The following is a 57,671-nucleotide window of genomic DNA, read 5'->3' as shown; positions in this document are numbered from 1 at the left end:
TTTTGCCTTTAAATGTCCTTGAAGGATCTGAACTAGCTCCCATCGAACCTGGTCTTCTATGGTATTTAGAACCATGGGCCATAGGTCCTCTGTTGGCATTGTACCTTTTTACTACACCTGCAAATCCTTTACCCTTTGATGTTCCAATCACATCGACTCTGTCGCCAACAGAAAAGATGTCAGCTTTTATTTCACTGCCAACTTCATAAGATGATATATCATCTAGCCTAAACTCTCTTAAATATTTTTTAAACGGCACATTTGCTTTTGCAAAATGTCCCTTTAAAGGCTTTATCAATCTTTTTTCTTTTACATCACCGAAACCAACTTGTATAGCATCATATCCATCATTTTCTTTAGTCTTCTTTTGAACGACTACACATGGACCTGCCTCTACAACTGTAACTGGTATCATTTCGTTTCCTACAAATATCTGTGTCATTCCATGTTTTTTGCCTAGTATTGCCTTTTTCATCTTCTACCCTCCTGAAATCATCGGACGCTTTCGCGTCATAATTTCCTAATTTTATAATTTTATCTCTATATCGACACCCGCTGGTAAATCCAATCTCATTAATGCATCTACAGTCTTAGGTGTTGGGCTTAATATATCAATAAGCCTCTTGTGTGTCCTTGTCTCAAACTGTTCCCTCGAATCTTTGTATTTATGTGGCGCTCTTAGTATCGTGATTACATCTCTTTCCGTCGGAAGTGGTATAGGTCCTGACACTTCTGCGCCTGTCCTCTTTGCCGTCTCAACAATCTTTTCAGCAGATTGATCTAACACCATATGATCAAAAGCTTTTAATCTTATGCGAATTTTCTGTTTGGGCATAATTATTCCCTCCTTCTATATAAGCAATCATTAATTCCATATACACTCATCCACGCGTTTTCAACTCTGTAAAAATCCGTCCAACTTTATTAGTTTACCTTAAAGAGCGCATTATTTCAAGTCTTGACAAAACAATAGTTATGTGCTAATAGCTTATGCTATTAGCACATTTTTTCTTAAGCAAGAATCTTGGAAACAACACCGGCTCCTACTGTGTGTCCGCCTTCTCTTATAGCAAATTTTAGTCCTTCTTCCATCGCTATCGGTGTTATTAATTCTATTGTCATCGTTACGTGGTCTCCGGGCATTACCATCTCTACGCCCTCTGGTAATTCTATTACTCCTGTTACGTCTGTTGTCCTGAAGTAGAACTGTGGTCTGTATCCATTGAAGAATGGTGTGTGTCTTCCGCCTTCTTCTTTTGTTAACACGTATACTTGTCCTTCAAATTTCGTGTGCGGTTTTACTGACCCTGGTTTCGCTAAGACTTGTCCTCTTTCTACTTCGTCTCTTGTTACTCCTCTTAACAATACTCCTATGTTGTCTCCTGCTTCTGCTTCATCCAGCGTCTTCCTGAACATCTCTACTCCTGTTACTACTGTCTTCTTGCTTTCGTCTGATAATCCTATTATCTCTACTTCGTCTCCTACTTTTAACTTGCCTCTCTCTACTCTTCCTGTTGCAACTGTTCCTCTTCCTGTTATCGTGAATACATCTTCTACTGGCATCAGGAATGGTTTGTCTACATCTCTTTCTGGTGTCGGTATATAGCTGTCAACTGCATCCATTAAGTCCCATATCTTGCCACACCATTGGCAATCTCTTTGTCCGCATCCGCATTCCATTGCTTTTAATGCTGAACCTACTACTATCGGTGTGTCATCTCCTGGGAATTCATATTCATTTAACAGCTCTCTTACTTCCATCTCTACTAATTCGATTAATTCTTGGTCGTCTACCATGTCTGCTTTGTTTAAGAATACTACGATGTATGGTACGCCTACCTGTCTTGCTAACAGGATGTGCTCTCTTGTCTGTGGCATTGGACCGTCTGCTGCTGATACTACCAGTATCGCTCCGTCCATCTGCGCTGCTCCTGTTATCATGTTCTTTACGTAGTCTGCGTGTCCTGGACAGTCAACATGGGCATAGTGCCTTTTCTCTGTCTCATATTCTACGTGCATTGTGTTTATTGTGATTCCTCTTGCTTTTTCTTCTGGTGCTTTGTCTATTTCATCGTATGCTGTCGCTTGTGCCATTCCTTGTTTTGATAATACTATCGTTATTGCTGATGTTAATGTCGTTTTGCCATGGTCTACGTGTCCTATTGTCCCTATGTTTGCATGGGGTTTCTTTCTTTCGAATTTTTGCTTTGCCATTTCTTTTCCTCCTTACATTAATTTTTTATTTTTTTTCTAATATTTGATCAGCGATGTTTTTAGGTACTTCTTCATAATGGCTAAATTGCATCGTATAAGTACCTCTTCCTTGAGTTTTCGAACGAAGGTCTGTAGCATATCCAAACATTTCAGCCAGTGGAACCATGCCTCTTATGACTTTCGCACCAGCTCTATCCATCATACCTTCAATTCTTCCACGCCTTGAGTTTATATCACCCATTACATCGCCCATATATTCCTCAGGAACAACGACTTCCACTTCCATTATAGGCTCTAAAAGAACAGCGCCACCCTTTTTCATACCTTCTTTGAAAGCCATTGAACCTGCTATCTTAAATGCCATATCAGATGAGTCAACTTCATGGTATGAACCGTCAACTAATGAAACTTTAACGTCAACAACTTCGTATCCTCCAAGGATGCCATTTTCCATTGCTTCCTGCACACCGGCATCTACTGAAGGAATGTATTCCTTTGGTATAACACCACCGACTATCTTATTTTCAAATTGATATCCTTGACCTCTCTCTAAAGGCTCCATTTCAAGCCATACATGACCATACTGACCACGTCCACCTGACTGCCTTATGAATTTTCCTTCTACGCGCACAGGTTTTGTTATGGTCTCTTTATAAGCAACTTGTGGTTTACCGACGTTGCACTCTACATTAAATTCTCTCTTCATTCTGTCGACTATGATTTCCAAGTGCAACTCGCCCATACCGGCTATAATAGTCTGGCCTGTCTCTTGATCTGTGTACGTCTTAAATGTAGGATCTTCTTCAGCTAACTTTTGAAGAGCTACTGCCATTTTATCCTGAGCAGCTTTAGTTTTTGGCTCTATCGCAACTCTTATAACAGGTTCAGGGAACTCCATCGACTCTAATAGAATAGGCTGATTTTCATCGCACAATGTATCGCCTGTAGTTGTATCTTTCAGTCCAACTGCTGCAGCTATATCACCTGTATAAACTTTATCAATTTCCTTCCTGTGATTAGCGTGCATCTGAAGAATTCTTCCTATTCTCTCTTTCTTTCCTTTTGTGGAATTTAAAACATATGAACCTGCTTCCAAAGTTCCAGAATATACTCTAAAAAACGCAAGTTTTCCGACATAAGGATCAGCCATTATCTTAAAAGCAAGTGCTGAGAATGGTTCGTTATCATCTGCCTTTCTCTCTATCTCCTCATCGCTATTAAGCTTCATGCCTTTCACAGCAGGAATATCTATAGGAGATGGCAGATACCTTACGACAGCATCCAGCATCGGCTGAACACCTTTGTTCTTGTAAGAAGAACCGCAAGTTACACACACCAGCTCGTTGTTGATAGTTCCCTTTCTTAAAGCAGCGTGTATTTCCTCTTCTGTAATCTCTTCGCCTTCTAAGTATTTTTCCATCAAAACTTCATCTTGCTCTGAAACAGCTTCTAATAGCTTTTCTCTGTACTCTTCAGCTAAATCCTTTAAATCTGCAGGAATCTCGACTTCGTCTGATACTGTACCTAAATCATCTTCGTATATGATAGCACGCATCTTAATCAAGTCAATGATCCCAACAAACGTATCCTCTTTTCCAATAGGAAGCTGTATTGCTACAGGATTTGCGTTTAATCTTTCTTTCATCATTTTAATTACATTAAAAAAGTCCGCACCCATTATGTCCATCTTATTTACGTAAGCCAATCTTGGAACTCTGTATTTATCAGCCTGTCTCCAAACTGTCTCTGATTGTGGCTCAACACCACCCTTTGCGCAAAAGACTGCAACTGCACCATCTAATACTCTTAAAGAGCGCTCTACCTCAACTGTAAAGTCCACGTGTCCCGGCGTATCTATTATATTTATCTTGTGATCTTTCCAATAGCATGTTGTAGCAGCAGAAGTTATCGTAATACCTCTTTCCTGCTCTTGCTCCATCCAGTCCATTGTAGCATTTCCCTCATGGACTTCACCTATTTTATGGACTTTTCCTGTATAAAACAGTATTCTTTCGGTAGTAGTAGTTTTGCCAGCATCTATATGCGCCATTATTCCAATATTCCTAACTTTATCTAAGCTGTAATCTCTAGGCATTTATATCCTCCTTTCCTGCCCATATAATACACACTACCATAACCATTATTACCATCTGTAATGTGCGAATGCTTTATTTGCTTCAGCCATTTTATGTGTATCTTCTCTTTTCTTTACGCTAGCACCTGTATTATTTGCAGCATCCATGATTTCGGCTGCTAATTTTTCAACCATTGTCCTTCCGCTTCTTTTTCTTGCAAAGTCAATGATCCATCTGATTCCAAGAGTTTGTCTCCTCTCAGGCCTTACCTCAACAGGTACTTGGTAAGTCGCACCGCCTACACGTCTCGGCTTTACTTCAAGAACAGGCATGACATTGTTCAATGCCTCTTCAAATACTTCTAATGGATCTCTACCAGTTTTTTCTCGTATTAAATCAAATGCACCGTAGCATATCTTCTGTGCTATGCCTCTCTTGCCACTGTACATTATCTTATTTATTAGCTTTGTCACTTTTTTGCTATTATATACTGGATCTGGTAGCACATCGCGTTTTGCTACATAGCCTTTTCTAGGCATTCACTATCCCTCCTATCATTTAGGTTTCTTAGCACCATATTGTGAGCGAGCTTGTTTCCTGTTTGCAACTCCAGCTGCATCAAGTGTTCCTCTTATAATTTTGTATCTAACACCAGGCAAGTCTTTTACCCTTCCACCTCTTATAAGTACTACAGAGTGCTCTTGAAGATTATGGCCAATACCTGGTATATATGCTGTGACTTCTGTGTTATTGACAAGTCTTACCCTTGCTATTTTTCTTAAAGCAGAGTTAGGCTTCTTTGGTGTTGTAGTTTTAACAACAGTGCAAACGCCCCTCTTTTGAGGATTACCTTTTAATGCCGGGGATGCGGATTTATATTTAACTTTCTTTCTTCCTTCTCTTACTAATTGATTGATCGTCGGCATCATTCCACCTCCTTCCAATTTTTAGAAGATTTATCCCCTATTTAGGGGATAAATCTTATTGCTCTTACTTTAATTCAGCAGCAGTAGCTGCTCCAACATCAATGCCGCACATATCACCTAATTCACTCATTGTGTCTATATAAACTATTTCGATAGACTTTGAATTACAAGCATCAATGATTTTTTTAGTTACATGTTCTTCAGCATCCCGAGCAATATATACTTTAGCAGCTTTATCATTTGTAACAGCTTTAAATGTCTGCTTCGCTCCTATAACCATTTTAGAAGAACTGCTTTTACTTGAACTCATTAAGTTCTTCCTCCCTACATGGAAGTAGTTTTTAACACACTTAAATATTTTATCATTAAGGTCAATCTCTGTCAACAATAGATATTATTTTACATTCGCCTCTACATTATCATTTTCAGCGACATTTTCTTCACTTTCTGATTGACCCGCAGTCTTAACGACAATGTTTCTATACCTTGACAAACCTGTTCCTGCCGGAATCAGTTTACCAATTATGACATTTTCCTTAAGACCTATCAAAGGATCAACTTTTCCTTTTATAGCCGCATCAGTCAAAACTCTGGTTGTCTCCTGGAATGATGCAGCAGATAAGAATGAATCTGTAGCAAGTGCAGCTTTTGTAATTCCCAAAAGAGCTCTCGTCCCTGAAGCTGGCCTTAAGCCTTTCTCCACGGCTTTTCTGTTTTCTTCCTCAAAAGCAAACATGTCTACCAGTTCGCCAGGCATCATTGATGTATCTCCAGAATCTTCAATCTTAATCTTTCTCATCATTTGACGTATTATTACCTCAATGTGTTTGTCGTTTATTTCAACGCCTTGCAATCTATACACCTTTTGAACTTCCTGCAATAAATACGTCTGAACCGCAAATAATCCTTTTATCTTCAATATGTCATGCGGATTCACAGATCCTTCTGTAAGCTCGTCACCTGCTTCGATGTACTGTCCATCTTGAACTTTAAGCCTTGAACCGTAAGGTATAAGGTATGTCTTTGAAATATTATTTTCATTGTCTGTTATTACAACTTCTCTCTTCTTTTTGGTTTCATTTATCTTAACAATACCTGGTATCTCAGATATGACGGCTAATCCTTTTGGCTTTCTCGCTTCAAACAGCTCTTCAACCCTCGGTAAACCTTGTGTTATATCAGCACCAGCAACACCACCAGTATGGAAAGTCCTCATTGTAAGCTGTGTACCTGGTTCTCCTATAGCCTGCGCTGCAATTATACCGACAGCCTCGCCGATCTCAACTTGCGAACCGGTAGCCAAGTTCCTTCCATAGCACATCCTGCAGACGCCATGCTTTGATTTGCACGTCAAAAGCGATCTTATCTTAACCTTTTTGATGCCTAATTCTTCAATCTTCTCTGCATCTTCTTCAGAAATCATCGTATTTTTCTTTACTATTATTTGGCCTGTAGTAGGATCTTTTATGTCCTCCAATGATACTCTTCCGCTCAATCTATCTGCAAGCTTTTCTATTACTTCATTGCCTTCCTTAATCTCGGTTACATAAATTCCTTCATCTGTGCCGCAATCATCTTCCCTTATTATTACATCCTGGCTTACATCTACAAGCCTACGTGTTAAATAACCTGAGTCGGCAGTTCTTAAAGCTGTATCAGCTAAGCCCTTTCTGGCACCATGAGTAGAAATAAAGAATTCCAACACATTGAGTCCTTCTCTGAAGTTAGACCTTATAGGAAGCTCAATTATCCTACCTGCAGGGTTTGCCATCAATCCTCTCATACCAGCTAACTGCTTTATCTGGTTTTTACTACCTCTTGCACCTGAATGAGCCATCATGAATATAGGATTGAATCTATCAAGATTAGCCATAAGAGCGTCACTTACTTTTTCTGTCGTCATGTTCCACGTTCTAATGACGCTTTCATACCTTTCTTCTTCTGAAATGAGACCGCGCCTAAACTGAGCATCTATTTTCTTAACTGCTTCGTCAGCTTCATTTAAAAGAGTCTTCTTTGCTTCAGGTATTACCATATCAGAAACGCTGACAGTCAATGCAGCTTTAGTAGAGTATTGATAGCCTAAAGCTTTTATCTTGTCTAAGGTTTCAGCAGTCTTTGTAGGCCCATGCACTCTGTACACCCTATCCAATATCTTGCCCAATTTCGACTTATCAACTAAAGTGGATACCTCCAGGTCAAACATAGTATCAGGATTTGTCCTGTCTACAAAGCCCAAATCTTGAGGAATAGCTGAATTGAATATAAGCTTTCCTATAGTTGTCTCGATGACTTTAGTCTTGATCTCGCCATTTACCTCTCTCTTCATTCTCACTTTTATCTTAGCATGAATGTTTATTTGACCTAATTGATATGCCATAAGAGCTTCTTCGTAATCTTTAAATAACCTACCTTCACCTAAGACGCCGTCTTCATCGCCTGTCAGATAGTAGCACCCTAAAACCATATCCTGAGTAGGCGTCATGACAGGCTTTCCATCCTGTGGCTTTAATATGTTGTTAGCAGCCAGCATTAAAAATCTCGCTTCTGCTTGCGCCTCTACAGTCAAAGGAACGTGGACTGCCATCTGGTCTCCATCAAAGTCAGCGTTGTAAGCCGTACATACCAAAGGATGAAGCTTTATAGCCCTGCCTTCTACTAAGACAGGTTCAAATGCCTGTATGCCTAAACGGTGTAGTGTAGGTGCTCTGTTTAAAAGAACTGGATGCTCTTTGATTACATCTTCTAATACATCCCAAACCTCTGGGCGGACCTTTTCCACCATTCTTTTAGCGCTCTTTATATGCTGTGCTATTCCCTTATCAACAAGCCTTTTCATCACAAAAGGCTTGAAAAGCTCAAGAGCCATCTCCTTAGGAAGACCGCACTGATAAAGCTTTAATTCCGGACCAACCACTATAACAGAACGGCCAGAATAGTCTACCCTCTTACCTAACAGGTTTTGCCTAAATCTTCCTTGCTTACCTTTTAACATATCAGACAAAGACTTCAGTGGTCTGTTACCAGGGCCTGTAACTGGTCTTCCTCTTCTTCCATTATCAATAAGGGCATCAACGGCTTCCTGCAACATTCTCTTCTCGTTTCTGACTATGATGTCAGGAGCGCCTAAGTCAAGAAGTCTTTTCAATCTATTATTTCTATTTATGACCCTTCTATAAAGATCGTTCAAATCCGATGTTGCAAACCTTCCACCATCCAATTGAACCATTGGCCTTAAATCAGGTGGAATTACAGGTATGACGTCAAGTATCATCCATTCAGGCTTATTTCCTGAATCCAAAAATGCTTGCACAACTTCTAATCTTCTTATTGCTCTCACGCGCTTTTGACCTGTTGACTCCCTAATTTCAGCCTTTAACTCTTTTGACAACTTCTCAAGGTCAATCTCTTGTAGAAGCTCTTTTATCGATTCAGCACCCATGCCTGCTTTAAACTTGTTGCCGTATTTATCTAAATATTCTCTGTACTCTTTCTCGCTTAAAAGCTGTTTCTTAGAAAGGTTAGTCTCACCAGGATCTATTACAACGTAAGACGCAAAATACAAAACTTTTTCAAGGGCTCTCGGCGACATGTCGAGTATCAATCCCATGCGACTTGGTATACCCTTGAAATACCATATATGGGAAACAGGGGCAGCAAGTTCAATATGCCCCATTCTTTCACGTCTAACCTTCGACCTTGTGACTTCGACACCACATCTATCACATATAACACCTTTGTACCTTACTCTCTTGTACTTGCCGCAGTGGCATTCCCAGTCCTTCGTAGGTCCAAATATCTTTTCACAAAACAATCCTTCTCTTTCTGGCTTTAAAGTCCTGTAATTTATAGTCTCAGGTTTTTTCACTTCACCTCTCGACCATTCCCTTATCTTTTCAGGTGAAGCAAGTCCTATTTTCATCGAATCAAAATTTTTAAGCTCAAACAAGGAGTTTCGCTCCCTTCATAATAATTTTATAGATCATAATCATCATCAAAGCTGTCACTATCGCCAAAGTCTATATCGTTAGGTTCAAAGTTAAGATCGTCAAATGCATCCTTATCTTCATCAAAATCTTCATTAAATTCTTCGCCATAATTTACTTCTGGTGGTGCATCTTCTCTGCCTTCAATATTAATGTTTATCGTATCTTCTGAGATGTCATCATCGTCGTCATCTTCAAATTCTTTCAGTGCTACTTCTTGATTATCCTCCGTCAACACTTTAACATCAAGGCAAAGACTTTGCAGCTCTTTGACAAGAACCTTAAATGACTCTGGAACACCTGGTTCTGGTATATTTTCACCTTTGACTATAGATTCGTATGTTTTCACACGTCCCGTTATATCATCAGACTTAACTGTAAGTATCTCTTGCAATGTGTGAGCAGCACCATATGCTTCAAGGGCCCATACTTCCATCTCACCAAATCTCTGACCACCAAACTGTGCTTTACCGCCAAGTGGCTGCTGTGTAACAAGAGAATATGGTCCTGTAGATCTGGCATGCATTTTATCGTCAACAAGATGATGCAACTTAAGCATGTACATATATCCAACAGTAACTGGATGATCAAAAGGTTCACCTGTTCTTCCATCGTAAAGTTGTATCTTTCCATCTGGCGAGAATCCCGCTTTTTCAAGCAGCTCTTGTATGTCTTCCTCATGTGCACCATCAAATACCGGTGTAGCCATGTACCACCCTAACGCTTTTGCTGCCAGTCCCAAGTGTACTTCCAAAACCTGACCGATATTCATACGGGAAGGAACGCCAAGAGGATTCAAACAAATCTGAAGTGGTGTGCCATCCGGTAAAAATGGCATATCCTCAACGGGAAGTATCCTTGAAACGACACCTTTGTTTCCGTGCCTACCTGCCATCTTATCGCCAACAGATATCTTTCTCTTCTGTGCGATAAAGACTCTCACCATCTCATTTACTCCTGGAGGCAGTTCATCACCATTTTCTCTCGTGTACACTTTAACATCTACAACTATACCGCCTTCACCATGTGGAACTCTTAAAGAAGTATCTCTGACTTCCCTTGCTTTCTCTCCAAATATGGCTCTTAATAGTCTTTCTTCTGCAGTGAGCTCTGTTTCACCTTTTGGAGTCACTTTTCCGACGAGAATGTCTCCAGCCGTAACCTCTGCACCGATGCGTATGATTCCCCTCTCGTCTAAATCCTTTAATGCTTCTTCGCCAACATTAGGAATATCCCTTGTTATTTCTTCAGGTCCTAATTTTGTGTCTCTGGCTTCTGATTCGTATTCCTCAATATGGATAGATGTAAGAGCATCTTCTTTTACAAGTTCTTCGCTAATTAAAATAGCATCTTCGTAATTGTAACCTTCCCAAGGCATAAATCCAACCAATACATTGCGTCCAAGTGCAATTTCACCCAACTCTGTAGAAGGTCCATCGCTTATAACCTGTCCTTTTTCAACGCGATCACCTTCATTTACTATTGGTCTACAATTTATGCAAGTCCCTTGGTTTGACCTCTTAAATTTAAGAAGTTCATACTCGTCTCGTCTTCCATCATCTGTTTTTATGACTATTTTATCTGCTGTAACTCTTTCTACTATTCCACTGTTTCTTGCAATATTTACAACACCTGAATCCCTGGCAGCTTTGTACTCAATGCCAGTTCCAACGATAGGCGCCTGCGGAACAAGAAGCGGAACAGCCTGTCTCTGCATGTTTGACCCCATTAGAGCCCTGTTTGCATCGTCATTTTCCAAAAAAGGAATCATTGCAGTAGCGACAGAAACCACCTGTTTCGGGGAAACATCCATAAAATCCACTTCTTCTCTGGGCACTGACAAAATGTCGTCTTTTGAACGAACTGTAACTCTCTCATTTATAAATCTATTTTCTTCATCAAGAGGCTCATCTGCTTGAGCGATCACATACTCATCTTCTACATCTGCAGTCATATACACAATCTCATTGAGAACCTTACCTGTCGATTTATCTACTTTTCTATAAGGAGCTTCAATAAACCCATACTCATTAATCCTTGCATATGTAGCAAGAGAACCTATAAGTCCTATGTTTGGTCCTTCAGGAGTTTCTATAGGACACATCCTGCTGTAATGCGTGTGGTGGACATCCCTAACTTCCATTCCGGCTCTTTCTCTGCTTAGTCCTCCAGGACCTAATGCGCTTAATCTTCTCTTGTGAGTCAGCTCTGCAAGGGGGTTTGTCTGATCCATAAACTGTGAAAGCTGTGAACTTCCAAAAAACTCCTTAATTGCAGCCACAACAGGCCTAATATTTATCAAGTTTTGAGCAGTAATTTCGCTGACATCCTGTATAGTCATTCTTTCCCTAACTACTCTTTCCATCCTTGATAGACCTATTCTAAACTGGTTTTGAAGTAATTCGCCAACTGATCTAAGTCTTCTATTCCCAAGGTGATCAATATCATCAACAAACCCAATGCCATAGGAAAGATTTAAATTGTAATTTACAGAAGCAATTATGTCATCTTTAGTGATATGTTTAGGTATTAATTCATCCAGTCGTCTTCTTATCTCATTTTTTATCTCATCTTCGCTTGAAAAATTATCCAGGATTTCCTTCAAGACAGTCAAATGAACTTTCTCTTTTATTTTAAGATCTGAAACATCAAAAGAAAGCGGATATTCATTAATATCAACAGTATTATTGCCAATTATCTTCACTGGTCTTCCTTCAACAAGCACTTCAACTTCATTTATGCCGCAATCCTGGATTTTTTTAGCAGTCTCTCTCGATATTCTTTGCCCTTCCTCAACAATGATTTCACCCGTCAGTGGATTAACTATCTTTGTAGCAGCCTTTTGATTTGTCAGCCTTGAACTTAGTGCAAGCTTTTTATTAAATTTATAACGACCAACATGCGCCAGATCGTATCTTTTTGGATCAAAGAATAAAGAGTACAACAAACTTTTAGCGCTTTCAACTGTAGGTGGCTCACCAGGCCTCAATCTTTTATATACCTCAAGCAAACCTTCTTCTTCAGATTTCGTAGTATCTTTATCAAGCGTTGCTTTTATCCTTTCATCTTCTCCAAAAAGTTCCAATATCTGTGCATCCGTCCCATAACCTAAAGCCCTTAGAAAAACAGTAATTGGAACTTTTCTGGTCCTATCAATTCTAACAGAAAAGATATCATTTGAATCTTCTTCATACTCCAGCCATGCACCTCTATTTGGTATAACAGTTGCAAAAAATAGCTTTTTCCCTAATTTATCAAACTGTTGTTCGTAATATACTCCTGGCGATCTCACCAACTGACTGACGATGACACGCTCTGCTCCATTTATTATGAAAGTGCCTTTGTCAGTCATTAAAGGAAAATCACCCATAAAAACCTCTGATTCCTTGATTTCACCGGTATCGCGATTAGTCAATCTTACCTTTACTTTCATAGGAGCCGCATAAGTAGTATCCCTATCTTTGCATTCTTCTACAGAGTACTTAGGATTGTCATCAAGCTTGTAGTCTAAAAATTCTAAAGACAAATTGCCGGTAAAACTCTCAATTGGAGAAATGTCTCGGAAAACTTCCCTTAAGCCTTCTTCCAAAAACCACTTATAGGAATTTTTTTGAACTTCGATCAAATTAGGCATATCCAAGACTTCTTCAATCCTTGCAAAGCTCATGCGCTTCTTGTAGCCGGCATCAACAGGATGTAACATCCACTTCACCCCTTATAAATTTAAAATAACCAAAAGAGAAAGCTTTTGGATAATATACAGAAAGACATAATTATTATTTACCAGAATACATACAAATATTCTATTATTTACATGTAATAAAAAATTTTCTTGTCGTCTTTTAATTTATGTAATAAATGACACTGTTAATGCAATATATAATATTACCACAATGGCAAAAGCATGTCAATAAGAGATATTCAATTAAAAGAAAAAAAGCACTCTTAACGAATGCTTTTTCCCCTAAAAATACACTTATTTTAATTATTTTATTTCTACTTTTGCTCCAACTTCTTCGAATTTTGCCTTTATTTGATTTGCTTCATCTTTGCTTACGCCTTCTTTAATTGGCTTTGGAGCACCTTCTACAAGGTCTTTTGCTTCTTTTAAGCCAAGATTTGTAACCTCTCTAACAACTTTTATTACCTTTATTTTTTCTGAACCTACATCTGACAATATAACATCAAATTCAGTCTTCTCCTCAGCAGGTGCTGCTGCTGCTCCTGCTGCAGGTGCTGCTGCTACAGCAACAGGTGCTACTGCTGAAACTCCAAACTCTTCTTCCAAAGCTTTTACTAGATCAGCTAATTCCAAAACTGTCATATTTTTTATGGCTTCTAAGATTTCTTCCTTATTCATTACATATACCTCCATTTTTTTATTTTATTGTGTTATTGTGCTTCTTTTTTCTCTTTAACAGCATTTAAAGCTATTACAAGACTTCTCAATGTACCAGACAATACGTACACAAGGTTGTTTATAGGCGCCTTCATGCTGCCAAGTGCTTTTGCGATAAGTTCTTCTTTCGACGGCAATTCGGACAGCGCTTTTATTTCATCTGGTCCTACTATCTTGCCATCCACAATACCTGCTTTTAATTCCAAGCCTTTACTGTTCTTCAAAAATTCCACCAGAATTTTAGCAGGTGTAACAGGGTCATCGTACCCGAAAGAAACTGATGTTGGTCCTTCTAAGTACTTTTTCAAATCAGTGTAACCCAGTTCCTGTGCCGCACGCCACATCAAAGTATTTTTGTATACTTTATATTCAGCGTTGGCTTCTTTAAACTTTCTCCTTAAAGCAGTATCGTCCTCAACTGTCAATCCACTGTAGCTGGTAAATATGACGGATTGTGCTCTTTCCAGTTTATCCTTAAACTCACTAACGACTTTTTCCTTAGCTTCCCTCGCTGTGTTCAAACTTACACCTCCCGTCTTAAATATTAAAAGGATCCACCGTAGACATGAGGATCCTTCTTTGCTTTATCAAAAACCTCGGTAGGATTTATGTGTTGCCACACCTACTGTCTACGGTAAGTTTTCAATTTTACTTTAAGAGTATATCACTATTATGGTTTTATGTCAACAGCTATTACACGATTCTTTGCGGATTAACCTTGATTCCAGGTCCCATCGTCGATGAGAGGACAACGCTTCTCAAATATTGTCCTTTTGCTGCTGCAGGTTTAGATCTTATTATAGCATCCATTATCGTCTTGAAATTCTCAACCAATTTCTCTTGTCCGAAAGAAACTTTTCCAATAGGTACATGGATTATTGAATTTTTGTCAACTCTGTACTCAATTTTACCAGCTTTCACGTCTTTTACTGCCTTCTCAATGTCAAATGTGACTGTACCAGCCTTTGGGTTTGGCATTAAGCCTTTTGGTCCTAAGACCTTACCAAGTCTACCTACTACACCCATCATGTCTGGTGTAGCTATAACAACATCGTAGTCAAACCAGTTTTCATTTTGAATTTTTGCGACTAATTCTTCAGCTCCAACATATTCAGCACCAGCAGCTTCAGCCTCTTTTGCTTTATCGCCTTTTGCAAAAACCAAAACTCGAACCGTCTTGCCTGTCCCGTGAGGAAGTATTACAGTTCCTCTGACCTGCTGATCTGCATGTCTTGGATCAACACCAAGCCTTACCGAAAGATCAACGGTCTCATCAAATTTTGCCTTTGCAGTCTTCAAAACCAAATCGACAGCTTCATTTGCATCATACAATCTTGTCTTATCTATTAATTTCACACTATCTAAATACTTCTTACCATGTTTCATGTTATTTTTTACCTCCTTGTGGTATTTTTCGGACACAAGTCCTCCCACTTAACAACTACTACTCAATTTCAATGCCCATGCTTCTTGCAGTACCAGCTATCATTCTCATAGCCGCCTCAATATCTGATGCATTTAAGTCTTTCATCTTCAGTTCTGCTATTTCTCTTACTTTATCCTTTGAAATCTTTGCGACTTTCTGCTTGTTAGGCTGTGGTGAACCACTTTCAATGCCAGCAGCCTTCTTTAAAAGCACAGCCGCAGGTGGTGTCTTTGTGATGAATGAAAATGACCTATCTGCATATATGGTAATAACTACAGGAATGATCAAACCAGCTTGTTTTGCCGTCTTTTCATTAAACTCCTTGCAAAAACCCATTATATTGACACCATGTGGTCCAAGAGCTGTACCTACTGGTGGAGCTGGTGTAGCCTTTCCTGCAGGTAACTGTATCTTGACAACTGCAGCAACTTTTTTAGCCATGTTTACACCTCCTAATTCATGTCATCTATTGAATTTTTTGAATCTGGACAAAGTCAAATTCCACTGGGGTTTCTCTGCCAAACATCGAAATCAAAACTTTAGCCTTTTGTCTGTCAAGGTAAATCTCTTCAACAACACCGATGAAATTCTCAAGTGGTCCGGCAATAACCCTAACACTATCGCCTACTTTTATATCTACTGACGTCTGTATCTCCTTAATGCCTAAGCTTCTCACTTCCGCTTCAGTAAGTGGTACAGGTTTAGATCCAGGCCCAACAAAGCCAGTTACACCTCTGGTATTTCTTACCACATACCATGATTCATCATTCATTACCATCTTCACCAGTACGTATCCTGGAAATACCTTTCTGTCAACAGACTTCTTTTTACCGTCTTTTATCTCTACCACTTTTTCAGTCGGAACTACGACTTGATGTATTAAATTTTGAAGATTTCTATTTTCAACAGACTTTTCCAGATTCGCCTTAACCTTATTTTCATATCCGGAATAAGTATGGACTACATACCATTTAGCTGAATTTGTTTCAGACATCATCGATTTGGGGATAAACCCCATCCTCCTTTAACTTTTTATAATTAATTTCAGTAGATAGCTAAAGGCCGAGTCTGCAAGGAATATCAACAATGTAAATGCTATTACCACAACCAGTACAACTTCTGTATATGCAATCAAATTGTCTCTTGTTGGCCACGTAACTTTCTTCATCTCGGCTTTTATTTCCCTAAAAAACTTCCCGACTTTTCTCCTTTCATCGGCAGCCATCGAATCACATCCCTTTATAACTTGTATTTTACCTTGTCTCTTTATGCAATGTATGTTTTCTGCAGAACCTACAGTATTTCATAAGCTCTATCCTATCAGGATCGTTCTTCTTGTTTTTAGTAGTATTATAGTTTCTCTGCTTACATTCCGTGCAAGCTAATGTAATCTTAACCCGCAACAATTCCACCTCCCGGAATTTAAAACTACTTTTAAAACTTTATCATAAATATTAATTTATGTCAATCTAAATGTATAGACTCAAAAAAAGCCAGGTAAAATACCCAGCCCTTTTTATGACAGAATCTTGGAAACAACACCGGCTCCTACTGTGTGTCCGCCTTCTCTTATAGCAAATTTTAGTCCTTCTTCCATCGCTATCGGTGTTATTAATTCTATTGTCATCGTTACGTGGTCTCCGGGCATTACCATCTCTACGCCCTCTGGTAATTCTATTACTCCTGTTACGTCTGTTGTCCTGAAGTAGAACTGTGGTCTGTATCCATTGAAGAATGGTGTGTGTCTTCCGCCTTCTTCTTTTGTTAACACGTATACTTGTCCTTCAAATTTCGTGTGCGGTTTTACTGACCCTGGTTTCGCTAAGACTTGTCCTCTTTCTACTTCGTCTCTTGTTACTCCTCTTAACAATACTCCTATGTTGTCTCCTGCTTCTGCTTCATCCAGCGTCTTCCTGAACATCTCTACTCCTGTTACTACTGTCTTCTTGCTTTCGTCTGATAATCCTATTATCTCTACTTCGTCTCCTACTTTTAACTTGCCTCTCTCTACTCTTCCTGTTGCAACTGTTCCTCTTCCTGTTATCGTGAATACATCTTCTACTGGCATCAGGAATGGTTTGTCTACATCTCTTTCTGGTGTCGGTATATAGCTGTCAACTGCATCCATTAAGTCCCATATCTTGCCACACCATTGGCAATCTCTTTGTCCGCATCCGCATTCCATTGCTTTTAATGCTGAACCTACTACTATCGGTGTGTCATCTCCTGGGAATTCATATTCATTTAACAGCTCTCTTACTTCCATCTCTACTAATTCGATTAATTCTTGGTCGTCTACCATGTCTGCTTTGTTTAAGAATACTACGATGTATGGTACGCCTACCTGTCTTGCTAACAGGATGTGCTCTCTTGTCTGTGGCATTGGACCGTCTGCTGCTGATACTACCAGTATCGCTCCGTCCATCTGCGCTGCTCCTGTTATCATGTTCTTTACGTAGTCTGCGTGTCCTGGACAGTCAACATGGGCATAGTGCCTTTTCTCTGTCTCGTACTCTACGTGCATTGTGTTTATTGTGATTCCTCTTGCTTTTTCTTCTGGTGCTTTGTCTATTTCATCGTATGCTGTCGCTTGTGCCATTCCTTGTTTTGATAATACTATCGTTATTGCTGATGTTAATGTCGTTTTGCCATGGTCTACGTGTCCTATTGTCCCTATGTTTGCATGGGGTTTCTTTCTTTCGAATTTTTGCTTTGCCATTTCTTTTCCTCCTACTTTAATAAACTCATCCACGCGTTTCTATGTTTTAAAAACTTAAGTATAAAAAAATAAAATTGGAGCCCATGACCGGGATTGAACCGGTGACCTCCGCCTTACCAAGGCGACGCTCTGCCGACTGAGCTACGTGGGCAATCATATTTTGCATCAATTTTAAATTCTACTATAAAAGCTTTAAAATGTCAATACTTAACTATTTCTCATCTCAAGATATCTTTCAAGCTTTCTTTTTACTCTTTGGAGGGCATTATCTATCGATTTTACATGTCTTCTAAGCTCGACAGCAATCTCCTGATACGATTTTCCATCAAGGTATGATATCAGCACTTCCCACTCAAGGTCGCTTAACATCTCACCGATCTTGTTTTCGATGTTAACGTATTCCTCTCGGTTTATTATTAACTCTTCAGGATCAGATATGCATTCACTGGACACAACGTCCATCAATGTCCTGTCTGACTCCTCCTCGAAGATCGGCTTATTTAAAGAAACGTAAGAATTAAGAGGAATATGTTTTTGCCTTGTAGCAGTTTTGATGGCTGTTATCATCTGTCTCGTTATGCATAGCTCAGCAAAAGCTTTAAACGATGACAGCTTATCGCTTTTAAAATCGCGAATAGCCTTGTATAACCCGATCATACCTTCCTGCACTATATCTTCCTTATCCGCACCGACCAAAAAGTAGGAACGAGCCTTTGCCTTGACAAAAGAATAGTACTTGTCAATGATGAATTCCAGCGCTGCTTCGTTGCCCCTCTGAGCCTCTTCTACAACATCACCTTCATCCATTGACGAAAAAACATTGTATAGATCTAATTGTGCCCCCGATTTCACAAAAATCGCCTCCGCTTATAGGCCAAGTTCACATAAATAATTATACTTTTAATAGAGATTGTAGTCAAGATTGTAATAAAAGAATATTTTTATTACTCAGCCATTTTTTTAAGCCTCTCTATAATTTCTTCTGAAAGTCTTGATTCAATGCTGTCTTTCTTGTCGTCTTTGGTATAAAATTTCTTTTTATCTTCTAAATAATTATTCAATTCTTCGTATAATTCCCTTGATGACATCCTTATGGCGCCTTGACCCAATACGACTTGCTGCAATATCCAATCAGAAGTCACCACAACTACTTTGTCTTTTTTGACTATTTCTTTTATCAATCCTTCAATGTAGCTGTCAGCAGACTCACCTTCCTTTGTATATACGACTTCAATTCCATTGTGATATTCCTTGTTTTGTTGTTTCCCTTTGGCGTACATCGCATCAAAGACGAGTATTATATTAAATCCTGTATACCCTTTAAAATTTTGAAGTATGTCTATCAACTTTTGTCTGGCGTCCTCAAGGTTATTTCTCTCCTCAAGCTTTAAATCCTGCCAATTGTTTATCACGTTATATCCATCAATCACCATATACATCAAATCACGCCTTACCCGTCCTCTGTCGTACAACCTCGTACATGAAAATAGATGCCGCTACCGATGCATTCAGCGAATTCATATTGCCCGTCATTGGTATCTTTACAAGATAATCACAGTTCTTTTTAACAAGATCAGATATCCCTTCACCTTCACTGCCGATGACTATGGCTATAGGCTGGTCATAATCAACATTGCTAAAATCCTCTTTTGCATCTACGCTGCTGCCTACAATCCATACGCCTTGTTTCTTTAGATTATTTATCGCATTGTTTATGTTTGAAACCTTTGCAATTTTCATGTACTCAGTTGCACCTGCTGATGTCTTTACAACCGTACTGTTTACCACAGCAGATCTTCTCTTCGGGATTACGATGCCATGTGCTGAAAAAGCTTCTGCAGTCCTTATTATGGCTCCAAAGTTATGTGTATCTGTTATCCCGTCCAATAACAGAATAAAAGGTTTTTCGCCTTTCTCATTGGCATACTCCAGTATGTCTTCCACGTCACAATACTTGTAGAGGGAGCACAATGCGACTACTCCTTGATGATTGCCATTTCCGGACATCTTGTCTAATGTCACATTGTCTGCAGTTGATATGATTATATTTTTATCCCTTGCAGATTTTATAATTTTAGAAATATTACCTTTGGCATTTTTTGAAACATATATTTTTTCAATCTCTCGTCCGCTATTAATAGCTTCTAACACAGGATTCCTTCCGTATATTATGTTTTCATTTTCTTTCATAATTAACCCTCATTTATATTATAGTTTAATGCATAATTTAGTATTTCATCAAGCCTATCGTATCTTCCCAAAAGATACAGATAGCCAAGTAAAGCCTCAAAAGCAGTAGCCAGCCGGTATTCTTCGATACCGGCATGCTTTGGAATAGTAGCGCTTTTCACATTCCTTCCTCTTCTTATTATATCCTTTTCTTCTTCATCAAACATGTCATAGAGATTTTTCAAAATCTCAGACTGTGATGACGCTTTTACGTACTTAACACATTCTCTGTGAATTTTGTTTATAGGCCTATTTCCCTTTGCTGAAATATTCGTCCTTATAAACAAATCATAGACGCTATCGCCGATAAATGCCATAATAAGCGGCGATAAATTCATGACATCTTTTTTTGTAAAAACTTTGCCATCTTTCGAAAAAAGATTCATCAAACTCTCTTCCACCTTACTCCGTTAGGTGTATCTTCCAATACTATACCCTGTTTTTTCAATTCATCTCTTATTCTATCAGCTTCTGCCCAGTTCTTTGCCTTTCTGGCCTCTTGACGCTTTTCTATCAGTTCTTTGATCTCATCATCCAATAGCTCTTTCTTCTTATAAGTTATGCCAAGGACAGAAGACAAACTCAAGAAAACATCTAATATATATTTTATCAATTCTTTTGGAGAATTTCCATCTATATTTGAATTAATATCTCTTACCATCTCAAAGATGACTGATATGGCATCAGCAGTGTTAAAATCGTCATCCATCGCTTCTTCAAACTTTCTTTTGTACTCTTCATATTTCTCTTTGTACGCCTTTTCTTCATCTCTTAATTGCCTGTCTTCCACCACATCCAAAAGGTGCCTCAGATTGTAAACAGTGTTGCTTAATCTTAAAAATCCTCCTTTTGCCTGCTCTATAAGGTCTTGACTATAATTTATTGGGTTTCTGTAATGAGACATCAACATGAAAAACCTCAAAACTTCAGGATCGTATTGGCTGATTACGTCTCTTACGGTGAAAAAATTGTTTTTTGATTTGGACATCTTTTCATTATTGATGTTTAAGTATCCTATGTGCATCCAATACTTTGCAAACTCTGCATCATTTGCAGCTTCACTCTGTGCAATCTCATTTTCATGATGCGGAAATATGAGATCAGGACCACCTGCATGTATATCAAGGGTTTTGCCTAAGAACTTTGTAGACATTGTTGAGCACTCAATATGCCAACCAGGTCTGCCTTTACCCCACGGGCTATCCCAATACGGTTCTCCTTCCTTCGCAGCCTTCCAAAGGACGAAGTCTGTTGGATTTTTCTTGTCTTCATTTACCTCTATTCGTGCCCCAGCCTTTAACTCATCTATATTTTTGTGTGAAAGCTTCCCATAATCCTTGAACTTCGTCGTATCGTAGTACACATTCCCATCTTTTTCATAAGCAAACCCTTTATCAATAAGCTTTTTCACAAACTCAATTATTTCTTCGATGTTTTCTGTGGCTCTTGGATGGAATGTGGCTCTTTTTATTCCTAAGCTGTCAGCATCCTTGAAATACTCCTCAATGTACCTGTCAGCTAATTCTTTTACAGTTGTGTTTTCCTCATGGGATCTTTTTATGAGTTTATCGTCTATATCTGTAAAGTTCTGCACATAGTTTACTTTATAACCCTTATATTCCAGATACCTTCTGACAGTATCAAAGACGATAAACGCTCTCGCATTGCCTATATGGATAAAATTGTACACAGTAGGTCCGCATACATACATATTTACAACATTATCCTTCAATGGCACGAATTCTTCTTTTTTTCTGGTAAGCGTATTATAAATCTTCATCTCTATCATCCTCCACATTGTTTATATATGTTTCTAACCTTTTGATTCTGGCTTTTAACCTTCTTAACTCATCTTCAATTGGATCAGGTAGCTTTCCATGCTCTAAGTCCACATTTACTTTAGATGCCGGACTTACTCTCACGTTGTCTTTTTTTACACAATGTCCAGGAACACCAACGACAGTGCAATTTGGTGGAACGTCATGTAGCACTACAGCACCTGCACCTATTTTCGTATTATCGCCTATCTTTATAGGCCCTAAGACTTTTGCACCACTTCCAACAACTACATTATTGCCTATAGTAGGATGCCTCTTACCCTTATCCTTTCCAGTACCGCCTAATGTAACTCCTTGATACAGCGTCACATTATCCCCTATTTCTGTCGTTTCCCCTATCACTACGCCCATTCCGTGATCTATAAAAAATCCCTTTCCTATTTTAGCACCTGGGTGTATTTCTATTCCAGTTAAAAACCTGCTAAATTGTGAAATAAGCCTTGATAACAGCAACAGCTTTTTATTGTATAAGTAGTGTGCAATTCTATGAAATATTATAGCATGGAATCCCGGATAGCATAAAACTACTTCTAACACGCTTTTTGCAGCAGGATCCCTCTCAAACACTACTTTAATGTCCTCCTTCAATGTTTTAAACATGATAACCAATCCCCTTTTCAATAAATAATTGATAAAAAAATCCCCCATCATCCAGAGACGAGGGGGGGCTCGCGGTTCCACTCTGATTGAGTAAACTCCACTTGTATTTATAACGGATACCCGTGCGACAATGCGCATTGCTCATGGGTGCACTTCACACAATATATCCAGAAGCTGCTTTCAGCCCACGACAGCTCCTCTCTTTTGGAATCTATTATGCTACTCTCCCAATCATCACATTTACGATATTGATTTTAAGGCTTTATCTATCCTTTGCAATATTTTATGTTTCCCTAAAAGAGGAATTATCATCACAAGTTCAGGTCCATGGTCTTGCCCTGTTAAAGCAAATCTTATAGGCATGAAAAACGCTTTTCCTTTGACTCCTATCTTCTTTTGCAACATCTTTAGAAGCTCTTTTATGCCTTCTTCTGTCACTTCATCAATATTCTCGATTTCTTCTTTAAACGCCGCCAGCACATTTTTAGCGTCACTTGACAACAAAGTTTCTTTTGCTTCGCTGTTGTATTCCAAATCATCGACAAAGAACATCTTTGCCTTGTCTTTCAGTTCAGCCACATAGTGCAAGCCATCTTTAAAAAGTGACACAACCTTTTTTAGCCATTCGTACGTAGCCTCATCTATATTTTCACCAATGTACCCTGCCTCTTTAAGATGCGGCAAGCTTAAATCTACAATTCTTTCAATAGGACTCATCTGAATGTAGTGTTGATTCATCCAATTCAGCTTTTCTATGTCAAAAACAGGATTAGCACTGTGAATCTTATTGAAATTAAATTTTTTAATTATTTCATCTTTAGGCATCAATTCAACATTGTCATCTGGAGACCAACTTAAAAGCGACAAAAAGTTAAACATCGCTTCAGGTAGGTACCCCATTTCCCTGTATTGTCCAATGTAAGTATTCCCATGCCTTTTGGAAAGCTTAGTCCTGTCTGGTCCTAAGATAAGAGGCGCATGAGCGAATACAGGTGGTTTAAAGCCAAGTGCCTCATAAATGAGAAGCTGTTTGGGAGTGTTGTAAATATGATCTTCACCTCTTATGACATGGGTTATTTTCATGAGAGTATCATCTACAACGACTGCAAAGTTGTAAGTCGGCATGCCATCAGATTTTACTATTATCATGTCACCACCAAGCGTGTCTGACTTAATTTCGATCTTTCCCTTTATCATATCATCAAATGATATTGTAACATCATCAGGAATTATGAATCTAATGGAAGGTTTCCTGCCTTGCCGCAAATACTCCTCTTCCTGTTCTTTAGTCAAATGCCGGCATCTTCCAGAATACCTCGGTATATCTCCTCTTTTAACAGATTCCTCTCTGTCTTTATCCAGCTCTTCAGGAGTACAGTAACATCTATAGGCTTTACCTTCTTTTATAAGCTTTTCTGCATATTCATTGTATATATGAAGCCTTTCGCTTTGCCTGTACGGTCCGTATTCACCGGGTTTGTCAGGCCCTTCATCCCATTCTATGCCAAGCCAGCTTAACTCTTTGAATATTAACTTCTCAAAATCCTTCGAAGATCTTGTCAAATCCGTATCTTCTATCCTCAATATAAGCTTAGCACCTTCGCTTCTTGAAAATAGATAATTAAATAACGCAGTGCGTATATTTCCTATGTGAATAGCACCAGTGGGGCTTGGTGCAAACCTAACTCTTTTTTCCATATAGCCATCTCCATCTTTTGTATTCATCATATACCATTATACAAATTTTATTTCATACTTACAATATGTTTTCATAAAAACGGCAATCTAATACTTAATTAAAGCAATAAAGGGATAGTCTCCTATCCCTTTAATCATTTAACCGTCATGTGATTTACTTTAACAGACGGAATGCTTGTAAGCTCTTTTGAAAATTCGTTTATATACTTCTCATCACCTCTGACATTTAACGTTATAAGCCCATTATCATCGCTGTCATCGTGTATTCCAAACCTGGCCAATATGTTTTGTCCATGCTTCGTCAATACTTCTTGCACCTTTGGTGCAAAATCCGATCTTTTATCGACAGAAATCCCCATTATGTAAATGGACATTAAACCACTCCTTTCCTACTTTATTTTTTTGTCGTTCTTAAAATATTATGCAAAAAAAGGAGCATTTAGCTCCTATATATTTTCACTTATTAATTCTTTAACTTTCCCTAAAACTTCATCGTATTTTAATTCTATCGGCTTTTCTTCTTTTCTTAATTTCAGCTCAACAATATTGTCTTGGGCTTTCTTTCCTACGGTTATTCTAATAGGTATACCTAACAAATCAGCGTCATTAAATTTTACGCCTGCTCTCAAATCCCTGTCGTCAATCAAAACCTCAATGCCAGCTTTAGATAATTCATCGTACAATTTCTCTGCAAGATCTCTCTGCGCATCATTTGACACATTTACAGGTACAACTATGACGTGATATGGTGCTATAGACATTGGCCAAATGATGCCTTTGTCATCGTGATTTTGCTCTATTGCAGCAGCCGCAATTCTGTTTAACCCTATGCCGTAACAGCCCATTATTATAGGCTTTTCATTGCCATTTTCATCTATATAATTTGCACCTAATGCATCAGAATATTTTGTGCCTAATTTAAAAATGTGTCCTACTTCAATTCCTCTATCCAGTTTTAAAGGATTTCCACATTTCGGGCATTTATCGCCGTCTACAACTTTTCTAACATCTGATACTACATCCGCTTTAAAGTCTCTTCCGTAATTGACGTTTTTCAAATGGTAGTCTGTCTCATTAGCGCCGACGATGACATTTCTCATGGCAGGTATCTCCGCATCTGCTATAATCATTACATCCCCTTTAAGTCCAATAGGACCAGCAAATCCTACATTGGCAGATGTGACTTTCTTTACAGTTTCTTCATCAGCCAATTCAACATCATTTTCGCTTACATTCAAAAGATTCGCCAGTTTTACAAGGTTTACTTCCCTGTCGCCTCTTATAAGAACTGCAACTACCTTATCCTTGTACTTGTATATCAACGTCTTTACAAATCTTTCTGCTTCAACATCCAAATGCGACACAAGTTCATCAATCGTCTTTACATCAGGCGTATAAATTCTTTCTAATGGCCTCATCTCTTCATCACTTACATGCTGAATAGTACATTCTGCCTTTTCTTCATTGGCAGCATAGCCGCAGTTGTCGCAATAGACAATTACTGCTTCTCCAACATTAGATGTCACCATAAATTCTTTAGAATCCTTTCCACCCATAGCACCTGTATCAGCTTCAACGACAGTGTACTTTAAGCCGCACCTGTCAAATATCCTGCAGTAAGCATTGTACATCTTATCAAAAGACACATCCAGTCCATCCCAATCGACATCAAAGCTGTAAGCATCTTTCATTATAAATTCACGAGACCTCATGACTCCAAATCTGGGCCGCCTCTCATCTCTATACTTCGTCTGAATCTGATATATTGTCAATGGAAGCTGCCTGTATGACTTTACATCATTTCTTATAAGGTCTGTAAAAACTTCTTCATGGGTAGGACCTAAGCAAAATTCCCTGTCATTTCTGTCTTTTAGCTTAAACATTTCAGGTCCAAAAACATCCCATCTGCCGGATTCTTTTAAAAGTTCCGCAGGTATTATGGCGGACATAAGCACTTCCTGTGCCCCTGCTCTGTCCATCTCTTCCCTCACGATTTCTTCAATCTTCTTAAGGACTCTTTTGCCAAGCGGCAAATAAATGTACACACCTGATGCAAGTTTTCTCATCATGGCAGCTTTTAACATGAGAATATGGCTTGGTATCTCAGCTTCCGCTGGCACTTCTCTCATCGTTGGTATAAACAATTGTGATAATCTCATCGTCTACCTCCTAATATTTATCATGTTTGTATTTTATTTAATTTAATTTTAACTGTCAATACATTTTTCAGAAAGACTTGCTATTGCGTACGCAGCAATTCCTTCTTTTCTACCTGTGAATCCAAGACCTTCTTCGGTCTTTGCTTTAATGTTAACTCTGTCAATCCCAATATTTAAAACTTTCGACAGATTTTTTGATATAGCATCTTTATACGGTGCCAATTTCGGTTCCTGAGCTACAATGATGCAGTCAATATTGTTTAAAGAGTATTTATCTTTTATCAAATCTAACGTCTTCTTAAGGAGCACAGTGCTGTCTATATCTTTATAAATCCACTCGGAGTCAGGAAAATGAGTTCCTATATCGCCTAACCCTGCAGCACCGAGAATTGCGTCAATGACAGCATGTATAAGGACATCGGCATCTGAATGACCTAAAAGCCCCTTAACGTACGGAATCTGTACACCGCCCAATATCAATTTTCTTCCCGCCTCTAATCTGTGTACGTCGTATCCAATACCGACTCTCATAAAAACACTCCTATCCCTTAAACTCGAAATTTCCATTTCTATCTACAAAAAGACGAGTTTCAGACTTCCTAAATCTGTCTTTTTGCTTTATTGTTTTAACAGCAAAACCTTTATTTGTATGAATCATGATAGACCTTGCTGCAAAGTCTGGTGAAGAAAAGTAGTATTCCCCTTCTTCATTAATAGCCATGTACCAATTTACTTTTCCAAAGACATTGTACTTTTTAAGTTTTTGCCCTCTGTCAAGCACAAGGACTTTACTATCTGTCAATATATTTACAAAAGACAATATCTTTTCCAAAACGCTTGCCTTAGGTGCTTCTTCTACGCCCAATATTTCTTTTAGATGCGGAATAGAAGCATTTAATATTCCTCCATGGCCTGCATTCAAGACATATTTATTTCCCTCAACTCCTAAAGCACTTTTAATCAATACGGTTCCATCCCCTTTATCATCTCTCACAACACCAACAGCACGGCCGTCAGGCCACAATACGCTATCATTACTATCGGCAACTTGAATGAATTTATTCGTGTATATACCATTTCCCGAAAAAACATACACTTCATCAGCTCTTTCATAAAATTTATCAATTGAGCTGTTTAATTCATTTAAAAAGGTATTCTGTTCCTTCATGTAAAGTATATTTTTAAACACGATCTTGTTGTTTTTAATCGGGTATTTAAAAACGTAGTTTCCATATTCGACACTTGGCATGAGAGATTTTATAGATGGAATGTACCTTCTTATTATCATAAGCTCATCTTTCTCCCCTTTTATTTTGCCTATAGCCCAGATAAATCCCCTTAAAAGTATATTTAAAAAATCCTCGTCGTTGTCAGGAGGAACTGCACCGCCTTCCCACGCATAATATGCATTAGCAGCTCCATAATGAGGAGAAGATAAAAAAACCACTTTGCCTACATCATTTCTGTAAAAATCTCCTTGCACATAGCTTCTAAGAAGTAAACCACCCATGCTGTGGCATACAACGTCGACTTTATCGCAATTATTTTTTATTTTTGCCTCATTTATCTTAGACATAAGTGTGTTTACACACTCAGGTATATCCTTCCACCATTCATAATAGCAAATAAAAAGATTTTTGCCCTCCGTATATCCCAATGATTTCAAATTTTCAACGAAAGAATCGTATATATAACCTGCAGGTCCAAACCCCCATGCTTTGCCAACAAGCGTAGGAACATACATGGAGCCAAATATTCCGTGAATAAATACAAGAGGCCTTCTCATCACAATCACCTCATATAATTTAGGCATCTCTCCTGCTATAATTATATGAGGTTAAAATAATAATGTTATTGATATATTGTTTTTAAGAAAGCCTCAGATATTATCAAATCCTCAGGAGTAGTAATCTTTATATTCCTGTAGCTACCTTCCACAAGTTTTACTTTATGTCCAAGCCTTTCTACAAGGACAGTATCATCTGTACCTAAAAAACCATCTTCCATTGCTTTTAAATGTGCTTCGTATATAAGCCTGTATTCAAAAATTTGTGGCGTTTGGATGGCCATAAGATTTGTCCTATCAGGGGTATCTACTACAAAATTGTCATCGTCAACTACCTTTATAGTGTCTTTCACTGGAACAGCAATACCTACAGCACTGTGATGTTTAGACTCTTCTATGCCCTTTTTTAGTGTGGCCTCGTCGATAAAAGGTCTTGCTCCATCATGTATCATCACTATGTCGCATCTGCTATTCACAGCCTTTAACCCATTGAAAACAGATTCCTGTCTCTCCATCCCACCGGCAACTATCTGCTTTACCTTTTTAAAATTATATTTATCGATTATTTCCCGTCTGCAGTAATCTATGTCTTCGTTAGACACCACTAAAATTATCTCATTAAGTTCCGATAATTTTTCAAAGACATTTAGAGTATAGTATAGAACAGGCTTTCCGTTTAATTTCAAAAAAACCTTGTTTAATTTTGTTCCCATTCTTCTGCCTTTACCAGCAGCAACGACTATTGCACTAATAAACATAATGCACCCTCTACAAAAAATATACTGGTAAAATTATATCATATTCACCATCTTTCCGCCATCGACAAAATAAAAAAGGCATCTTCGAAAGGAAAATGCCGTGAACCTACTCCATCCTATAGAGGATGGAGCTTCCTACTTCATAGACCGTTGCCTACTGCTATTCACAGCAGGTCTTACACAATCTCCATAGGCGTAACTTCGGGAGGAACCTTCCCTACAAAATTATTACTCTTATGCTGCTATGCCTAATTGTTTTAATCCTTCATATAGTACATTTATTGCTGCATTTACATCTCTGTCTATCTCTAATCCGCACTCGCATTTGTGTATTCTTACTGATAAGTCCTTTTCTACTATTTTCCCGCATCTTGAACATCTTTGTGATGTATATGCTGGATCTACTTTTACGAAGATTTTTCCTTCTTTTTCTGCTTTATACTGGAGATATTTGTCTAACATTCCCCATCCTGCATTTGCTATTGATTTTGCAAGTTTATGATTTTTCATCATATTTTTTACTTGCAAATCTTCAACGCATATGATGTCATTATGTTTTACTATGTTATAGCTTATCTTATGTAGATAGTCCTTTCTCTGATTTGCTATTTTTTCATGAAGTTTCGCTAATCTTTTCTTTTGCTTTTCTCTGTTTTTGCTTCCTTTCTTTTTTCTTGATAATTGTCTTTGCAGTCTTTTTAGTTTCTTCTCTGATTTTTGTAGCCATTTAGGATTTGAGTATAACTCTCCATCTGATGTTGCAGCTATTGAGTTTATTCCTTTGTCTACTCCTATTGCTTTTTCTCTTATGACTGTTTTTTCTTTTTCTTCTTCTACTTCAACTGACAGATTTATATACCACTTTCCTGCATGGTATTTTATGTTTATTGTTTTGACTTTTGTTGGATCAAAGTTTCTATGTGCTTTGATTTTTATATGCCCTATATTTTTTATGTATACATATCCTTCTTTCCCAAAGTTTCTTTTTGTTTCGCATTGTGGAAGTGTTATTGATGTGTAGTGATATTTATCTTTGAATTTAGGATATTTGGCTCTTTTGTCAAAGAAGTTTTTATATGCTCTATCTAATCTTCTCAACACATCCTGTAATATTTGCGATTGTACTAATTTGTATTCTGGATGTTCTTTTTTATATTTTGGAAGCATGTTCTGCTGTTCTTTATATGTAAGTCCTTTGCCATATTGTTTGTAATGTTTTATTCTTTGATCCAGTGAATAGTTGTATAATTTGCGACATAAATACAATGTATAAAAAAGCTTTTCTTCTTGTTCTTTTGTGGGTTCTATGAAAAAATGCTGACATGTCATCATCTTTTCTCACCTTGGCTTTCTACAATAAAATTTTCTGTATCTATTATGGCATATTATTCTATGGCAGACAATAGAAATTCATCTCCCACCTATAGAGGATGGGAGACTTCTTTCAAGCCTTCGTTAAAATATCACATAGCTTTTTCTTGATCTGTTTGCTTCGGTTTGGCAAATATCATTCTACCTGCTGCAGTCTGTAAAACGCTTGTTACAAGGACGTCCAATGTATCGCCTATATGTTTTTTGCCACCGTCTACCACGATCATAGTGCCATCGTCAAGGTAGGCTATGCCTTGACCAGATTCCTTCCCATCCTTTATGACTTGAACGACCATCTCTTCTCCAGGAAGCACCACAGGCTTTACCGCATTTGAAAGTTCATTTATATTAAGGACGGGTACACCTTGAAATTCAGCTACTTTATTCAAATTATAATCATTTGTTATAACTTTCCCATTCATCATCTTAGCAAGCCTTAAAAGTTTCGTGTCTACTTCGGATGCGTCCACATCCTTATCTACAATCTGCACCTTCATGTCCAATTCCTTTTGTATTTTGTTTAAAACATCAAGGCCTCTTCTGCCTCTATTCCTCTTTAATGAATCAGATGAATCAGCTATATGCCTCAATTCCTCCAGCACAAAATTAGGTATGATGAGTGGTCCTTCTACAAACCCCGTTTTACATATATCAAAAATCCTGCCATCTATTATGACACTGGTATCGAGAATTTTTGGTATCTCGCTTATCTCTACTTTTTGCGATTTTTGCTGTCCCATCTTTTTCACTATCGCAAACAAATTCATAAATTCATCTTTTTTTTTCAATGATATGCTTATTCCAAGATAACCGAAAAACACACTGATTATTATAGGAATAACCTTTCCTACAAATGGAAGCTGATAAATAGGAGCGCTAATAAGGTTTGCCAAAATCAATCCAATGATTAATCCAAAAGCGCCAACTAAGATATCGTATATCGGTGATTTTTGAAGTGCTGTCTCAAGCCAACCTTCGAAATCTTTTCCCCATTTAATAAGTTTAGGAGAAAAAATAAAAAATATGATTCCGCCTATCAAAGCCCCAACAGCGTATACAATGATTGATGTAATACTTGTCAATGTCAAATCCATCAGTTTTTGCAGCTTCAATACGGCCAAAGACAGGTAAGCCGCTTCAAATCCCACTCCTAAGCCAACTATCGAAATAATTCCTCTTACAATTTTGTATAACATATATTCACCTCCACTTCTATTATTATCAAAAATGTCACTAATTATAAGTCAATGGGGAAATTTTATAAAGGCACATAACAAATTTTACATGTATAGGGCTTCTTTAATAAAAGTATACTACTTATAGATAAACATTGTCAATTTACAAAAAATTTAGTCATGCTATAAATGTTATTTCGTGTAAATATTGACAACACAACATTTACAAGTATATAATTGATTTAAGATTTAAAGAAACGGGAGTGGGCATAACCATGAAGGATATAATAGTCGATGATCTACAAAACACAGTAGAAGAATACTTAATACGTCACAAAAGCATTCTCGATATTTTGACAAAAATTCAAGAAAGCAGTGCCAGAGTCAACAGAGCAGTAGCAAAATCTGTTACAGAGTGCGGTTGTCTAAAAATCAATGCACAAAAGCAAGAAATCCCTGAAGATGCCATGATAGAAGACGCACATAAGTACATCAAAACACATGTGGATGGTCAGTTGTGCGATAACTGCCGTGAAGTTTTAGAAACCGAAATCGGCAACAACATATTCTATATAATAGCCCTTTGCAACACGCTGGGCTTAAACTTCTACGATATCTTGCTTAAAAAGGATAAAGAGCTTAATACGCTGGGAGTTTTCAATATGCTGTGATTTTAGTGGGGATAGACCCACTTTTTATTTTGCAATTACATCTGTAAGTTCTACGATGTTTTTAATCTTTTTTACGTTCATATCGTAATTATTTTCTACCTTCATCTGTGGCACTACTATTGTTTTAAACCCCATCTTTCTGGCTTCACTTATCCTTCTCTCTAAATTGCTTACAGGTCTTACTTCGCCTATCAGTCCAACCTCACCAGAAAAACAGATGTCATTAGAGATGGGAATATTTAAATACCCTGATATTAAAGCTGCAACTATTCCTAAATCGGCCGCAGGCTCTTGTACTTTCAATCCACCAGCTATATTTAAGTATACGTCTGATTGTGAAAGATTTATCCCACATTTCTTTTCCAATACAGCCAATAAAAGGACAAATTTGTTGTAATCTATGCCTGTTGACATCCTCCTTGGCAATCCAAAATTGGTATGGCAAATAAGCGATTGAACCTCTAATAAAATTGGCCTCGTGCCCTCCATAGAGCTTATTACAGCAAGACCCGGTGCATTCAAATCTCTCCCAGATAAAAGCACTTCAGAAGGATTCTTTACCTCTTTTAAACCTTCTGATTCCATTTCAAATACCCCTATTTCATTTGTAGAGCCAAATCTGTTTTTGTAAGCTCTTAATATCCTAAATGACTGCGTCCTATCACCTTCAAAGTACAATACAGTATCCACCATATGCTCCAACACTCTGGGGCCTGCTATAGAGCCTTCCTTAGTTACATGACCTATTATGAATACAGTAATCCCGTTTTGTTTCGATAGCCTTAAAAGATGCTGCGTAACTTGTCTTACTTGCGACACACTGCCTGGTATAGTTGTGCTTTCATCTGCGTACATAGTCTGGATTGAATCAACTATAATAAAACCAGGCGATATCTTCTCTACGTGTCTTTCCACATTGTTTATGTTAGTTTCGGCCAAGAAGTATATCTCCTGCTTGCCTTTTATGATTCTGTCTGCTCTCATTTTTATCTGGCTTGATGATTCTTCTCCTGAAACGTACAAAACCTTTGTGAAATTAGACATCACGTCCGATATCTGCAAAAGCATAGTTGACTTGCCGATGCCGGGTTCTCCCCCAATTAAAACAAGAGAACCTTTTACAACACCACCGCCTAATACCCTGTCAAATTCACTAATTCCTGTTTTTATACGGTCTTCATCCTTTGCCTCTATATCTTTTAAAAGCTCAACTTTTGATGTAAGTACGCTTTCTCGCGACTTTTTGTCGCTGTCTTCAACTACCTCTTCAACAAACGAATTCCATTCATCGCAATTAGGACACTTTCCCATCCACTTTGTGCTTTCAAATCCGCACTGTTGGCAGACAAATTTAGTCTTATCTTTTTTCACATTTCCACCGACTTTCCATGTATATCTATCACTAAAATTATATCACATTGAAATATAAAAATTGGATACCCTCACTTAGAGAGTATCCAAGTATGCTTAAACTTTCGTAAAATCAAATTTACCGTCTTTTAATTTAACTAAAACTTTATCGCCAGATTTTATCTCGCCTTTCAGCATAAGCTCAGAAAGCTCACTTTCAACAACTTTCTGTATGGCCCTTCTCAATGGCCTTGCGCCATAAGTCACATCATAGCCTTCTTTAAGAAGTTCTTCTTTTGCATCATCTGTAAATTCAAGGCTTATGTTGTTATCTTTAAGCCTCTTATTCAAATCAGCGATCATCAAATCGGTAATCTTCCTTATGTCATCCTGCGTCAGTTGACGGAATACGATGATATCATCAATCCTGTTTAAAAATTCAGGCCTAAATGATTTTTTAAGCTCCTCTAAGATGTTTTCCTTCATCTTTTCGTACGATTCTTTTTCTGCGTTGCTTTCAGGCATAAAACCTAAAGTAGTCTGCTTCTTAATAAGCTGTGCTCCAACGTTGGAAGTCATTATTATGAGTGTATTTTTGAAATCTACCGTTCTGCCTTTTGAATCTGTCAGCCTTCCATCGTCTAATATTTGCAACAGTATATTAAACACATCTGGATGAGCTTTTTCAATTTCGTCAAATAAGATGACCGAATACGGCTTTCTTCTTATTTTTTCAGTAAGCTCTCCGCCTTCTTCATATCCAACATATCCTGGAGGAGAGCCGATAAGCCTTGATACAGAGAATTTTTCCATATACTCAGACATATCTATTCTGACTATCGCTGATTCGTCTCCAAACATGGCTTCTGCTAGCGCTTTGCTAAGCTCTGTCTTACCGACACCTGTTGGCCCTAAGAATATAAATGATCCAATAGGTCTTTTCGGATCTTTAAGTCCAACTCTTGCCCTTCTTATGGCTCTTGCCACTGCATCCACTGCTTCATCCTGACCTATTACACGCTTGTGCAGTATCTCTTCCAAATGCAAAAGCCTTTCAGATTCTTCTTGTGCAAGCTTCTGTGTTGGAATGCCAGTCCAAAGGGATACAATTTGCGAAATTTCTTCAGCTCCAACGCTTTTTTCTTTAACTAATGAATTCTGCTGCCATTTTGATTTTAAGTTTTCCAGTTGCTCTTTAACTTTTTGTTCTTCATCTCTTATCTTAGCAGCTTTTTCGTACTCCTGAGTCCTTATAGCCTCTTCTTTATCTTTATTAAGCATATTTAATTTATCTTCCAATTCTTTTATCTCTGGCGGTGCTGTAACTGTCTTAAGTCTGACTCGCGACGCAGCTTCGTCTATAAGGTCTATAGCCTTATCAGGAAGGAATCTATCTGTTATATACCTGTGGGAAAGTTTTGCTGCTGCTTCAATCGCTTCATCGGTAATCTTTATCCTGTGATGTGCTTCATACTTGTCCCTTAGTCCTTTTAATATTTCTATCGTTTCTTCAACAGACGGCTCCTCAACCATTATAGGTTGAAATCTCCTTTCGAGAGCAGGATCTTTTTCAATGTACTTCCTGTATTCATCGATTGTAGTAGCACCAATGACTTGTATCTCTCCTCTCGCAAGGGCTGGCTTTAAGATATTAGATGCGTCTATTGCACCTTCTGCCGCACCAGCACCTATTATAGTGTGAAGCTCATCTATAAAAAGTATGACATTTCCTGCCTTGATGACCTCATTCAATACATTTTTCAACCTATCCTCAAATTCTCCTCTGTACTTTGTGCCTGCAACCATTGAAGCCATATCTAATGTTACAACCCGTTTGCCCTTTAAAATCTCCGGTATAGTACCACTTTCGATGGCCTCTGCCAATCCTTCGGCGATTGCAGTTTTACCTACTCCAGGTTCGCCAATAAGGCATGGATTGTTTTTAGTCCTTCTGCTTAAAATCTGTATTACTCTTTCTATCTCCTTTTCACGTCCAATGACAGGATCCAACTTTCCTTCCCTTGCAAGCTCTGTAAGATCTCTTCCAAACTGGTTCAAGTTAGGTGTATTTGTATTCTTAGCTCTTTGCGCTTTATTTGTAGTGCCAGAAGGTTCTTCGCTTACCATCTTTACTATTTCTTCTCTGACTCTGTTGAAGTCTACACCTAACTCCATCAAAATCCTTACTGCTACGCCTTCACCTTCTCTAATAAGGCCCAATAAGATGTGCTCTGTTCCGATGTAATTTGTATTAAACCTTCTGGCCTCAGCAAAGCTAAGCTCCAAAACCCTCTTTGCTCTTGGCGTATATCCTACCACATCGCCAGGCACATTTCCCATTCCAATAAGTGATTCTACCTTTGCTCTTATATCTTCGTAAGTGACACCAAGGCTTTTTAAAACCCGGGATGCTATGCCGTCTTCTTCTTTAATAAGACCTAAAAGAATATGCTCCGTTCCCACGTAATTGTGGTATAGTGAGCGAGCTTCCTCCTGTGCTTGATAAAGCACTTTTTGTGCTTTTTCCGAAAATCTACCAAACATTGCCATAAAAACACCTCCTAAATTTTTATCCTTTAATCAATTTTGATACATACTCAGCTCTCTTAATATCCCTTTCATATGGCTCTAATTGTTTCCCTATTATTTTTTGTAGGTTTCCAGGCTGAATATGTGTTGTTATCTCATCTATCTTTTGAATGTCCAAATTTACAATGTTTAAAACAGCACCTAATCTAACGTCTGAAATAAGTTTCATGAATTCTTGAGTAGACATTACCTTTGCATTTGTCAAAAGACCGTATGATCTGCCTATTCTGTCTTCTATCTGCACTTTTCTCTTCTTGTAAAGATCCTCTCTTGATTTTCTTTCATTGGATATAATCTGCTTTACAATGCCTTCAAGGTTTTCTATTATGTCTACCTCGCTTTGGCCTAATGTGACTTGATTTGATATCTGGTAAATATCGCCTAATGATTGAGTCCCCTCACCATACATGCCTCTTACTGCTATTCCAATTTTAGATACAGAATTTAGAACATTGCCTATCTGTCCGGTTATAGTAAGAGCCGGCAGATGTACCATAACAGACGCTCTTATACCTGTTCCCACATTCGTAGGACATGCTGTAAGATAACCTAACTTTTCGTCAAAAGCATAGCTTATGTTTTCCTCAATCAAATCATCAATCTTATCTGCCAGATCCCAAGCTTCTTTTAAATTAAGCCCATTAAATATGGTCTGAATCCTTAAGTGATCCTCCTCGTTTATAAGTATGCTTACAGTTCCGTCGTTTTTTATAAGGGCACTGCCGTTTTTAGTGTTTTGCGCAAGATCAGGGCTTATCAAGTGCCTTTCAACAAGGGATTGCCTCTCAAGAGGAGTTATTTTTTTCATATCGTACTCTGAAAACTGCGTTGAAAGTATTGTTTTACTGTCAAATATGGCCTTTTTTACCGATTCTTTGACTTTTTCTGCCTCACTTTCCGTCATGACAGGCGGAAATGGAATATTGCTTAAATTTCTGGCAAGTCTAATTCTACTGGAAATCACAACATCATTGTCATGGTCAAACATCAGCATCACCTACTTTCCATACTTTTTCTCCAATTCTCTGATTTTATCTCTCAATTTTGCAGCTTCCTCAAATGCTTCCTCTTTTACTGCCTTATCAAGTTTCGCCTTAAGCTCCTCTATTTCTCTCTTTGCCCTTAATGCTCCGCCTGTCTTTCTTGGAATCTTGCCTCTATGTCCAGTGCTTCCGTGAATTCTCCTTATAAGCGGGTTTAATTCATCTGAAAAAGAATCATAGCATCTACTGCATCCAAGCCTGCCTGTTTCTTTAAATCTGTCGTATGTCATGCCGCAATTGCTGCACTTTAATTGCTCCTCTATATAAGTATTTCCTGTATTTGGAAGAAAATTCATCAATCCTGCCAACAAATCCTGCACAGAAAATGGTGTAAAATTCACAAACGGTGAAAATGTCTCGCTGTTTAAAAGTCCTTCCTGTTGAGCGCATTGCTCACACAAATTCATTTCTGTCTTGACGCCGTTTATTATTTGAGTATAATGGACTGTCGCTGGTCTTTCTTTGCATTTATCGCACAACATTTTAATCACTCCTTTTCATCAAATTATTTGAAAGTTCTGCTAACATCACTTTTAAAAGTATCGCCCTCAAAATAGGCTTTTCGTACTGTGCAACAGGTAAAATCTTATCGTTAAGCACAGATTTCATCAATGCAGCTTCCCTTTCAGTTATCAGATCATGTTCTAATAAAGTGTCGATGTAAAGCCTGCCTTTGCTTTCTGTTATGTTGTCACCTATATCTGAAATCAATTTTGACATCCAATCCTTGGAAACAGGCCTTTTGATTATTTTAATGTATCCGCCACCACCACGCCTGCTTTCAATGATGTATCCATTTGATAAGTTAAATCTCGTCTCAAGTACATAGTTTATCTGTGATGGGGCGCAATTGAAAATATTAGCCAGTTCATTTCTCTTTATCTCAATATATTCTTCATCAGCTTCTTCTATCAAGCTTTTTATAAAATCTTCTATTAAATCGCTTAGCCTCGCCATCCCATCACCTCTTTCTTACTTTGACTTTCTTTGACCTTCACTTACTATTTTATTCCTCTTTTCTATACAGTCAACAACCATTTAATTTATATTTTTCCATTTAAGCATTATTTAAAGCAGATTAAACGTATATTTCAAATATTTATTAACTTTTACTCATCATAACTTTTATTTTCGCTAAAATAAAAATCACAATCACTGTAAAAGTCATTGTACTCATCTATGAACTCATGGCCTTTTCTCTTAATATTAGATTTTCCATATATGCTTAACATCTTTACAATGTCATCATCTATGTTTATAAAATCATTATTGCCATAATAAATATTAGAAAGTCTGTGATGTAGCGGCATAAAAAAACCTCCTTTTTTAATTTATATTTATTTTTTTCAAAGGAGGTCAATTCATACTATAAAATTTTATTCAATTTTGACTCTATCTTTTCTATATCTACATCGAAACCGGCCACATTTGTATCTATAGCTGCTTTTGCAACATTCAATGCAACCGCCTTAGCTACTCTTTTATCAAATGCTTTTGGTATTATGTAATCTTCATTTAATTCATCATCAGAAACCAATCCAGCAATTGCGTATGCTGCTTGAATCTTCATTTCCTCATTTATCTCAGTTGCTCTAACATCAAGGGCACCTCTAAATATGCCTGGAAAAGCCAGCACATTGTTTATCTGATTTGGAAAATCAGATCTTCCAGTCCCGACTACCAGTGCTCCGCCTTCTCTCGCCTCATCAGGATATATTTCGGGGATTGGATTTGCCAATGCAAATACAATCGAATTTTTGTTCATGGATTTTACCATGTCTTTTGAAAGCACATTAGGAGCCGATACACCTATAAAAACATCGGCACCAATCAAGGCATCAGCTAACGTTCCCTTTATCTTATCTTTATTCGTGATCTTAGCAATTGATATTTTTGATACATCTGTATCATTTCTTCCATCGTAAATGATGCCTTTTCTATCACATAACACAACATCTCCAGCTCCAGCATTGATAAGTAACTTGGCTATCGCAATGCCTGCCGCACCAGCACCATTTATAACCACTTTAATGTCTTTCAAACTCTTACCGGCAATTTTTAAAGCATTTATCAATCCAGCAAAAACCACAACGGCAGTCCCATGTTGATCGTCGTGGAAAACAGGTATATTCAAAGCTTCTTTCAATCTTTCTTCAATCTCAAAGCATCTTGGAGCAGATATGTCTTCAAGATTTATGCCTCCAAAAGTAGGAGCTATGTTTATGACTGTCTCAACGATTTTATCAACATCTTTTGTAGCAATACAAATCGGAAATGCATCAATTCCTCCAAATTCCTTAAATAATACCGCCTTTCCTTCCATTACAGGCATCCCGGCTATAGCACCAATATCGCCAAGCCCCAAAACCGCACTGCCATCAGTGACAACTGCTACAAAGTTGCCTTTGTTTGTGTATTCATAAGCAACATCAGGATTTTTTTGTATCTCTTTGCACGGCTCTGCGACACCTGGTGTATAAGCAAGTGACAAATCTTTTGAATCATTGACTGGCACTTTACTTAAAATGCTGATTTTCCCCCTGTTTTCCTTATGTAATTTTAATGCTTCTTCTCTTAAATCCATTGTTACCCTCCTTAAAGTATACAGTATATTAAGAATATTATATATCATAATCTTGCAAATATCTATTACTTTAGTTTGATAAATCATTAAAAAGCACAATCGCATGTCATTTAGAACCTGTGATTTCGTTTTTATCTTATAAAAAAGGCTGATGCACTATGACATATACAGTCGGTTGTGCAACAGCCCCTTTTGAAATTATTCTTGAGATTTTTTTCTTGCCTCTATTACTTTTTCTGCAACAGCAGGTGGCGCCTCTTCATACCTTGCAAACGACATTTTGAATTCTCCTCTAGCCTGTGTCAATGATCTTAAATCTGTAGCGTACTTAGCCATTTCAGCTTGAGGAACTTCCGCAGTCACCACCTCCATGTCTCCTTTTGACTCCATCCCTAATATGCGCCCTCTCCTTTTGTTTAGGTCTCCAATTACATCCCCCATATACTCTTCAGGCACTGTTACTTCTACGTGCATTATAGGCTCTAACAAAACAGGATTTGCCTCTTCCATGCCTTTCTTAAAAGCTATAGATGCAGCAACTTTAAACGCCATCTCAGATGAATCTACAGGGTGAAAAGAGCCATCCAAAAGCGTTGCTTTTATATTCACAACAGGGTACTTAGCAAGCACGCCTTCTTTTATGCATTCCCTAAGTCCTTTCTCAACCGCAGGAATGTATTGCTTTGGCACCGCTCCACCAAATATCTTGTCTTCAAATTTGAACTCTCCTTCTTTATACGGTTCAAATTCTATCCATACATGGCCGTATTGCCCATGTCCACCAGTTTGCTTTTTGTGCTTACCTTCCACTTTCGATTTGCCTTTTATCGTCTCTCTGTAAGGTATTATAGGCTCTGTAAGAACACACTCTACTCCAAATTTGCTTTGAAGTTTCTTGGATATGACTTCTATATGCTGCTCCCCCATGCCGTATACTATGACTTGCCCTGTTTCAACATTTTTCTCGACTTTAAACGTCTGATCTTCTTCCTGAAGTCTCTGAAGTCCATTGCTTATCTTGTCTTCGTCGCCTTTTGCCTTAGGCTCTATAGCCAAAGCCAATGTGGGCTCAGGGAATACAATGGGTCCATATTCTACTTGTTTTGCCTGATCACAAAGTGTATCGCCTGTCATTGTAAATTGCAATTTTGAACATGCTCCTATATCACCAGCAACCAATTTTGAAACGGGTATCTGCTTTTTTCCTCTTAATACATACAACTGTCCAATTTTTTCATTTGCCTTCTTTGTACCGTTATACACAGTGGAGTCAGAAGACACAGTGCCAGAAACAACTCTAAATATAGACAATTTCCCTACAAAAGGATCCGCTATCGTCTTAAATACAAAAGCTGAATAAGGTTTATTTTCATCTGCCTCAGCCTTAAATTTGTTGGCCTCAATAGGCGATGGCAAAACATCTGTCATAATATTTAACAATGCATCTATACCGATATTTTTTAAGCTTGACCCACAAACTACAGGAAAAATGTCCCTACTTTTCACACCTTCCTTTAAACCTTTAAGCAATTCGTCTTTAGAAAGCTCTTCTCCCGCAAAGAATTTCTCCATCAAGGCTTCATCATTTTCAGCAATATCTTCTATAAGCTCCTCTCTATATTGCGATGCACTTTCTTCCATCTCAGCAGGAATGTCTGATTCTTGAACTCCCTTCTGGGTGTAAACGTATGCTTTATTCGTAATAAGGTCTACATATCCAGTAAAACTGTGTTCACTGCCAATAGGCAATGTCATAGGCACAACTTTATTGCCAAACTTATTTCTCAACTGATCAAGAGTTTTATAAAAGTCTGCATTTTCTCTATCCATCTTGTTTATAAACACCACAGTAGGAAGTTTTTCAATCTCTAATATGTGAAATGACTTTTCAGTGCCAACCTCAACCCCTGATGCAGCACAAACGACCAGCACAGCGCTGTCGGCAGCCTTCAATCCGCTTATTACTTCGCCAAAAAAATCAAAGTAGCCAGGTGTATCAAGCACATTTATTTTGCAGTCTTTCCACTCAATCGGAATTACAGATGTGGATATAGAGATTTGCCTTGAAATTTCCTCAGGATCGTAATCAGATACAGTTGTTCCATCTTCTACGCGCCCAATCCTATCTATGGCCTTTGCATTATACAGTAGTGCTTCTGCAAGCGTAGTTTTTCCAGCTCCGCCATGCGAAACTAATCCAACATTTCTTATTTGTTGCGTTTTATAATCTTTCATATATATCCCCCTATCTTATTGCTTTAATATTATTATTCTATATTGATTTTAAATTTCCTCTTAAATTAAAAAATTTTTTATAAAAAACCTCCGGTATGCCCGGAGATTTTTTATTCGCCAATTATTTCATATAAAATTTTTCTTGCTGCTTCTTCTATCTCATCAGGTGTTGACATGTTTAATACCATTTCCGTAAACTCTTTAGCCTTTTCATAAGAAACATTTCTTATGATATTCTTTATATTGGGTATCGAACTCGCACTCATTGAAAATTCATCTAAGCCTAATCCCAAAAGGATAACTGTTGTAAGCGGATCACCAGCCATTTCACCGCACATAGCTGTAAATATACCTTCTTTGTGTGATGCATCTATGACATTCTTAATAAGCCTCAATATTGCGGGATTAAACGGCTTATAGTAATCTTTTATCCTTTCATTCATCCTATCAACAGCAAGCGTGTATTGGCACAAATCGTTAGTACCGATGCTAAAGAAGTCTACTTCCTTTGCGAGAAGATCCGCAGTCACCGCAGCAGATGGTATTTCTACCATTATGCCAACTTTTATGTTTTTATCGTATTTTACGCCCTTTCGATCCAGTTCTTCTTTGACTTCGTTTAAAATCTCATTCGCCTTTCTTACTTCAACTACTGAAGAAATCATCGGATACATTATCAATATGTTTCCATATGCGCTGGCTCTAAGCTGTGTTTTAAACATCTCTTTTTCGTCAAGGCAAAGCCTTATGGCTCTGTAACCTAAAAATGGATTCATCTCATCTGGCATATTTAGATATGGTAGCTTCTTATCACCGCCAATATCTAATGTCCTTATGGTGACTGGTTTGCCATTCATCTTCTCTGCTACGTATTTATATGCTTCAAATTGTTCTTCTTCTGTAGGAAAGTCATTCCTATTCATGTACAAAAACTCTGTTCTAAAGAGCCCTATCCCCTCAGCGCCGTTTTTCAAAGCACCTTCTACGTCATTGGGTGTGCCAATATTTGCCGCCAACATTGATTGCCTTCCATCTTTGGTTACTGCAGGCAAGTCTTTTAATTCTTTCAGCTTTTCAACTCGAATCTTGTATTTATCCCGCTTTTCCTCATATTCCTTAAGGACGTCTTCAGTGGGATTTACAATTACGACTCCTTCATTTCCATCTACAATGGCGATATCGCCATCAGAAACTTGTTTAGTGACATTCCCTGTTCCTACTACTGCTGGAATTTCTAATGACCGAGCCATAATAGCAGTGTGGGAAGTCCTGCCGCCTACATCTGTAGCAAATCCTAAGACTTTTTCTTTTCTCATTGTAGCCGTATCAGATGGTGTTAAATCTTTGGCAATTATTATCACATCTTCATCAAGCTCTGACAAATTTACATCCACTATGCCGTGTATATTATTTATTATCCTATGTCCAACATCCCTTAAGTCAACCGCTCTTTCTTTTAAATACTTGTCGTCAAGGGATTCCATCACGGATGCATGCTGCTCAATGACGTGGTTCACCGCATTGTCAGCCGTAACATAATCAATTTTTATCATATTTACAACAGAATCATAAAGCTCCGGGTCGTTTGCCAGCATAAGATGTGCTTCAAAAATCTCAGCCTTGTCTTTTCCAAACTCCCTTTCCGTCTTTTCCTTGATCTTTTCCAATTGAGCTTTCGTTAATTCGATTGCATTTTCAAATTTTGCTATTTCATCTTTTACCATTGATTCATCGATAGTTTGGGTATTGATTTCAGCAAACTTCTTCTCATACAAAAAAACCTTGCCTATTGCAATACCCGGTGATGCCGCAACGCCTTTTAACATCTTTTTTCCTCCTCATTTGACTTTAATAGATATTATAGCATAATAGTAGTACAATTTTAAGTGTTTATAATATTTTGCCAACAGTTATTAACTGGCAAACAATAAAAATAGTGTATCATTTATAGACTGTTTTTTCAAACATGTTTCACTTATCCCACCTTCACAATTTATCATATCATAAAAATCAAATTAATTGAAGCTTGCTGTGAAAATAAATCAAAACATGACAAAAGTGAGGAGGTTAACCTCCTCACTTTTGCTTCATCCACTTCTTTAAATGCCGGTGTGAACCGGCGTTTATTGATCTTTGTTGCCATCAGCAACATTTTGATCAGTTTGATTGTAAGCATCATTAATAGATTTTTCTGCTTCGTCGTTTAATGTAATGACTTGCTGTGTAAACTCGTTTGAAACTTTTTCTCTGTACTTGCTGTCAAATATATACCTAAATATCTCCATTTTGAATTCCTCCTTGAAAGATCACTTACATATATTGTATCCACTCAAAATGAAGATATTATGAAGATTTATATTTCATACACAGCGACTCTGTCTCTGCCTTTTGTCTTGCAGCCAGCGTAAAGAGCCCTATCGGCATGGCTTATGAGTTTCTCCGCAGACTCCGCTTTATTTGGAAAATCAGCAACGCCAGCGCTGACAGTTATATTTATATCACCTGCATCAGTCTTTATCGGTTTAGACGATACTTCATACCTTATCCTTTCAGCGATCACACACGCCTGTTCCGCTGTCAAGTTCGGAAGTATAACAGAAAACTCCTCCCCACCGTATCTTGCAACGATATCATTGTTTCTAACACAGCTTTTTATCCTTGAAGCAATCTCCCTAAGCACAGTATCTCCCACCATGTGCCCGTATGTATCGTTAATCTGTTTAAACCTATCTACATCCAGCATTATGAGGCTTACAGGCGTCTTTTCAATAGATGATTTTGCTATGCTGTCATGCAATATCTGATCAAAAAATCTCCTGTTATAAGTTTTTGTAAGAGGATCAGTAATAGACCTTTTACTTATTTCAAAATATCTCTTTGCGTTCATTATGGCTATCGAAGATTGCTCTGATAATGCCTCCATTATCTTTAAAGAGTCTTCATCGAATGCGTTGATTTCATTTTGAAATGCAGATATACACCCTATTATGCCTTCCGCTCCTTTTATAGGAACTACAATTGCAGAATCGTAATAATTAGATATATTTTTGTCTGAGTAGCGCTTATCTGCTTTTAAATTGCCTATTATTACAGATTTCCCTTCACTTACAACTTTGCCTATAATCCCTTCATTGTTCATGTACACATCCTTAAAAGCACCTATTGATTCTTCCCTGCACTTAGTCTTTTCATTTATCAAAAAGCCATTGTCATCCTTCAAATAAATAGCTATCCCCGATACGGTTACTACTTTTTCCGTCTCATACAATATTGCTTCTAAAGTTTTGTCTAAATCCAACTTTGAATTGATTATTTTCACCATTTCATATAAAGCATTTAGCCTCTGGTTGGCCTTGTAAAGATCCCTAAAAGCCTTTATGAAAAACGACAGCAAAATCAAAGGTATGACGTGGTATATAAAAATAACAGTGCCAAATTTCATATACATATTAGCTAAAAATATACCTACAGGTACCATTACAAAATAAGAAGCCAACTCTAAAATCGAGCTTTCCGTCCAATATTTCTTAAATAGAATTTTCCCCTGTGCTTTCAACGCATAATACAAGATAAAGTAATTTATCACAAAACTTGTGAGCACATAAATTACTACATATATTAGCTGCCCAATAGAAAATCGTCCGATTTTTCCACCTAAACTCTCATAAAGATGCCCCGCTACTATGTATGTTATGGAAAACATTGCTCCATTTAAAAATCCATTCTTTACTTTTTTTCTAAAAAATATTGTTTCAATCATGGTAGATGTTGTAGCCAAAAGAGCTGATGATTCTGTGCCATATATCAAGAAAGATGCTATCGTGATTACAGGGCTTATGGAAAGCTTTATATCGGTGTACTTTATGCCCAAATTGTCGAGAGTAACCATAGCTAACAAAAGTATAGAAAATAACTTTATATCGATTTTAATGCCGTATTTAAAACATGTGTAGATAAGAAGCGAAAACCCCACCGCAATTAACACGAAATCAAACAATGTTTCCCTTTTTTTTAACATTTTTAACCCCTCTTAATCTAATTAATGTGTTATTCGACACAAATTAAAAAAATCCTTCATTGTTAATAGATAAAATTTTATATACAAATGAAATTATATCACATATATTATTCACAATTTGTCGTTTTTTGATTGAATTAAAAAATCTCCCTGTTTTAGGGAGATTTTTTTAACAGTCCATTAACCGCACTTTGAGTAACCGCAATTTTTACAGACTACACAGCCACCTTCATGTTCTATTTCACTGCCGCATTCAGGACAAAAGCGTTCTTCTTGTGTGTCATAAGTATATGCCGCCTGTAAAACTGCATCATCATTTTTATGGTTGCTGCCATTTATAGGCACATCAATTGGGGCGAAGCTTTCATCTTCTTCAACTTTTAATTTCATAACTTTCTCAATGACTTTGGCAATGGCATCTGGACACGAAAGAACTTTAATTTCCTTATTGTTTGCCATTTGCCTTAATGTGGAATGGCACCTTATACCTTTTAGCTGCTCTACTATTGACTTCGCATCAAGACCTGATCTTAAAGCTATGGATATCAGTCTACTTGTAGCCTCTGACTGAGACGGACAGCCTCCGGCTCGTCCTAAGTTAGTGAACACCTCGCATATACCTTTGTCATCGTAATTAACGGTAATGTACAAGTTGCCACAGCCTATTCTCACTTTTTCAGTTATGCCTTTCGTCACAGAAGGCCTTGGCCTTGGGACGATTTGATTGCGACTTTCCTGCTTGTCTTCCTTCACGCTTTCTTTTTCAGCTTTCTTTATCCCCAAATTCAGCACCTGTGAGTCACGACTTCCATCGCGATAGATGGTGACGCCTTTAAGACCCAATTTATAAGCCAGCTCGTAAACTTCCCTTACATCGTCTACCGTCGCATCATGTCTGAAGTTCACCGTCTTTGAAACTGCATTGTCAACATGCTTTTGAAAAGCCGCTTGCATCCTTATATGCCATACAGGATCTATGTCGTGAGCTGTAACAAAAACCCTTTTTACATCATCTGGTATGCCATCAATTCCTTTTAATGTGCCTTGCTGTGCTATCTTCTTCATCAATTCTTCTGAATAAAATCCTCTTTTCAAAGCTACTTCCTTAAATATAGGGTTGACTTCTACAAGCTGGGTATTATCCATTACATTTCTTGTCATAGCTATTGCAAAAAGCGGCTCAATTCCACTGGATGTTCCTGCAATAATAGATATTGTGCCAGTAGGTGCTATAGTTGTAGTTGTTGCATTCCTCAACCTTATGTTTTTGTCTTTGTATATGCTTTTATCGTAGTATTTAAAAACGCCTCTCTTTTCTGCAAGTTCCATCGATGCCGCTTTAGATTCTTCGTCGATGAACTTCATCAATTTATCAGCAAATTCCACAGCTTCTTCAGAATTGTAAGGTATATTCAGCATAAGAAGCATGTCAGCAAATCCCATAACTCCTAAGCCTATTTTCCTTGTACCTTTCGTCATTTCGTCTATCTGTGGCAGTGGATACTTATTCGCATCGATCACATTGTCAAGAAAATGCACAGCATTATGAACAGTATCTCTCAATTTATCATAATCTACTTCGTATTTGCCGTTTTCCTCTTTAAGCATATTTTTAAGATTTATAGAACCCAAATTGCAGGATTCATATGGCAAAAGTGGTTGTTCGCCACAATTATGTATAATTATCCCATTGGCATCAAATGCATTGATTCCAGGCACTTGTACATCATAAACATCTTCAAATCCATCTTCTCTAATATCCAAAACTCTCGCCATAAAGCGTTCTTTTCGAGCACCATTTTTATACGATGATAAAATAACTTTTAATTTATTCATCTTTTTATCATCTTTAAACCCTATACGTCTTGCATATATTCCCATATTATCGCCACTAATACACAGTTCATGCTGTGGCTTTATTTTATATTCCTTTAGACCACCTTTGCCATCAGGCATTAGCTTTATGTCATATTTTCTTCTGTTTGTATATATTTTACTTGCAATGCCCAATCGCAACAGCATTCTTTGAACTGCTTTTAAAAGTTCCAAATTGCTTTGCGAAAGTCTTATGCTTGCCCCTTTTTCAGGACTGCCTTGCACAGAAGCATCACAATCAAAAAGTCCTCTAATAAAGCCTATGTAAGCATTCGACGACATTTTTTCCAACTGAGGAGTTATCGTTTTAAATCCATTGCGCATTCCCATTTTAAGCGCCAAGTCTCTTAATGACGCTAACTTTAGCCTGTATTCATTTCGCCCTTTTATTTCTATCCATCCTGCAAAATCTTTGCGATGCGGCAACTTCATTGCGCAATCCAGAGCATATTGCATAACATTATTTACACCATAATCATCAACGTCTCCTACAACTTTTCTTTCTTTCCAAACAGAAATAATGGCAGTGTCTTTCTTTAGAACTCCATCACCAACCAATAATCCTAACAAATATCCATCTTGTTCATCCAATTCGCCTGACCATCCTATCAAATTCCTATGATTGTTAAGAAGAATATTATCTCCTGGTTTTAGATCTTTTGCAGAAACCCATTCGGTCTTAATCTCATTTAAACTGTCATCTACAACTTTTAAGACTTTGTGGTCATCAGTCAATCTGACATAATACCCTTCAACAGTTTCAAGCACAACGATATGCTTATGCCCTGTTTTAAAGAATCCCTCATTTGTCGTTTTATAAATCCTACCGTCTATTACAGCATCAAAAGATCTTCCAATTAAATCATTAACTTGTCTTGGTCCTTCTGCAGTCATCACCCACGTGTCCCCTGTGACACATGGGTTAGTCGATTCAATCTCACCCACAAGAGGCGTTGGATTTTTTTCGTTTATGCGATCCAAAAATACGATTCCAGGTTCTCCATTTTTCCAAGCCATTTCCACGATAAGCTTAAATACTTCTCTGGCGTTTAAGCTTTTCACAACTTTATTGGTATGCGGATCTATTAAGTCATAATCCTGCCCTTTTTCAACTGCTTCCATAAAATCTTCTGTTATTCCGACGCTTATGTTAAAATTGGTGATTTCATTGTTGTCTTGCTTGCACTGTATGAACTCAAGGATATCTGGATGATCTATCCTAAGTATGCCCATATTTGCCCCACGTCGTGTACCACCCTGCTTTACGGCTTCAGTAGCAGAATTAAACACCTTCATAAAGCTTACAGGACCAGACGCCACACCGCCTGTCGATCTCACTGTAGCTCCTTTCGGCCTAAGCCTTGAAAAGCTAAATCCCGTACCACCACCACTTTTGTGAATTATGGCAGCGTACTTCACTGCGTCAAATATTTCTTCCATAGAATCTCCCACAGGAAGCACAAAACACGCTGAAAGCTGTCCTAATGGCCTTCCTGCATTCATAAGCGTTGGAGAATTAGGCAGAAAGTCCAAATTCGTCATCATCTCATAAAACTTTTTTTTGACTTCTTCAGTGTCTGCGTTTATATCGTACTCTTTGTCTACATCTGAAATTGCTTTAGCAACTCTCTCAAAAAGCTCCTCAACGGTCTCAACGACGCGTCCATTCTCATCTTTTGCCAAATACCTTCTTTCAAGAACCTTCTTAGAGTTTTCAGTTAAATTCATTTAAAACCTCTCCTCATATGTATTTAACTACAATATTTTGTATGCTGATAAAGTTAATTATACATCTTATTGTGTGTTTGGACAAATCTATTCTCATTGAATTTTTCTGTCCATTTGACGTGATTTTTCTTCATATCTTAAAATTTCTAAATTTTTATATCGTCATTTGCAAATTTTATTTGATACGCCATAAAAAAATATCCCGCCATCATGAACGGGATATTTTTTCTAAAAGCTCATCTACAATTTCTTTGTCGTATTCTCCATTTACATAACCTATTCTAAAGCTACTGTCGCCTTTCGCCACAAGTTCTTTTATGATTTTAGGCCTTTCTATCCAAATGTCCAATACATTAAAATCAGAGTCGAGAAATGCGAATGTAGGTATCTTTGCCTCTTTGTCTTTGCAAAGTGTCATCATGTCTTCCTCGTGCCCTTTTCTTTTTAATATGCGAAAATTGACTCCCAATATAGCACATATTTTAGCCATTATAGGCACGCTTACTTGGCAGTCTGGGCACCAACTTTCAGCAAAAGCCAAAACGTTTGAAACCCTGCTGCCATTTTTAATATTCTTTATGCTTCTATCTATATTCACAGTTTCAAATCTATTTTTGAAAATTTCTGGTTTTTTGTTGTCTTCGCTATTAATAAATTCATCAAAGCTTATACCGCTATCAAACAATTTCTTAATATCCATAAAATCACCTATCTATTAAAAAATGAGCCCAAAACGGTCTTTGCACTGGATAATGTCATCCCCAACAGACTACCGCTTCTCGTCATTATCTCATCTAAAGCATCTACAACTCTATCAATCTGCTCTTTAGTAACAATAAGCGGTGGTTCAAACCTTATAACATTTGGGTTGTTAAGAGTATATGCGGTTATGATACGATGTTTGTTTTGAAGTTCTCCTGCCACCAATGATCCTAAGTATTCGTTGGACAACTTTGATACGGCTCCTCCAGACAATTTGTCTAAAAGCCCGCCTTCTGGCTGGTTAAATTCAACACCTATCATAAGCCCTTTGCCTCTCACATCTTTTATCAATTTATGTTTATCTTTTAGCTCCTTTAGCCTTTTTAAGAAGTATTCACCTTTTTCTCTCGCTGCATCAGGAAGGTTTTTGTCTAAGATAAGTTTTATGGCTGTAATGCCAGCAGCACATGCTAACGTATTGCCACCAAACGTAGATGTATGTAAAAGGCACCTATCAGTGGTTCCATATCCTTTTTTCCAAATCTCATCCTTTGCTATATACGCACCTATAGGCATCACGCCGCCACCCAGCGATTTAGCCAAGCACATTATGTCAGGCACCACTTCTTCGTGCTCACAGGCAAACATCTTTCCAGTCCTGCCAAACCCAGTCTGTACTTCATCAAATATCAAATACGCATCGTATTTCTCAGTAAGCTCTCTCACTTCTCTTAAATATCCATCCGGTGGCACTATGACGCCGCCTTCGCCTTGTATTGGTTCAACAATAAATGCTGCTACATCTTTATCCTTTAAAGCATCTTCTAATGCATTGGCATCCCCATATTCCACCTGCACTGTGTCAGGAAGGAGAGGCATAAAGTACTTTTGGTATTTTTCACGTCCTGTGACAGAAAGAGCTCCTGCAGATTTTCCATGAAATGAATTTTTGCAGTAGACTATTTTATGCTTGCCTGAGGCAATTTTAGCAAGTTTCAGTGCACCTTCCACTGCTTCAGCGCCGCTGTTGCAGAAAAAGCTTTTCTTTAAATCGCCAGGCGTAACCATCGCCAAATTATACGCCAATGCCCCCGGAAAATCATTTACTGCAGCTTGAAGTATATTTGGAAAATCTTTCACTTTTTCTATCGCCTCATAAATCTCATCTGGATTGTGGCCTAAATTTAATGCACCATAACCGCCCAAGAAATCCAAATACTCATTTCCATCACTGTCCCATACAGATACGCCTTTTGCTTTCACAAAAAGCTTATCAAACTGCAACATCGACAGCATAGAGACAAAATTAGAATTTACGTACTCCTTGTAATTTTCCCGCACTTGGCTTCTGTTTAGTCTAAGCGCATCATCACACGTTATGTACTTTTGATCCTCTTTCATAAAAAACATCCTTTCCTTAAATTTAAAATGATACCAACAGTATAAATTTGTTTTATTAATGAAAAATATAATTAAACACCAAAAATCATTGGAGGTGTTTTTGATGTCAATCAGAAAGAGCCACTGGACCAACATCAAGGGAAACCGAGTGGAATTCGCTGCTGACATCTACAAGTGGGAGACAAGGCATTTTAAGCGAGAAGCAAAATCGCAAAAAGTCCAGTACAGAGCCCACAACCATGGCATAAGCAAAGATGTAAAAAGGCCTATGCACGACAAAGTCACATGAGGGAGACACGTCTCTCCCTCTTTTAATGATGATGGTGATGATGGCAGCAATCGTCGTGACACTCATCTTCATCTACAAATTTTATGCTGTCAAGCTGCTTTTTTACCCTCTCTCTTATCTCCTTAACGTACTCAATCCTTAACTTTGACTGCTCTATCTTCTCTTCATCTGTTAAACCTTCATTTTTTGATTTACGGTACAGATAATTTATCCTGTCTATCATCTCTTTTGTAATCATATATTCACCTCAATAACTAATTAATAATTATATTATATGACTTTTATCAAAAAAACAAAAGACGAGTAACCTCGCCCCCTAAACATTGTTAAATTTTAATTTCGATTTCACCTTTAATGTCAATAAAGTTTTCTTTAACGTCGCAACAATATGCGTATGCTTCAACACCTGATTCAATGGCGTCTTTCAAAGCAGATGCAAATTTAACATCTGTCTTTACATTTGGCGTAAAGTAAAGCACGTCATCCATCTGCACGAGAAAAACGACAGCAGCCCTCATGCCTTCTTCTTTAACACTTTTAAGCTCTAACATGTGTTTTGTTCCTCTTTCGGTTGGTGCATCAGGGAACATTACAACGCCATTTTCCTCAAGTGTTACACCTTTAACTTCTACGAAAAAAACTTCATCTTTTTTTGATAGCTTAAGATCAAATTTGCTGTTTTTATACGTCTTTTCTTTTTCGATTACATCATAACCTGTAAACTTATCCAATTTGCCCTTTAAAATGTTATCCATAACTACTTTGTTGGGAATCTGGGAATCGATAGATATAAGCCTTTTCCCTTTATAGACGAATTCCAATTCGTAAGGAGTTTTTCTCCCCATTCCTTCCCGCCTTTCAAGGACAACAGTTGCACCCGGCACAAAAAGCTCCTTGCACCTACCTGTATTAGGCACATGAACAGTCGTAATTTCACCATCTATCTCTACACGAGCTAAAAATCTGTTTATTCTCTCTAAAAATCTCCCTCTTACAATAGGGTTTTCTATAAACATTTAACGCCGACCTTCCACAGTTACTTTGTAAAGTCCTGTATGGTTACTTCAGCAAAACTCGTAGGAGTTTCCCACAACCTTATGCTGAAAAGATGAAATCTTTCATTTTTCAAAAGAGGATCTAACTTTCTCCACATCCAAACTGCTATATTTTCACACGTTGTGTTAAAGCCTAAGACTTCATTTAAGTACGCATGATCCAATTTTTTTACCACTTCACTATCAACGATAGCTTTAAGATAAGCAAAATCTATGACCATTCCTTCATCGTCTATGCTGCCTTCTACAGTTATCTCCAGCTTGTACGTATGCCCATGAAGATTTTCGCACTTGCCATTGTAATTGGTCAAATTGTGAGCACTGTCAAATGTAAATACTTTTGTTACTTTCATACATCCACCACCTTGTACCAATCTCTTTTATAAAGTTTCACACCTTTCTTGTCTATCAGCCTTTCAATTATGCTGGACAATTTCTCCCCATCTTTCGTTATGTCAGGTGCAATATCATTAAGTGGAATCAACACAAAAGCTCTTTCCCACATGCGCTCATGAGGTATTTTTAAATCGTCATCATCTACAACCAAATCACCGTACAGAAGGATGTCTATGTCAATGGTCCTTGGACCCCATCTTACAGTTCTCTCTCTTTTAAGCTCCTTTTCCACACCATTCACAACTTTTAACAGATCATGTGGTTTAAATTCCGTTTTTACCTTTGCTACGGCATTTAAAAATTTACCTTGATCCTTATAACCTACAGGCTCTGTCTCGTAAATAGGCGACACCTTTTCTGCGATAACAGAATTTTCCGAAAGCTTTATAAGAGCGTTTCTCAAGTATTCTTCCCTATCACCCATGTTAGAGCCAATGGATAAAAAGACATCTTTCATCTTACCATCGCATCCGTCATCTTGGCTACACGCCACATTTCTTTCACGTCGTGCACTCTGACGATGTCAGCACCTTTCACTATTCCAACCGCAACTGTGGCAGCAGTGCCCTCCATTCTTTCATTTACGTCAAGGTTTAAGACGCGCCCTATCATTGATTTTCTTGATGTCCCAAGCAATATGGGAAATCCCAATATTTTAAGCTCATCAAGCCTTTTCATCAATGTCAGATTATGCTCTAAAGTCTTTCCAAAACCTATTCCTGGATCGATCATTATGCTTTCCTTTTTTATGCCTGCTTTCAAAGCAATATCAATGCTTCTCTCAAAGAAGTTTATGACCTCCCGCAAAAGGTCATGGTACTCTGCCACTTCCTTATTGTGCATTATCACCACGCCAGCGCCAAAATCGGCGACGACTTTTGCCATATCGGGATCTCTTTGCAAACCCCAGATGTCGTTTATGATGTGTGCTCCATTTTTAAGGCACTCGTAAGCCACTTTTGATTTCATCGTATCAATTGAAATTATGGTATCTACTTCACACAACTTCTCAACTATATCATTTATCCTTGAAAGTTCTTCTTCAGCAGTCACAGGTTCGTATCCAGGCCTTGAAGATTCTCCGCCTACGTCTATTATATCAGCACCGTCTTCCATCATCTTTAAGGCTCTCTCCATGCCTTTTTCCAATGTATTGTATTTCCCGCCGTCAGAAAAAGAATCAGGCGTCATATTCAATATGCCCATTATGTACGTTCTCTTGCCGATTTCCAACTCTTTATCCCTTAATTTCAACATATAAGCCATAACATCACCCTTTCCCTGTGATCATCGCTTTCCATTTATCAAAAGCATGACTTCCTCTCTTGACCTTTGATCTGTCTTAAAAAGTCCCCTAAGCGCAGAAGTTACAGTCTTGGCTCCAGGTTTTTTTATGCCACGCATCGTCATGCAAAGGTGTTCTGCCTCTACGACGACCGCAACTCCTAAAGGATTTGCGGCTTTTACAATCGTATCAGCGATCTCGCTGGTAAGCCTCTCCTGCAGTTGAGGCTTTTTGGCTAAAATATCGACGATTCTGGCAAGCTTAGAAAGTCCCAAAATTGTGCCTTTTCTTGGAAGATACGCCACATGAGCAACGCCCATAAACGGCAGCAAATGATGTTCACACATGGAGTACATTGGAATATCTTTTACTATGACTATTTCTTGATGCTCGTCTTCTTTAAATGTCTTTATGACATCCATCACATTTTCATGAAGACCTGAAAAAATTTCTTCGTACATCCTGGCAACCCTATCGGGTGTCTCTAAAAGCCCTTCTCTTTTAGGGTCTTCACCTATAGCCTCAAGTATGTCGTAAACTGCTTTTTTTATCTTCTCTTTATCTATCATCGCCATGCTCCTTAAAAGAACTTATTTTTATATCAATATAACATTTTTTAGCTTCTCGTACAAGTATTGCGACAATTTTGACATAAAAATAAAAAACGGCTCTCATGAACCGTTTTTCGCTTTAAGAATATTTTCATTCATTCTCGTCTTTTGTTTCATCTAGATCTGCCTTTGGCTTCATTGTAGGGAATAATATGACATCCCTTATGGAATACGCATCCGTCATAAACATTATAAGCCTATCAATTCCAATGCCCAATCCACCTGTAGGAGGCATACCAACTTCCAAAGCATTTATGAAGTCATCATCCATCATGTGTGCCTCATCATTCCCAGCTTCTCTCTGCTTAAGCTGTTCTATAAACCTCTCCTTCTGATCGATAGGGTCGTTTAATTCTGAAAATGCGTTTGCGATTTCCCTGCCGTATATAAAAGCCTCAAACCTTGATGTAAGTGCTGGATTGTCGTGTTTTCTCTTGGCCAATGGAGATATTTCAACAGGGTAATCAATTATAAATGTAGGCTGTATTAGATGGCTTTCGCAAAGCTCGTCAAATACGAGAGCTATCACATCACCCTTCTTCATACCTTCTTTAACTTCAAGATGATGCCTTTTTGCAATTTCTATCGCTTCTTCATCAGACAATACTTTGTCAAAGTCGATATCCAAAAATTCTTTTATGGCATCAATCATAGTAAGTCTTCTCCACGGCGGCGTCAGATCTATCTCAGTACCTTGGTATACTATCTTTTTGCTGCCATTTACCTTTTCAGCTACATAAGCAAATAGATTTTCAGTTATGTCCATCATACCATGATAATCAGTGTATGCCTCATACAATTCCAAAAGTGTAAACTCTGGATTGTGCCTTATGTCCATGCCTTCATTTCTAAACACTCTGCCCATCTCGTACACTTTTTCCAGTCCGCCTACGATAAGCCTCTTTAAGTGAAGTTCCAATGCGATCCTCAAGTACATATCGATGTCAAGGGAATTGTGGTGTGTAATAAACGGCCTTGCTGCCGCGCCGCCTGCTATTGTATGAAGTATTGGTGTTTCTACTTCGATAAATCCTCTACTATCTAAAAATTCTCTAATAGCTTTTATGATTGCAGTCCTTTTGATAAAAGTTTCCTTTACAGTTGGATTTATAATGAGATCCACATACCTTTGCCTGTATCTTAAATCAGGATCTTTAAGCCCATGCCATTTATCCGGGAGTATTTGTAGTGACTTAGAAAGAAGCTTAAAATCCTGAACCCTTATTGTCACTTCACCAGTCTTTGACTTAAACACTTCACCTGTCACACCTATGATGTCACCGATATCAAGTATCTTAAATATTTCGTAATTTTTTTCGCCCAAAACATCCATCTTAAAGTAAAGCTGTATTCTTCCATCTCTATCCTGTATGTCAGCAAATGAAGCCTTTCCATGGCCCCTTTTGGACATTATGCGGCCGGCGATAGTGACTGTCTTGCCTTCGAATTTTTCGTAGTCATTTTTGATGTCAGAAGTCATATTAGTCCTTTCAAACTTGTCAATGCCATAAGGTTCAATGCCTAAACTTCTAAGCTCGTCCAACTTGTTTCTTCTAATTTTTAAAAGCTCATTTAAGTTTTCATTGTTATTTACTTCATTTGTATTTGCCATAATACTCCTCCAGATTTATTTGTGTATTTCTAAAACTTTGAGTTTTATTATTCCTGCTGGCACTTCTACGCTAACCGTATCACCTACTTTTTTGCCTAAAAGTGCCTTACCTATAGGTGATTCATCAGATATTTTGTTGTTCATAGGATCTGCCTCAGTCGATCCTACTATCGTGTACTCTGCTTCTTCTTTAAAATCCTCATCGTAGACTTTTACAGTGCAGCCTACACTTACTTTGTCAATGGCGATATCCTCTTCATCGATGACTTGAGCGTTTCTAAGCATGGCTTCTATTGTAGCTATCCTTCCCTCAATAAACGCCTGCTCGTTTTTCGCCTCATCGTATTCAGAGTTTTCGCTTAAGTCTCCAAATGCACGAGCTTGTTTGATTTTTTCAGCAACTTCAGGCCTTTTTACAGACTTAAGATAGTCTAACTCCTCTTCTAATTTTTTTAAGCCATCATAAGTTAAAATCACTTGCTTACCCATATTGCCAATCTCCTTTATAACAATATTGTATTTTATTCTATGTTTAAGCCAAATCAATTATGATAATATTAATACACAAGCACTGCTTTATGCAGTGCTTGTGTCTATATTTTCATGTGGAATATTATAAAACAGTTTACAAATAAAGTCAAGTATTATACAGCACTAAATCTATTTTCTTTTAATCTCCTTGCCGCATTCTTTCTCACGTTTTCTATGGTTTCCTCTGATACAGCTCTTTCAAAGCTCCTGAATCCTCCAAGTTTGAAGCCGTGTTTTTTTGCCAACTTTGCTATCGTATCAACTTGCTCCACCGTTAAGTCCCTACCTAATGAGAAATTTTCTATCATGCCTTCCATTGCAAGTATCATTGTCTCTG

The 57,671-nt window shown here is 37.8% G+C and carries 56 protein-coding genes, 1 tRNA gene and 2 other annotated features (2 of these 59 running past the window's edge); of the genes, 2 read left to right on the top strand and 55 right to left on the bottom strand.

What is annotated here, in order from left to right; translation table 11 throughout:
* The 32 genes from rplC to JJQ93_RS11935 all read right to left on the bottom strand — a co-directional run.
* On the bottom strand, positions 1 to 475 hold the 5' portion of the coding sequence (gene rplC, locus JJQ93_RS12090; RefSeq protein WP_085113704.1) for a 50S ribosomal protein L3. The gene continues 155 nt to the left of window position 1, outside the view; 475 of the gene's 630 nt are visible here — the first part of the coding sequence; the start codon lies at positions 473 to 475; its stop codon lies beyond the left edge, outside the window.
* 51 nt (positions 476 to 526) lie between these two features.
* The gene (gene rpsJ, locus JJQ93_RS12085) at positions 527 to 835 is read right to left on the bottom strand and encodes a 30S ribosomal protein S10 (protein ID WP_013296976.1); all 309 of its coding nucleotides are present in this window, start codon (positions 833 to 835) and stop codon (positions 527 to 529) included.
* 176 nt (positions 836 to 1,011) lie between these two features.
* On the bottom strand, positions 1,012 to 2,214 hold the full coding sequence (gene tuf, locus JJQ93_RS12080) for an elongation factor Tu (RefSeq protein WP_274893939.1): 1,203 nt from the start codon (positions 2,212 to 2,214) through the stop codon (positions 1,012 to 1,014).
* Positions 2,215 to 2,239: 25 nt separating this feature from the next.
* Positions 2,240 to 4,309 carry an elongation factor G gene (fusA, locus tag JJQ93_RS12075; RefSeq protein WP_085113705.1) on the bottom strand — a complete coding sequence of 690 codons (2,070 nt, stop codon included), beginning with the start codon at positions 4,307 to 4,309 and terminating at the stop codon, positions 2,240 to 2,242.
* Between the two features lie 48 nt (positions 4,310 to 4,357).
* Complete coding sequence (rpsG, locus tag JJQ93_RS12070; protein WP_014757920.1) at positions 4,358 to 4,828, bottom strand: 30S ribosomal protein S7; 471 nt, start codon at positions 4,826 to 4,828, stop codon at positions 4,358 to 4,360.
* 15 nt (positions 4,829 to 4,843) lie between these two features.
* Entirely contained in the window at positions 4,844 to 5,215 is a 372-nt protein-coding gene (rpsL, locus tag JJQ93_RS12065; RefSeq protein WP_013787145.1) for a 30S ribosomal protein S12, read from the bottom strand.
* A 64-nt stretch (positions 5,216 to 5,279) separates the two neighbouring features.
* Complete coding sequence (locus JJQ93_RS12060; RefSeq protein ID WP_013787144.1) at positions 5,280 to 5,525, bottom strand: ribosomal L7Ae/L30e/S12e/Gadd45 family protein; 246 nt, start codon at positions 5,523 to 5,525, stop codon at positions 5,280 to 5,282.
* Between the two features lie 84 nt (positions 5,526 to 5,609).
* A complete protein-coding gene (gene rpoC / locus JJQ93_RS12055; protein ID WP_274893937.1) occupies positions 5,610 to 9,164 on the bottom strand; it encodes a DNA-directed RNA polymerase subunit beta' in 3,555 nt (1,184 codons plus the stop codon).
* Between the two features lie 26 nt (positions 9,165 to 9,190).
* Positions 9,191 to 12,904, bottom strand: coding sequence for a DNA-directed RNA polymerase subunit beta (gene rpoB / locus JJQ93_RS12050; protein WP_085113707.1), 3,714 nt, complete (start codon positions 12,902 to 12,904; stop codon positions 9,191 to 9,193).
* 282 nt (positions 12,905 to 13,186) lie between these two features.
* Positions 13,187 to 13,561 carry a 50S ribosomal protein L7/L12 gene (gene rplL / locus JJQ93_RS12045; RefSeq protein ID WP_274893936.1) on the bottom strand — a complete coding sequence of 125 codons (375 nt, stop codon included), beginning with the start codon at positions 13,559 to 13,561 and terminating at the stop codon, positions 13,187 to 13,189.
* 32 nt (positions 13,562 to 13,593) lie between these two features.
* Positions 13,594 to 14,121, bottom strand: a complete 528-nt coding sequence (gene rplJ, locus JJQ93_RS12040; RefSeq protein ID WP_274893935.1) for a 50S ribosomal protein L10 — start codon at positions 14,119 to 14,121, stop codon at positions 13,594 to 13,596.
* A 14-nt stretch (positions 14,122 to 14,135) separates the two neighbouring features.
* Positions 14,136 to 14,253, bottom strand: a sequence feature (ribosomal protein L10 leader region).
* A 40-nt stretch (positions 14,254 to 14,293) separates the two neighbouring features.
* A complete protein-coding gene (rplA, locus tag JJQ93_RS12035; RefSeq protein ID WP_041592050.1) occupies positions 14,294 to 14,986 on the bottom strand; it encodes a 50S ribosomal protein L1 in 693 nt (230 codons plus the stop codon).
* A gap of 58 nt (positions 14,987 to 15,044) precedes the next feature.
* The gene (gene rplK / locus JJQ93_RS12030) at positions 15,045 to 15,467 is read right to left on the bottom strand and encodes a 50S ribosomal protein L11 (RefSeq protein WP_085113710.1); all 423 of its coding nucleotides are present in this window, start codon (positions 15,465 to 15,467) and stop codon (positions 15,045 to 15,047) included.
* A gap of 25 nt (positions 15,468 to 15,492) precedes the next feature.
* Positions 15,493 to 16,020 carry a transcription termination/antitermination protein NusG gene (nusG, locus tag JJQ93_RS12025; RefSeq protein ID WP_014757914.1) on the bottom strand — a complete coding sequence of 176 codons (528 nt, stop codon included), beginning with the start codon at positions 16,018 to 16,020 and terminating at the stop codon, positions 15,493 to 15,495.
* A gap of 30 nt (positions 16,021 to 16,050) precedes the next feature.
* Positions 16,051 to 16,251 carry a preprotein translocase subunit SecE gene (gene secE / locus JJQ93_RS12020; RefSeq protein ID WP_013787136.1) on the bottom strand — a complete coding sequence of 67 codons (201 nt, stop codon included), beginning with the start codon at positions 16,249 to 16,251 and terminating at the stop codon, positions 16,051 to 16,053.
* Between the two features lie 28 nt (positions 16,252 to 16,279).
* Complete coding sequence (rpmG, locus tag JJQ93_RS12015; protein ID WP_013296962.1) at positions 16,280 to 16,429, bottom strand: 50S ribosomal protein L33; 150 nt, start codon at positions 16,427 to 16,429, stop codon at positions 16,280 to 16,282.
* A gap of 113 nt (positions 16,430 to 16,542) precedes the next feature.
* Complete coding sequence (gene tuf / locus JJQ93_RS12010; RefSeq protein WP_274893932.1) at positions 16,543 to 17,745, bottom strand: elongation factor Tu; 1,203 nt, start codon at positions 17,743 to 17,745, stop codon at positions 16,543 to 16,545.
* A 75-nt stretch (positions 17,746 to 17,820) separates the two neighbouring features.
* Positions 17,821 to 17,896 (bottom strand) — tRNA-Thr (locus JJQ93_RS12005).
* A gap of 56 nt (positions 17,897 to 17,952) precedes the next feature.
* Positions 17,953 to 18,597, bottom strand: a complete 645-nt coding sequence (gene sigH, locus JJQ93_RS12000; RefSeq protein ID WP_085112713.1) for an RNA polymerase sporulation sigma factor SigH — start codon at positions 18,595 to 18,597, stop codon at positions 17,953 to 17,955.
* 92 nt (positions 18,598 to 18,689) lie between these two features.
* Positions 18,690 to 19,184 (bottom strand): NYN domain-containing protein, encoded by a 495-nt coding sequence (locus tag JJQ93_RS11995; RefSeq protein WP_274893930.1) that lies wholly within the window; start codon positions 19,182 to 19,184, stop codon positions 18,690 to 18,692.
* Between the two features lie 4 nt (positions 19,185 to 19,188).
* Complete coding sequence (rlmB, locus tag JJQ93_RS11990; RefSeq protein WP_274893929.1) at positions 19,189 to 19,935, bottom strand: 23S rRNA (guanosine(2251)-2'-O)-methyltransferase RlmB; 747 nt, start codon at positions 19,933 to 19,935, stop codon at positions 19,189 to 19,191.
* 2 nt (positions 19,936 to 19,937) lie between these two features.
* Positions 19,938 to 20,360 carry a Mini-ribonuclease 3 gene (locus JJQ93_RS11985; protein ID WP_274894103.1) on the bottom strand — a complete coding sequence of 141 codons (423 nt, stop codon included), beginning with the start codon at positions 20,358 to 20,360 and terminating at the stop codon, positions 19,938 to 19,940.
* Positions 20,360 to 21,754 (bottom strand): cysteine--tRNA ligase, encoded by a 1,395-nt coding sequence (cysS, locus tag JJQ93_RS11980; RefSeq protein WP_274893928.1) that lies wholly within the window; start codon positions 21,752 to 21,754, stop codon positions 20,360 to 20,362. The genes JJQ93_RS11985 and cysS overlap by 1 nt, the downstream gene beginning before the upstream one ends.
* The gene (epsC, locus tag JJQ93_RS11975) at positions 21,741 to 22,412 is read right to left on the bottom strand and encodes a serine O-acetyltransferase EpsC (RefSeq protein ID WP_085112717.1); all 672 of its coding nucleotides are present in this window, start codon (positions 22,410 to 22,412) and stop codon (positions 21,741 to 21,743) included. The genes cysS and epsC overlap by 14 nt, the downstream gene beginning before the upstream one ends.
* Positions 22,413 to 22,462: 50 nt before the next feature.
* Positions 22,463 to 22,656, bottom strand: a binding site (T-box leader).
* Entirely contained in the window at positions 22,653 to 24,110 is a 1,458-nt protein-coding gene (gltX, locus tag JJQ93_RS11970) for a glutamate--tRNA ligase (protein WP_274894102.1), read from the bottom strand. Its footprint overlaps the feature before it by 4 nt.
* 134 nt (positions 24,111 to 24,244) lie before the next feature.
* On the bottom strand, positions 24,245 to 24,484 hold the full coding sequence (locus JJQ93_RS11965) for a hypothetical protein (RefSeq protein WP_013787126.1): 240 nt from the start codon (positions 24,482 to 24,484) through the stop codon (positions 24,245 to 24,247).
* 72 nt (positions 24,485 to 24,556) lie between these two features.
* A complete protein-coding gene (locus tag JJQ93_RS11960) occupies positions 24,557 to 26,269 on the bottom strand; it encodes a proline--tRNA ligase (protein WP_274893926.1) in 1,713 nt (570 codons plus the stop codon).
* A 48-nt stretch (positions 26,270 to 26,317) separates the two neighbouring features.
* Positions 26,318 to 26,800: a 2-C-methyl-D-erythritol 2,4-cyclodiphosphate synthase gene (gene ispF, locus JJQ93_RS11955; protein WP_085112721.1), complete on the bottom strand. Its 483-nt coding sequence runs from the start codon at positions 26,798 to 26,800 to the stop codon at positions 26,318 to 26,320.
* Between the two features lie 10 nt (positions 26,801 to 26,810).
* Complete coding sequence (locus tag JJQ93_RS11950; protein WP_274893925.1) at positions 26,811 to 28,055, bottom strand: lipase family alpha/beta hydrolase; 1,245 nt, start codon at positions 28,053 to 28,055, stop codon at positions 26,811 to 26,813.
* A gap of 65 nt (positions 28,056 to 28,120) precedes the next feature.
* On the bottom strand, positions 28,121 to 28,813 hold the full coding sequence (gene ispD, locus JJQ93_RS11945; protein ID WP_085112723.1) for a 2-C-methyl-D-erythritol 4-phosphate cytidylyltransferase: 693 nt from the start codon (positions 28,811 to 28,813) through the stop codon (positions 28,121 to 28,123).
* 234 nt (positions 28,814 to 29,047) lie between these two features.
* The gene (locus JJQ93_RS11940) at positions 29,048 to 30,145 is read right to left on the bottom strand and encodes an RNA-guided endonuclease InsQ/TnpB family protein (RefSeq protein ID WP_274893924.1); all 1,098 of its coding nucleotides are present in this window, start codon (positions 30,143 to 30,145) and stop codon (positions 29,048 to 29,050) included.
* Positions 30,146 to 30,276: 131 nt separating this feature from the next.
* Positions 30,277 to 31,380 (bottom strand): PIN/TRAM domain-containing protein, encoded by a 1,104-nt coding sequence (locus tag JJQ93_RS11935; RefSeq protein ID WP_013787121.1) that lies wholly within the window; start codon positions 31,378 to 31,380, stop codon positions 30,277 to 30,279.
* Positions 31,381 to 31,634: 254 nt separating this feature from the next.
* Between JJQ93_RS11935 and JJQ93_RS11930 the strand changes: the two genes are divergently transcribed.
* Positions 31,635 to 32,030, top strand: coding sequence for a nucleoside triphosphate pyrophosphohydrolase family protein (locus JJQ93_RS11930; protein WP_013787120.1), 396 nt, complete (start codon positions 31,635 to 31,637; stop codon positions 32,028 to 32,030).
* Between the two features lie 24 nt (positions 32,031 to 32,054).
* Here the strand turns inward: JJQ93_RS11930 and radA are convergent, their stop codons facing one another.
* The 14 genes from radA to JJQ93_RS11860 form a co-directional block, all read right to left on the bottom strand.
* Positions 32,055 to 33,401, bottom strand: a complete 1,347-nt coding sequence (gene radA / locus JJQ93_RS11925; RefSeq protein WP_274893923.1) for a DNA repair protein RadA — start codon at positions 33,399 to 33,401, stop codon at positions 32,055 to 32,057.
* Between the two features lie 96 nt (positions 33,402 to 33,497).
* Positions 33,498 to 35,930, bottom strand: a complete 2,433-nt coding sequence (locus JJQ93_RS11920) for an ATP-dependent Clp protease ATP-binding subunit (protein ID WP_013787118.1) — start codon at positions 35,928 to 35,930, stop codon at positions 33,498 to 33,500.
* A gap of 19 nt (positions 35,931 to 35,949) precedes the next feature.
* Positions 35,950 to 36,957, bottom strand: a complete 1,008-nt coding sequence (locus JJQ93_RS11915) for a protein arginine kinase (protein ID WP_085112727.1) — start codon at positions 36,955 to 36,957, stop codon at positions 35,950 to 35,952.
* 9 nt (positions 36,958 to 36,966) lie between these two features.
* Complete coding sequence (locus JJQ93_RS11910; protein ID WP_085112728.1) at positions 36,967 to 37,494, bottom strand: UvrB/UvrC motif-containing protein; 528 nt, start codon at positions 37,492 to 37,494, stop codon at positions 36,967 to 36,969.
* 1 nt (position 37,495) lies between these two features.
* Positions 37,496 to 37,969, bottom strand: coding sequence for a CtsR family transcriptional regulator (locus tag JJQ93_RS11905; protein WP_274893922.1), 474 nt, complete (start codon positions 37,967 to 37,969; stop codon positions 37,496 to 37,498).
* Positions 37,970 to 38,121: 152 nt separating this feature from the next.
* Complete coding sequence (locus tag JJQ93_RS11900) at positions 38,122 to 38,322, bottom strand: hypothetical protein (RefSeq protein WP_274893921.1); 201 nt, start codon at positions 38,320 to 38,322, stop codon at positions 38,122 to 38,124.
* 56 nt (positions 38,323 to 38,378) lie between these two features.
* Positions 38,379 to 39,596, bottom strand: a complete 1,218-nt coding sequence (locus JJQ93_RS11895; RefSeq protein WP_085112731.1) for an NAD(P)-dependent malic enzyme — start codon at positions 39,594 to 39,596, stop codon at positions 38,379 to 38,381.
* 198 nt (positions 39,597 to 39,794) lie between these two features.
* Complete coding sequence (gene fusA, locus JJQ93_RS11890; protein ID WP_274893920.1) at positions 39,795 to 41,831, bottom strand: elongation factor G; 2,037 nt, start codon at positions 41,829 to 41,831, stop codon at positions 39,795 to 39,797.
* Positions 41,832 to 41,941: 110 nt separating this feature from the next.
* Complete coding sequence (ptsP, locus tag JJQ93_RS11885) at positions 41,942 to 43,657, bottom strand: phosphoenolpyruvate--protein phosphotransferase (protein WP_274893919.1); 1,716 nt, start codon at positions 43,655 to 43,657, stop codon at positions 41,942 to 41,944.
* 297 nt (positions 43,658 to 43,954) lie between these two features.
* A complete protein-coding gene (locus JJQ93_RS11880) occupies positions 43,955 to 44,116 on the bottom strand; it encodes a hypothetical protein (protein WP_168170192.1) in 162 nt (53 codons plus the stop codon).
* A gap of 68 nt (positions 44,117 to 44,184) precedes the next feature.
* On the bottom strand, positions 44,185 to 45,849 hold the full coding sequence (locus JJQ93_RS11875; RefSeq protein ID WP_274893918.1) for a sensor domain-containing diguanylate cyclase: 1,665 nt from the start codon (positions 45,847 to 45,849) through the stop codon (positions 44,185 to 44,187).
* Positions 45,850 to 46,029: 180 nt separating this feature from the next.
* A complete protein-coding gene (locus JJQ93_RS11870; RefSeq protein WP_274893917.1) occupies positions 46,030 to 49,452 on the bottom strand; it encodes an adenosylcobalamin-dependent ribonucleoside-diphosphate reductase in 3,423 nt (1,140 codons plus the stop codon).
* A gap of 208 nt (positions 49,453 to 49,660) precedes the next feature.
* Positions 49,661 to 50,152 carry a thioredoxin family protein gene (locus JJQ93_RS11865; RefSeq protein WP_274893916.1) on the bottom strand — a complete coding sequence of 164 codons (492 nt, stop codon included), beginning with the start codon at positions 50,150 to 50,152 and terminating at the stop codon, positions 49,661 to 49,663.
* 8 nt (positions 50,153 to 50,160) lie between these two features.
* Positions 50,161 to 51,555: an aspartate aminotransferase family protein gene (locus tag JJQ93_RS11860; protein WP_274893915.1), complete on the bottom strand. Its 1,395-nt coding sequence runs from the start codon at positions 51,553 to 51,555 to the stop codon at positions 50,161 to 50,163.
* 103 nt (positions 51,556 to 51,658) lie between these two features.
* Between JJQ93_RS11860 and JJQ93_RS11855 the strand changes: the two genes are divergently transcribed.
* Positions 51,659 to 51,844, top strand: coding sequence for a hypothetical protein (locus JJQ93_RS11855; RefSeq protein WP_013787101.1), 186 nt, complete (start codon positions 51,659 to 51,661; stop codon positions 51,842 to 51,844).
* Between the two features lie 22 nt (positions 51,845 to 51,866).
* Here JJQ93_RS11855 and JJQ93_RS11850 read toward each other — a convergent pair whose 3' ends face one another.
* The 9 genes from JJQ93_RS11850 to JJQ93_RS11810 all read right to left on the bottom strand — a co-directional run.
* A complete protein-coding gene (locus JJQ93_RS11850) occupies positions 51,867 to 52,082 on the bottom strand; it encodes a DUF896 domain-containing protein (RefSeq protein WP_274893914.1) in 216 nt (71 codons plus the stop codon).
* An 88-nt stretch (positions 52,083 to 52,170) separates the two neighbouring features.
* On the bottom strand, positions 52,171 to 52,860 hold the full coding sequence (gene sfsA / locus JJQ93_RS11845; protein ID WP_274893913.1) for a DNA/RNA nuclease SfsA: 690 nt from the start codon (positions 52,858 to 52,860) through the stop codon (positions 52,171 to 52,173).
* A 20-nt stretch (positions 52,861 to 52,880) separates the two neighbouring features.
* Positions 52,881 to 53,252, bottom strand: coding sequence for a 6-carboxytetrahydropterin synthase QueD (gene queD, locus JJQ93_RS11840; RefSeq protein WP_274893912.1), 372 nt, complete (start codon positions 53,250 to 53,252; stop codon positions 52,881 to 52,883).
* On the bottom strand, positions 53,249 to 53,752 hold the full coding sequence (gene folK / locus JJQ93_RS11835; RefSeq protein WP_274893911.1) for a 2-amino-4-hydroxy-6-hydroxymethyldihydropteridine diphosphokinase: 504 nt from the start codon (positions 53,750 to 53,752) through the stop codon (positions 53,249 to 53,251). Before folK ends, queD begins: the two co-directional genes overlap by 4 nt.
* Positions 53,749 to 54,561 (bottom strand): dihydropteroate synthase, encoded by an 813-nt coding sequence (gene folP / locus JJQ93_RS11830; RefSeq protein WP_274893910.1) that lies wholly within the window; start codon positions 54,559 to 54,561, stop codon positions 53,749 to 53,751. The genes folK and folP overlap by 4 nt, the downstream gene beginning before the upstream one ends.
* Before the next feature lie 21 nt (positions 54,562 to 54,582).
* Complete coding sequence (folE, locus tag JJQ93_RS11825) at positions 54,583 to 55,149, bottom strand: GTP cyclohydrolase I FolE (RefSeq protein WP_085112746.1); 567 nt, start codon at positions 55,147 to 55,149, stop codon at positions 54,583 to 54,585.
* 133 nt (positions 55,150 to 55,282) lie between these two features.
* Positions 55,283 to 56,803 (bottom strand): lysine--tRNA ligase, encoded by a 1,521-nt coding sequence (gene lysS / locus JJQ93_RS11820; RefSeq protein ID WP_274893909.1) that lies wholly within the window; start codon positions 56,801 to 56,803, stop codon positions 55,283 to 55,285.
* A gap of 15 nt (positions 56,804 to 56,818) precedes the next feature.
* Positions 56,819 to 57,292, bottom strand: a complete 474-nt coding sequence (greA, locus tag JJQ93_RS11815) for a transcription elongation factor GreA (protein WP_085112748.1) — start codon at positions 57,290 to 57,292, stop codon at positions 56,819 to 56,821.
* A 155-nt stretch (positions 57,293 to 57,447) separates the two neighbouring features.
* A protein-coding gene (locus tag JJQ93_RS11810; protein WP_085112749.1) for an NAD(P)H-binding protein crosses the window boundary here: on the bottom strand, positions 57,448 to 57,671 show its 3' portion. 871 nt of this gene lie beyond the right edge of the window; only the last 224 of its 1,095 coding nucleotides appear in the window; its start codon lies beyond the right edge, outside the window — the gene reads right to left on this strand; the stop codon is at positions 57,448 to 57,450.

This window comes from Thermoanaerobacterium sp. R66 (assembly GCF_028895185.1).
GTDB lineage: Bacteria > Bacillota > Thermoanaerobacteria > Thermoanaerobacterales > Thermoanaerobacteraceae > Thermoanaerobacterium.
The sequence above is the reverse complement of the archived record's forward strand: the minus strand, read 5'-3'. Positions and strand labels throughout refer to the sequence as shown.

Bases quoted from the DNA above. Each gene is read 5' to 3' on its own strand.
- rpsJ (WP_013296976.1), bottom strand. From the start codon at position 835: ATGCCCAAACAGAAAATTCGCATAAGATTAAAAGCTTTTGATCATATG.
- tuf (WP_274893939.1), bottom strand. From the start codon at position 2,214: ATGGCAAAGCAAAAATTCGAAAGAAAGAAACCCCATGCAAACATAGGG.
- fusA (WP_085113705.1), bottom strand. From the start codon at position 4,309: ATGCCTAGAGATTACAGCTTAGATAAAGTTAGGAATATTGGAATAATG.
- rpsG (WP_014757920.1), bottom strand. From the start codon at position 4,828: ATGCCTAGAAAAGGCTATGTAGCAAAACGCGATGTGCTACCAGATCCA.
- rpsL (WP_013787145.1), bottom strand. From the start codon at position 5,215: ATGCCGACGATCAATCAATTAGTAAGAGAAGGAAGAAAGAAAGTTAAA.
- JJQ93_RS12060 (WP_013787144.1), bottom strand. From the start codon at position 5,525: ATGAGTTCAAGTAAAAGCAGTTCTTCTAAAATGGTTATAGGAGCGAAG.
- rpoB (WP_085113707.1), bottom strand. From the start codon at position 12,904: ATGTTACATCCTGTTGATGCCGGCTACAAGAAGCGCATGAGCTTTGCA.
- rplL (WP_274893936.1), bottom strand. From the start codon at position 13,561: ATGAATAAGGAAGAAATCTTAGAAGCCATAAAAAATATGACAGTTTTG.
- rplA (WP_041592050.1), bottom strand. From the start codon at position 14,986: ATGAAACATGGTAAGAAGTATTTAGATAGTGTGAAATTAATAGATAAG.
- rplK (WP_085113710.1), bottom strand. From the start codon at position 15,467: ATGGCTAAAAAAGTTGCTGCAGTTGTCAAGATACAGTTACCTGCAGGA.
- nusG (WP_014757914.1), bottom strand. From the start codon at position 16,020: ATGTCTGAAACAAATTCAGCTAAATGGTATGTAGTCCATACTTATTCC.
- secE (WP_013787136.1), bottom strand. From the start codon at position 16,251: ATGGCTGCCGATGAAAGGAGAAAAGTCGGGAAGTTTTTTAGGGAAATA.
- tuf (WP_274893932.1), bottom strand. From the start codon at position 17,745: ATGGCAAAGCAAAAATTCGAAAGAAAGAAACCCCATGCAAACATAGGG.
- JJQ93_RS11995 (WP_274893930.1), bottom strand. From the start codon at position 19,184: ATGTATATGGTGATTGATGGATATAACGTGATAAACAATTGGCAGGAT.
- rlmB (WP_274893929.1), bottom strand. From the start codon at position 19,935: ATGAAAGAAAATGAAAACATAATATACGGAAGGAATCCTGTGTTAGAA.
- JJQ93_RS11985 (WP_274894103.1), bottom strand. From the start codon at position 20,360: ATGAATCTTTTTTCGAAAGATGGCAAAGTTTTTACAAAAAAAGATGTC.
- cysS (WP_274893928.1), bottom strand. From the start codon at position 21,754: ATGAAGATTTATAATACGCTTACCAGAAAAAAAGAAGAATTCGTGCCA.
- epsC (WP_085112717.1), bottom strand. From the start codon at position 22,412: ATGTTTAAAACATTGAAGGAGGACATTAAAGTAGTGTTTGAGAGGGAT.
- gltX (WP_274894102.1), bottom strand. From the start codon at position 24,110: ATGGAAAAAAGAGTTAGGTTTGCACCAAGCCCCACTGGTGCTATTCAC.
- JJQ93_RS11965 (WP_013787126.1), bottom strand. From the start codon at position 24,484: ATGTCCATTTACATAATGGGGATTTCTGTCGATAAAAGATCGGATTTT.
- JJQ93_RS11960 (WP_274893926.1), bottom strand. From the start codon at position 26,269: ATGAGATTATCACAATTGTTTATACCAACGATGAGAGAAGTGCCAGCG.
- ispF (WP_085112721.1), bottom strand. From the start codon at position 26,800: ATGAGAGTCGGTATTGGATACGACGTACACAGATTAGAGGCGGGAAGA.
- JJQ93_RS11950 (WP_274893925.1), bottom strand. From the start codon at position 28,055: ATGAGAAGGCCTCTTGTATTTATTCACGGAATATTTGGCTCCATGTAT.
- ispD (WP_085112723.1), bottom strand. From the start codon at position 28,813: ATGTTTATTAGTGCAATAGTCGTTGCTGCTGGTAAAGGCAGAAGAATG.
- JJQ93_RS11940 (WP_274893924.1), bottom strand. From the start codon at position 30,145: ATGATGACATGTCAGCATTTTTTCATAGAACCCACAAAAGAACAAGAA.
- JJQ93_RS11935 (WP_013787121.1), bottom strand. From the start codon at position 31,380: ATGTTATACAAAATTGTAAGAGGAATTATTTCGATAGTTGGCTTAGGA.
- JJQ93_RS11930 (WP_013787120.1), top strand. From the start codon at position 31,635: ATGAAGGATATAATAGTCGATGATCTACAAAACACAGTAGAAGAATAC.
- JJQ93_RS11920 (WP_013787118.1), bottom strand. From the start codon at position 35,930: ATGGCAATGTTTGGTAGATTTTCGGAAAAAGCACAAAAAGTGCTTTAT.
- JJQ93_RS11915 (WP_085112727.1), bottom strand. From the start codon at position 36,957: ATGTTTGACCATGACAATGATGTTGTGATTTCCAGTAGAATTAGACTT.
- JJQ93_RS11910 (WP_085112728.1), bottom strand. From the start codon at position 37,494: ATGTTGTGCGATAAATGCAAAGAAAGACCAGCGACAGTCCATTATACT.
- JJQ93_RS11905 (WP_274893922.1), bottom strand. From the start codon at position 37,969: ATGGCGAGGCTAAGCGATTTAATAGAAGATTTTATAAAAAGCTTGATA.
- JJQ93_RS11900 (WP_274893921.1), bottom strand. From the start codon at position 38,322: ATGCCGCTACATCACAGACTTTCTAATATTTATTATGGCAATAATGAT.
- JJQ93_RS11895 (WP_085112731.1), bottom strand. From the start codon at position 39,596: ATGGATTTAAGAGAAGAAGCATTAAAATTACATAAGGAAAACAGGGGG.
- fusA (WP_274893920.1), bottom strand. From the start codon at position 41,831: ATGAAAGATTATAAAACGCAACAAATAAGAAATGTTGGATTAGTTTCG.
- ptsP (WP_274893919.1), bottom strand. From the start codon at position 43,657: ATGTTAAAAGGCGTTGCGGCATCACCGGGTATTGCAATAGGCAAGGTT.
- JJQ93_RS11880 (WP_168170192.1), bottom strand. From the start codon at position 44,116: ATGGAGATATTTAGGTATATATTTGACAGCAAGTACAGAGAAAAAGTT.
- JJQ93_RS11875 (WP_274893918.1), bottom strand. From the start codon at position 45,849: ATGTTAAAAAAAAGGGAAACATTGTTTGATTTCGTGTTAATTGCGGTG.
- JJQ93_RS11870 (WP_274893917.1), bottom strand. From the start codon at position 49,452: ATGAATTTAACTGAAAACTCTAAGAAGGTTCTTGAAAGAAGGTATTTG.
- JJQ93_RS11865 (WP_274893916.1), bottom strand. From the start codon at position 50,152: ATGGATATTAAGAAATTGTTTGATAGCGGTATAAGCTTTGATGAATTT.
- JJQ93_RS11860 (WP_274893915.1), bottom strand. From the start codon at position 51,555: ATGAAAGAGGATCAAAAGTACATAACGTGTGATGATGCGCTTAGACTA.
- JJQ93_RS11855 (WP_013787101.1), top strand. From the start codon at position 51,659: ATGTCAATCAGAAAGAGCCACTGGACCAACATCAAGGGAAACCGAGTG.
- JJQ93_RS11850 (WP_274893914.1), bottom strand. From the start codon at position 52,082: ATGATTACAAAAGAGATGATAGACAGGATAAATTATCTGTACCGTAAA.
- sfsA (WP_274893913.1), bottom strand. From the start codon at position 52,860: ATGTTTATAGAAAACCCTATTGTAAGAGGGAGATTTTTAGAGAGAATA.
- queD (WP_274893912.1), bottom strand. From the start codon at position 53,252: ATGAAAGTAACAAAAGTATTTACATTTGACAGTGCTCACAATTTGACC.
- folK (WP_274893911.1), bottom strand. From the start codon at position 53,752: ATGAAAGATGTCTTTTTATCCATTGGCTCTAACATGGGTGATAGGGAA.
- folP (WP_274893910.1), bottom strand. From the start codon at position 54,561: ATGGCTTATATGTTGAAATTAAGGGATAAAGAGTTGGAAATCGGCAAG.
- folE (WP_085112746.1), bottom strand. From the start codon at position 55,149: ATGATAGATAAAGAGAAGATAAAAAAAGCAGTTTACGACATACTTGAG.
- lysS (WP_274893909.1), bottom strand. From the start codon at position 56,803: ATGGCAAATACAAATGAAGTAAATAACAATGAAAACTTAAATGAGCTT.
- greA (WP_085112748.1), bottom strand. From the start codon at position 57,292: ATGGGTAAGCAAGTGATTTTAACTTATGATGGCTTAAAAAAATTAGAA.